The sequence below is a fragment of the Geodermatophilus sp. SYSU D00766 genome (genome assembly GCF_054049915.1).
On record NZ_JBJGYI010000013.1, the window covers coordinates 56,997 to 111,451 of the forward strand.

General features: G+C 76.9%; 53 protein-coding genes (1 of these 53 only partly in view). 19 read left to right on the forward strand and 34 right to left on the reverse strand.

The window, feature by feature from the left end; all coding sequences use genetic code 11:
• Both ACI8AD_RS12155 and ACI8AD_RS12160 read left to right on the forward strand, forming a co-directional pair.
• Nucleotides 1–143, forward strand: the final stretch of a protein-coding gene (locus tag ACI8AD_RS12155) for a hypothetical protein (protein ID WP_456870781.1). The gene continues 1,729 nt to the left of window position 1, outside the view; only the last 143 of its 1,872 coding nucleotides appear in the window; its start codon lies off the left edge, out of view; it ends in the stop codon at nucleotides 141–143.
• Between the two features lie 5 nt (nucleotides 144–148).
• On the forward strand, nucleotides 149–1,321 hold the full coding sequence (locus tag ACI8AD_RS12160; protein WP_456870782.1) for an acyltransferase family protein: 1,173 nt from the start codon (nucleotides 149–151) through the stop codon (nucleotides 1,319–1,321).
• 14 nt (nucleotides 1,322–1,335) lie between these two features.
• Here the strand turns inward: ACI8AD_RS12160 and ACI8AD_RS12165 are convergent, their stop codons facing one another.
• The 3 genes from ACI8AD_RS12165 to ACI8AD_RS12175 all read right to left on the reverse strand — a co-directional run bounded on the left by ACI8AD_RS12165 (nucleotide 1,336) and on the right by ACI8AD_RS12175 (nucleotide 7,419).
• The gene (locus ACI8AD_RS12165; protein ID WP_456870783.1) at nucleotides 1,336–5,538 is read right to left on the reverse strand and encodes an alpha-(1->3)-arabinofuranosyltransferase domain-containing protein; all 4,203 of its coding nucleotides are present in this window, start codon (nucleotides 5,536–5,538) and stop codon (nucleotides 1,336–1,338) included.
• Between the two features lie 34 nt (nucleotides 5,539–5,572).
• Complete coding sequence (locus tag ACI8AD_RS12170; protein WP_456870784.1) at nucleotides 5,573–6,538, reverse strand: DUF3068 domain-containing protein; 966 nt, start codon at nucleotides 6,536–6,538, stop codon at nucleotides 5,573–5,575.
• Between the two features lie 179 nt (nucleotides 6,539–6,717).
• Nucleotides 6,718–7,419 (reverse strand): class I SAM-dependent methyltransferase, encoded by a 702-nt coding sequence (locus ACI8AD_RS12175; RefSeq protein ID WP_456870786.1) that lies wholly within the window; start codon nucleotides 7,417–7,419, stop codon nucleotides 6,718–6,720.
• Nucleotides 7,420–7,520: 101 nt separating this feature from the next.
• Between ACI8AD_RS12175 and ACI8AD_RS12180 the strand changes: the two genes are divergently transcribed.
• Nucleotides 7,521–8,918 (forward strand): glycosyltransferase family 4 protein, encoded by a 1,398-nt coding sequence (locus ACI8AD_RS12180; RefSeq protein ID WP_456870787.1) that lies wholly within the window; start codon nucleotides 7,521–7,523, stop codon nucleotides 8,916–8,918.
• On the opposite strand, the gene ACI8AD_RS12185 is transcribed toward ACI8AD_RS12180, so the two are convergent.
• On the reverse strand, nucleotides 8,810–10,567 hold the full coding sequence (locus ACI8AD_RS12185; RefSeq protein WP_456870788.1) for a hypothetical protein: 1,758 nt from the start codon (nucleotides 10,565–10,567) through the stop codon (nucleotides 8,810–8,812). The genes ACI8AD_RS12180 and ACI8AD_RS12185 overlap by 109 nt on opposite strands.
• A gap of 59 nt (nucleotides 10,568–10,626) precedes the next feature.
• Between ACI8AD_RS12185 and ACI8AD_RS12190 the strand changes: the two genes are divergently transcribed.
• On the forward strand, nucleotides 10,627–11,961 hold the full coding sequence (locus ACI8AD_RS12190; protein ID WP_456870789.1) for a hypothetical protein: 1,335 nt from the start codon (nucleotides 10,627–10,629) through the stop codon (nucleotides 11,959–11,961).
• Here the strand turns inward: ACI8AD_RS12190 and ACI8AD_RS12195 are convergent.
• Entirely contained in the window at nucleotides 11,909–13,309 is a 1,401-nt protein-coding gene (locus ACI8AD_RS12195; RefSeq protein ID WP_456870790.1) for an MFS transporter, read from the reverse strand. The genes ACI8AD_RS12190 and ACI8AD_RS12195 overlap by 53 nt on opposite strands.
• 173 nt (nucleotides 13,310–13,482) lie before the next feature.
• Between ACI8AD_RS12195 and ACI8AD_RS12200 the strand changes: the two genes are divergently transcribed.
• The 3 genes from ACI8AD_RS12200 (at nucleotide 13,483) to ACI8AD_RS12210 (ending at nucleotide 17,523) form a co-directional block, all read left to right on the forward strand.
• Complete coding sequence (locus ACI8AD_RS12200) at nucleotides 13,483–13,887, forward strand: cupin domain-containing protein (protein WP_456870791.1); 405 nt, start codon at nucleotides 13,483–13,485, stop codon at nucleotides 13,885–13,887.
• 54 nt (nucleotides 13,888–13,941) lie between these two features.
• A complete protein-coding gene (locus ACI8AD_RS12205; RefSeq protein ID WP_456870792.1) occupies nucleotides 13,942–16,770 on the forward strand; it encodes an FAD-binding and (Fe-S)-binding domain-containing protein in 2,829 nt (942 codons plus the stop codon).
• A 93-nt stretch (nucleotides 16,771–16,863) separates the two neighbouring features.
• On the forward strand, nucleotides 16,864–17,523 hold the full coding sequence (locus ACI8AD_RS12210) for an NADPH-dependent F420 reductase (RefSeq protein ID WP_456870793.1): 660 nt from the start codon (nucleotides 16,864–16,866) through the stop codon (nucleotides 17,521–17,523).
• A 2-nt stretch (nucleotides 17,524–17,525) separates the two neighbouring features.
• Here the strand turns inward: ACI8AD_RS12210 and ACI8AD_RS12215 are convergent, their stop codons facing one another.
• The 11 genes from ACI8AD_RS12215 to ACI8AD_RS12265 all read right to left on the reverse strand — a co-directional run bounded on the left by ACI8AD_RS12215 (nucleotide 17,526) and on the right by ACI8AD_RS12265 (nucleotide 24,760).
• Entirely contained in the window at nucleotides 17,526–18,146 is a 621-nt protein-coding gene (locus ACI8AD_RS12215) for a GDSL-type esterase/lipase family protein (protein ID WP_456870794.1), read from the reverse strand.
• Between the two features lie 143 nt (nucleotides 18,147–18,289).
• Nucleotides 18,290–19,051, reverse strand: a complete 762-nt coding sequence (gene fabG, locus ACI8AD_RS12220; protein ID WP_456870795.1) for a 3-oxoacyl-ACP reductase FabG — start codon at nucleotides 19,049–19,051, stop codon at nucleotides 18,290–18,292.
• Between the two features lie 161 nt (nucleotides 19,052–19,212).
• Nucleotides 19,213–19,632 carry a DUF350 domain-containing protein gene (locus ACI8AD_RS12225; protein WP_089405585.1) on the reverse strand — a complete coding sequence of 140 codons (420 nt, stop codon included), beginning with the start codon at nucleotides 19,630–19,632 and terminating at the stop codon, nucleotides 19,213–19,215.
• 89 nt (nucleotides 19,633–19,721) lie between these two features.
• Nucleotides 19,722–20,144, reverse strand: coding sequence for an AAA family ATPase (locus ACI8AD_RS12230; RefSeq protein WP_456870832.1), 423 nt, complete (start codon nucleotides 20,142–20,144; stop codon nucleotides 19,722–19,724).
• A 23-nt stretch (nucleotides 20,145–20,167) separates the two neighbouring features.
• Entirely contained in the window at nucleotides 20,168–20,431 is a 264-nt protein-coding gene (locus tag ACI8AD_RS12235; protein ID WP_089405586.1) for a hypothetical protein, read from the reverse strand.
• A gap of 87 nt (nucleotides 20,432–20,518) precedes the next feature.
• The gene (locus ACI8AD_RS12240) at nucleotides 20,519–21,838 is read right to left on the reverse strand and encodes an AI-2E family transporter (RefSeq protein WP_456870796.1); all 1,320 of its coding nucleotides are present in this window, start codon (nucleotides 21,836–21,838) and stop codon (nucleotides 20,519–20,521) included.
• A gap of 103 nt (nucleotides 21,839–21,941) precedes the next feature.
• Nucleotides 21,942–22,709, reverse strand: a complete 768-nt coding sequence (locus ACI8AD_RS12245; RefSeq protein ID WP_456870797.1) for a dienelactone hydrolase family protein — start codon at nucleotides 22,707–22,709, stop codon at nucleotides 21,942–21,944.
• Between the two features lie 40 nt (nucleotides 22,710–22,749).
• Nucleotides 22,750–23,283, reverse strand: a complete 534-nt coding sequence (locus ACI8AD_RS12250; RefSeq protein ID WP_456870798.1) for a hypothetical protein — start codon at nucleotides 23,281–23,283, stop codon at nucleotides 22,750–22,752.
• Between the two features lie 86 nt (nucleotides 23,284–23,369).
• Nucleotides 23,370–23,906: a hypothetical protein gene (locus ACI8AD_RS12255; protein WP_456870799.1), complete on the reverse strand. Its 537-nt coding sequence runs from the start codon at nucleotides 23,904–23,906 to the stop codon at nucleotides 23,370–23,372.
• 63 nt (nucleotides 23,907–23,969) lie between these two features.
• Nucleotides 23,970–24,434: a PPOX class F420-dependent oxidoreductase gene (locus ACI8AD_RS12260; RefSeq protein WP_456870800.1), complete on the reverse strand. Its 465-nt coding sequence runs from the start codon at nucleotides 24,432–24,434 to the stop codon at nucleotides 23,970–23,972.
• A 56-nt stretch (nucleotides 24,435–24,490) separates the two neighbouring features.
• Nucleotides 24,491–24,760, reverse strand: coding sequence for a hypothetical protein (locus ACI8AD_RS12265; protein WP_089405592.1), 270 nt, complete (start codon nucleotides 24,758–24,760; stop codon nucleotides 24,491–24,493).
• 128 nt (nucleotides 24,761–24,888) lie between these two features.
• Here ACI8AD_RS12265 and ACI8AD_RS12270 point away from each other — a divergent pair, with 128 nt between their 5' ends.
• The 3 genes from ACI8AD_RS12270 (at nucleotide 24,889) to pabB (ending at nucleotide 29,042) form a co-directional block, all read left to right on the forward strand.
• Complete coding sequence (locus tag ACI8AD_RS12270) at nucleotides 24,889–26,283, forward strand: AI-2E family transporter (RefSeq protein WP_456870801.1); 1,395 nt, start codon at nucleotides 24,889–24,891, stop codon at nucleotides 26,281–26,283.
• 69 nt (nucleotides 26,284–26,352) lie between these two features.
• Nucleotides 26,353–27,303, forward strand: coding sequence for a proteasome assembly chaperone family protein (locus ACI8AD_RS12275; RefSeq protein WP_456870802.1), 951 nt, complete (start codon nucleotides 26,353–26,355; stop codon nucleotides 27,301–27,303).
• Complete coding sequence (gene pabB / locus ACI8AD_RS12280; protein WP_456870803.1) at nucleotides 27,300–29,042, forward strand: aminodeoxychorismate synthase component I; 1,743 nt, start codon at nucleotides 27,300–27,302, stop codon at nucleotides 29,040–29,042. The genes ACI8AD_RS12275 and pabB overlap by 4 nt, the downstream gene beginning before the upstream one ends.
• A gap of 70 nt (nucleotides 29,043–29,112) precedes the next feature.
• On the opposite strand, the gene purU is transcribed toward pabB, so the two are convergent.
• From purU to ACI8AD_RS12305, 5 genes are all read right to left on the reverse strand, one after another.
• Nucleotides 29,113–29,997 (reverse strand): formyltetrahydrofolate deformylase, encoded by an 885-nt coding sequence (gene purU / locus ACI8AD_RS12285; protein ID WP_456870804.1) that lies wholly within the window; start codon nucleotides 29,995–29,997, stop codon nucleotides 29,113–29,115.
• 51 nt (nucleotides 29,998–30,048) lie between these two features.
• Nucleotides 30,049–30,969, reverse strand: coding sequence for a non-homologous end-joining DNA ligase (gene ligD, locus ACI8AD_RS12290; RefSeq protein WP_456870805.1), 921 nt, complete (start codon nucleotides 30,967–30,969; stop codon nucleotides 30,049–30,051).
• Nucleotides 30,970–30,992: 23 nt separating this feature from the next.
• On the reverse strand, nucleotides 30,993–31,982 hold the full coding sequence (gene ligD, locus ACI8AD_RS12295; protein ID WP_456870806.1) for a non-homologous end-joining DNA ligase: 990 nt from the start codon (nucleotides 31,980–31,982) through the stop codon (nucleotides 30,993–30,995).
• Nucleotides 31,983–31,985: 3 nt separating this feature from the next.
• Nucleotides 31,986–32,945 (reverse strand): non-homologous end joining protein Ku, encoded by a 960-nt coding sequence (ku, locus tag ACI8AD_RS12300; RefSeq protein WP_456870807.1) that lies wholly within the window; start codon nucleotides 32,943–32,945, stop codon nucleotides 31,986–31,988.
• 126 nt (nucleotides 32,946–33,071) lie between these two features.
• Complete coding sequence (locus ACI8AD_RS12305; protein ID WP_456870808.1) at nucleotides 33,072–33,707, reverse strand: DUF1360 domain-containing protein; 636 nt, start codon at nucleotides 33,705–33,707, stop codon at nucleotides 33,072–33,074.
• A 156-nt stretch (nucleotides 33,708–33,863) separates the two neighbouring features.
• Here ACI8AD_RS12305 and ACI8AD_RS12310 point away from each other — a divergent pair, with 156 nt between their 5' ends.
• Nucleotides 33,864–34,388 (forward strand): hypothetical protein, encoded by a 525-nt coding sequence (locus ACI8AD_RS12310; protein ID WP_456870809.1) that lies wholly within the window; start codon nucleotides 33,864–33,866, stop codon nucleotides 34,386–34,388.
• Between the two features lie 260 nt (nucleotides 34,389–34,648).
• Nucleotides 34,649–35,047: an STAS domain-containing protein gene (locus ACI8AD_RS12315; protein ID WP_089405599.1), complete on the forward strand. Its 399-nt coding sequence runs from the start codon at nucleotides 34,649–34,651 to the stop codon at nucleotides 35,045–35,047.
• A 67-nt stretch (nucleotides 35,048–35,114) separates the two neighbouring features.
• Here ACI8AD_RS12315 and ACI8AD_RS12320 read toward each other — a convergent pair whose 3' ends face one another.
• Both ACI8AD_RS12320 and ACI8AD_RS12325 read right to left on the reverse strand, forming a co-directional pair.
• Complete coding sequence (locus tag ACI8AD_RS12320) at nucleotides 35,115–36,125, reverse strand: DNA topoisomerase IB (protein WP_456870810.1); 1,011 nt, start codon at nucleotides 36,123–36,125, stop codon at nucleotides 35,115–35,117.
• A 47-nt stretch (nucleotides 36,126–36,172) separates the two neighbouring features.
• Nucleotides 36,173–38,044: a SpoIIE family protein phosphatase gene (locus tag ACI8AD_RS12325; protein WP_456870811.1), complete on the reverse strand. Its 1,872-nt coding sequence runs from the start codon at nucleotides 38,042–38,044 to the stop codon at nucleotides 36,173–36,175.
• A 239-nt stretch (nucleotides 38,045–38,283) separates the two neighbouring features.
• On the opposite strand from ACI8AD_RS12325, the gene ACI8AD_RS12330 reads away from it, so the two are divergent.
• A complete protein-coding gene (locus ACI8AD_RS12330) occupies nucleotides 38,284–38,793 on the forward strand; it encodes an ATP-binding protein (RefSeq protein ID WP_456870812.1) in 510 nt (169 codons plus the stop codon).
• Nucleotides 38,790–39,794: an RNA polymerase sigma factor SigF gene (locus tag ACI8AD_RS12335; RefSeq protein WP_456870813.1), complete on the forward strand. Its 1,005-nt coding sequence runs from the start codon at nucleotides 38,790–38,792 to the stop codon at nucleotides 39,792–39,794. Before ACI8AD_RS12330 ends, ACI8AD_RS12335 begins: the two co-directional genes overlap by 4 nt.
• A 60-nt stretch (nucleotides 39,795–39,854) precedes the next feature.
• Here the strand turns inward: ACI8AD_RS12335 and ACI8AD_RS12340 are convergent, their stop codons facing one another.
• A complete protein-coding gene (locus ACI8AD_RS12340) occupies nucleotides 39,855–41,042 on the reverse strand; it encodes an SPFH domain-containing protein (RefSeq protein ID WP_456870814.1) in 1,188 nt (395 codons plus the stop codon).
• Nucleotides 41,043–41,118: 76 nt separating this feature from the next.
• Complete coding sequence (locus ACI8AD_RS12345; RefSeq protein ID WP_456870815.1) at nucleotides 41,119–41,559, reverse strand: NfeD family protein; 441 nt, start codon at nucleotides 41,557–41,559, stop codon at nucleotides 41,119–41,121.
• 77 nt (nucleotides 41,560–41,636) lie between these two features.
• On the opposite strand from ACI8AD_RS12345, the gene ACI8AD_RS12350 reads away from it, so the two are divergent.
• On the forward strand, nucleotides 41,637–42,371 hold the full coding sequence (locus tag ACI8AD_RS12350) for a hypothetical protein (RefSeq protein WP_456870816.1): 735 nt from the start codon (nucleotides 41,637–41,639) through the stop codon (nucleotides 42,369–42,371).
• Between the two features lie 105 nt (nucleotides 42,372–42,476).
• On the opposite strand, the gene ACI8AD_RS12355 is transcribed toward ACI8AD_RS12350, so the two are convergent.
• Nucleotides 42,477–43,331 carry a class I SAM-dependent methyltransferase gene (locus tag ACI8AD_RS12355; protein ID WP_456870817.1) on the reverse strand — a complete coding sequence of 285 codons (855 nt, stop codon included), beginning with the start codon at nucleotides 43,329–43,331 and terminating at the stop codon, nucleotides 42,477–42,479.
• Between the two features lie 135 nt (nucleotides 43,332–43,466).
• Here ACI8AD_RS12355 and ACI8AD_RS12360 point away from each other — a divergent pair, with 135 nt between their 5' ends.
• On the forward strand, nucleotides 43,467–44,114 hold the full coding sequence (locus ACI8AD_RS12360; RefSeq protein WP_456870818.1) for a hemerythrin domain-containing protein: 648 nt from the start codon (nucleotides 43,467–43,469) through the stop codon (nucleotides 44,112–44,114).
• Here the strand turns inward: ACI8AD_RS12360 and ACI8AD_RS12365 are convergent.
• From ACI8AD_RS12365 to ACI8AD_RS12385, 5 genes are all read right to left on the reverse strand, one after another.
• The gene (locus ACI8AD_RS12365; RefSeq protein ID WP_456870819.1) at nucleotides 44,111–45,241 is read right to left on the reverse strand and encodes a ferrochelatase; all 1,131 of its coding nucleotides are present in this window, start codon (nucleotides 45,239–45,241) and stop codon (nucleotides 44,111–44,113) included. The two genes, ACI8AD_RS12360 and ACI8AD_RS12365, sit on opposite strands and share 4 nt — an antisense overlap.
• A gap of 37 nt (nucleotides 45,242–45,278) precedes the next feature.
• On the reverse strand, nucleotides 45,279–46,052 hold the full coding sequence (gene fabI, locus ACI8AD_RS12370; RefSeq protein ID WP_456870820.1) for an enoyl-ACP reductase FabI: 774 nt from the start codon (nucleotides 46,050–46,052) through the stop codon (nucleotides 45,279–45,281).
• Complete coding sequence (fabG, locus tag ACI8AD_RS12375) at nucleotides 46,052–46,756, reverse strand: 3-oxoacyl-ACP reductase FabG (RefSeq protein ID WP_456870821.1); 705 nt, start codon at nucleotides 46,754–46,756, stop codon at nucleotides 46,052–46,054. Before fabG (ACI8AD_RS12375) ends, fabI begins: the two co-directional genes overlap by 1 nt.
• A 75-nt stretch (nucleotides 46,757–46,831) precedes the next feature.
• On the reverse strand, nucleotides 46,832–47,185 hold the full coding sequence (locus ACI8AD_RS12380) for a nuclear transport factor 2 family protein (RefSeq protein ID WP_456870822.1): 354 nt from the start codon (nucleotides 47,183–47,185) through the stop codon (nucleotides 46,832–46,834).
• Nucleotides 47,182–48,162, reverse strand: coding sequence for a patatin-like phospholipase family protein (locus tag ACI8AD_RS12385; RefSeq protein WP_456870823.1), 981 nt, complete (start codon nucleotides 48,160–48,162; stop codon nucleotides 47,182–47,184). The genes ACI8AD_RS12380 and ACI8AD_RS12385 overlap by 4 nt, the downstream gene beginning before the upstream one ends.
• Before the next feature lie 69 nt (nucleotides 48,163–48,231).
• Here ACI8AD_RS12385 and ACI8AD_RS12390 point away from each other — a divergent pair, with 69 nt between their 5' ends.
• Nucleotides 48,232–48,435, forward strand: coding sequence for a zinc-ribbon domain-containing protein (locus tag ACI8AD_RS12390; protein WP_456870824.1), 204 nt, complete (start codon nucleotides 48,232–48,234; stop codon nucleotides 48,433–48,435).
• Nucleotides 48,436–48,522: 87 nt separating this feature from the next.
• Here the strand turns inward: ACI8AD_RS12390 and ACI8AD_RS12395 are convergent, their stop codons facing one another.
• On the reverse strand, nucleotides 48,523–48,750 hold the full coding sequence (locus ACI8AD_RS12395) for a hypothetical protein (protein WP_456870825.1): 228 nt from the start codon (nucleotides 48,748–48,750) through the stop codon (nucleotides 48,523–48,525).
• Nucleotides 48,751–48,819: 69 nt separating this feature from the next.
• Between ACI8AD_RS12395 and ACI8AD_RS12400 the strand changes: the two genes are divergently transcribed.
• Nucleotides 48,820–49,140, forward strand: a complete 321-nt coding sequence (locus ACI8AD_RS12400) for a GntR family transcriptional regulator (protein WP_456870826.1) — start codon at nucleotides 48,820–48,822, stop codon at nucleotides 49,138–49,140.
• A 79-nt stretch (nucleotides 49,141–49,219) separates the two neighbouring features.
• Here the strand turns inward: ACI8AD_RS12400 and ACI8AD_RS12405 are convergent, their stop codons facing one another.
• Both ACI8AD_RS12405 and ACI8AD_RS12410 read right to left on the reverse strand, forming a co-directional pair.
• On the reverse strand, nucleotides 49,220–50,452 hold the full coding sequence (locus tag ACI8AD_RS12405) for a 3-deoxy-7-phosphoheptulonate synthase (RefSeq protein WP_456870827.1): 1,233 nt from the start codon (nucleotides 50,450–50,452) through the stop codon (nucleotides 49,220–49,222).
• Between the two features lie 65 nt (nucleotides 50,453–50,517).
• Nucleotides 50,518–52,665, reverse strand: coding sequence for a DEAD/DEAH box helicase (locus ACI8AD_RS12410; RefSeq protein WP_456870828.1), 2,148 nt, complete (start codon nucleotides 52,663–52,665; stop codon nucleotides 50,518–50,520).
• Between the two features lie 321 nt (nucleotides 52,666–52,986).
• On the opposite strand from ACI8AD_RS12410, the gene ACI8AD_RS12415 reads away from it, so the two are divergent.
• Nucleotides 52,987–54,417 carry an MFS transporter gene (locus ACI8AD_RS12415; protein ID WP_456870829.1) on the forward strand — a complete coding sequence of 477 codons (1,431 nt, stop codon included), beginning with the start codon at nucleotides 52,987–52,989 and terminating at the stop codon, nucleotides 54,415–54,417.
• Nucleotides 54,418–54,455 lie beyond the last annotated feature (38 nt).

The following is a 54,455-nucleotide window of genomic DNA, read 5'->3' on the forward strand; positions in this document are numbered from 1 at the left end:
GCGCCGGGCTGCGCGACCTGTACCTGCAGGTCGACGGCGCGGTCGACGAGCTGGTGGTCGCCGTCGACGACCCGGGGGTGCCGGTGTGCGTGGGCGTGGTGACCGTCGGGACGCCCCGTCCCCTGACGCCGGGCGGGGGCTGACCGCGGTGCGCTACCCCTGCCTCAACGGCCTGCGCGCGCTCGCGGCGCTGGCCGTCGTCACCACCCACGCCGCGTTCTGGGCCGGCGCCTACACCCCCGACCCCGGCGGGTTCGCCCTCGCCCGCCTCGACGTCGGCGTCGCGGTGTTCTTCACGCTGTCGGGGTTCCTGCTCTCCCAGCCGTTCCTGCGCGCCGCCGCCGAGGACCGGCCCGCCCCGCGCACCACCGCCTACCTGTGGCGGCGGGCGCTGCGGATCCTGCCGGCCTACTGGCTGTGCGTGGCGCTGGCGATGCTCTTCCTCCCGGGCAACGAGGGCGCCACGGCCGGTGACTGGCTGCGCTTCCTGACGCTGACGCAGATCTACTCGCGCGACTGGCACGCCGAGGGCCTCGACCACGCCTGGAGCCTGTGCACCGAGGTCGCCTTCTACCTGCTGCTGCCGCTGCTGGTCCGCGTCCTGCTGGCGGTCGCCGGCGGGTGGCGGCCGCGGCGGCTGCTCGCCGGGCTGGGGGTGCTGTCGCTGTTCGGGTGGGGCTGGAGCCTCTGGGCGGCGAGCGACCCGCTCGTCCTCGGCTCGCTGACCCTGTGGCTGCCGGCCTACCTGTCCTGGTTCGCCGCCGGGATGGCCGTCGCGGTCCTCACCGTGTCGGCACCCGACCGCGCGCCGGTCCGGGCGGTCGAGGTGCTGGCGTCGAGCCCGTGGACCTGCTGGGCCGGCGCCGCCGCCCTGTTCTGGGTGGCCGCCGGCCCGCTCACCGGCCCGGTGCAGCTGGACCAGGGGCTGACCGGCCCGCAGGTGGTGGTCAAGCACGTGCTCTACACCGGCGTGGCCGCGCTCGCGGTGCTGCCGCTGGTGTTCGGCGACCAGACCCGCGGCCGCGCGCGCCGTGTGCTCGCCAGCCGCCCGGTGCACTGGGCCGGGGAGATCTCCTACGGCGTCTTCCTGTTCCACCTGCTGCTGCTCGTGGCGTTCTGGGACCTGTTCGAGAGCCCGCTGCCGGTGGTGCTGGGCGGCACGCTGGCCGCCGCGGTCGCGGTGGCCGCGCTGTCCTACCGGGTCCTGGAGCGGCCGCTGGTGGAGCGGCTGCGCTCGGTGGTGCCCGACCGGCCGCCGGTGAGGCCCGCCGACCGGGCCGTGGCCCGCGACGAGGACGAGGCGCAGGCGCTGGCCCCCTGACCGGTCTCCGGTCCTCAGCCCCGCCGGGGCAGCCGCGCCGCCAGCCGGGCCGCCGGCCCGCGGAGGCCGGGCGCGGGCAGCACCGTGGCCACCACCGCCGCCACGGCGGCCAGCGCGAGCACCTGCCGGGCGGTGCCGGTGGCGGCCGGCACGGTGAGCAGCAGTGCCCCGGCGACCCCGACGGCGGCCGCGGCGATGCCCCCGAGGACGGCGGCCCGCCGCGCCCGCAGCGCACCGGCGACGGCGACGGCGGCCGCGAGCAGGCCCAGCCCGACCACGCCCCCGACCAGCGCGGTGCCGGCGACGGCGGCCACCACGACCAGCACCGTCGCCCCGCGACCGGGGCGGCGTTCGGCGGTGGTCCGGGTGCGCCGCACCGGCAGCGCCGCCAGCAGCACCAGCAGCAGCACCGCGCCGGCGCCGGCGGCCAGCGCACCCCGGTAGGCCGCGCCCGGGGTGAACTCCAGCGACACCGTGCCCGCGGCGCCGGGCGGCAGCACCCAGCCCTGCTGCCAGCCGTCGACGGCGACGGACTCGAGGACTTCGCCGTCCAGCGTCGCCGTCCAGCCGGGGTTGGTGTTCTCCGGGACGACGAGCAGGGTGGCCTCGTCGCGGGCGGCGACCTCGACGGCGCGGTGCTCGGCGTCCCAGCGGGTCACCGCGGCCGCGTCGCGGCCGGGCCCGGGCCCGAGGTCGGTCGCGACGAGGGTGGCCGAGCGGACGGCGAGGACGTCGGTGCCCGCGGCGACCAGCCGGTGCTCGCCGGCGGCCAGCCGCACCGCGGGGTCGCCGCAGACCTGCAGCTCCAGGGGCTCGAGGTCGCGCAGCGCGCCGACGGTCGCGGTCGCCGTCGTCGCGCGGGTCTCGCCGTCGACGGTGACCGCGGGACCGTCCCCGCACGGGACGGTGACCTCGGCGGCGAGGTCCAGCGGCGCGGCGCTCCCGACCTGCAGCTCGCTCACCCCGGTGCCCAGCGGGGTGACGAACCGGGTGACCGGGTCGAAGGTGTCCAGCTCCAGCGGCGCCGCGAGGGTCACCTGCAGGCGGTCGGTGGTGACCGGTGCGAAGCGGACGGCGCCGTCGTCGTCGAGCCCGAGGGTGCGCGGCAGGCCGCCGGCGGTGAGGGTGACCGCGGTGGGGAACGCGGCGGCCAGGCCGGGGGTGGTGACCACCCGCAGCGAGTCGACGGTGCGCGGCCGCGGCCAGGTGAGGGTGAGGGTCGGCGCGGCGTCGCCCGGGTCGGCGTGCCACGCGGTCGCGGGGTCGCCGTCGACCGCCGCGAGGGCGCTGCCGCGCGGGTCGGCCACCGCGGTGCTGCTGGCCGCGACGGCGACGTCGAGCCCGCCGGCCTCGGCGAGCAGCGCGTCGAGCGCCGGCCCGGGTCGCGGCACCGCGGTGGCGGTGAGCTGGGCGCGGGCCGGGTCGGCGGCCGTGAACACCCGGTCGAGCCCGGCGGGCTCCTCCGCGCCGGCCACCAGCGCGGCGGCGCACCGCGGGGTGCCGGCGGCGTCGACCACGCAGCCCGACGCCGACCCGCCGGGGCCCAGGGCGTCGAAGGCCCAGGCCGCGACCTCGCCGTCCGGCGCGGGGGGAACCAGCGAGCGGGTGACCCGCACGCCGGGCACCGCGACCTCGGCCAGCGCCAGGGCGGCGCCGTCGTCGGCACCGATGGCCAGCGTGGCGGTGGTCCCGGCGGGCAGCGGCAGGTCCTGCGGCCCGGCGACCGGGCGCAGCGGGCGGGTGATGGTCCCGCGGTCGGTGGTGAGGCGGACCTCGGCGGGCGCGTCGGCGGCGGTCGCTGCGTCGAGGGTGATCGTCACGCCGGCGGCCAGGAACGGCCGGTCGGCGGTCAGCCGCCACTCCGCCGGGCCGGTGTCGCCGTAGCCGGCGGCCGGCCGCCACGCCGTCGCGGGGTCCCCGTCGAGGGCGGCCCACGGGGAGGCGTCGGGACGGGCGCCCCCGGCGCTGCCGGCGTCGGAGGCCGAGCTGGAGGCGGCTGCGGTGCCGCCGGACCAGCGGACGGCGGTCTCGCCGCGCGCGAGGTCGGCGTCGAGGTAGTCGCGGGCCGGGCCGGTCAGGCGCCGCGGGTCGTCCGGCGCGAGCGCGGCCGACGTCGCCCCGGTGATGCGGCCGAAGGCGCGCTCCCGGCGCACCAGCGCGTCGCCCACCATCCCCGGGCCGACGCCGTCGGGTGCGGCGCCGGCGAGGACGGTCGGCCGGTCGCCGAGCAGCCCGCGGTCCTCCAGCGCGAGCACCGCGTCGGGGCCGCCGGCCACGGGCACGGTCTCGGCCAGCGGCGCGGTCCACGCCCGGGGGGCGGTGCCCGCGACGGCGTAGACCTCGATCGCCGGCGCCGGCTCGACCAGGCCGGCGTCGAGGACGATCCCCTCGGTCCAGGGCAGCGCCGGCACGGTCGGGCCGAAGGCGGCGACCGGGGTGATGCCCGGCGAGTCGCGCAGCGCCTGGCGCACCAGGACCGAGCGGGTCGAGGCGGCCGCCCCGGTGTCGAGGTCGTTGCGCAGCACCAGGTGGGAGACGCCGGCGCGGGCGAGGAACCGGGTCAGCCCGGCGGAGCCCTCGCCGCGCTCGAGCCGCCGCTCGACGGCGTCGAGGACCCGGATGTGGCCCTCGGGGGTGAGCGGGATGGCGTTGCGGACGTCCCACGGCGAGTCGGCCAGGGGCTGCAGCGGCTCGTCCTGCGGGCTCCCCCACGCGTAGGTGCCGAACGACGACGCGGGCACCAGCAGCGCGCGGCCGCTGGGCTGCTCGGCGGCGAGGAAGCCGGCCGCCTCGGCCCAGTAGCCGGGCACCTCCTCGAAGCCGGTCGGCGGCGCGAGCCGCCCGGCCAGCGCCGGGGAGGCGGTGGCGACCAGCGCGAGGACGACGGCGGCGAGCGCGCCGCGCACCGCCAGCCCACGGGGTGCCGGCCAGCGGGCGGGCCAGGACGCCGGCCGCGGCCCGGGCCCGTCCTCCCGCAGCCGGCGGGCGAGGACGCCGACCAGGTGGGCCAGCGCCAGGGCGAGCGGCAGCCGCAGCACCGGGTCGAACTTGTGCACGTTGCGCAGCGGGGCGAGGGCGCCGTCGAGCGCCGCGTTGAGCGGGCCGGCGAGCAGCCCGTCGACGGTGGCGAGGTGCCCGAGGGTGACCAGCGCGACGCCGGCGAGCAGGCCCAGCACCAGCCAGGTGCGCTCGGGCAGGTCACGGCGGGCCAGGGACAGCAGGCCGGCGCCGGCCAGGACGAGGGTGCCGGCCGCGGGGAGGGTCTCGGCCACCAGCACCCACCCGGCCGGCCAGGTCGGCCCGGTCGCGGTGCCCAGGTAGGCCAGCCAGTGGTCGACCCCGCGCAGCACGGAGAGCACGTCGGTGGGGGCGGTGGTGACGTCGGCGTTCTCGATGTAGTCGAGGAACGGGGGGCTGTAGCGCCCGAGCAGCAGCAGCGGCCCGGCCCACCATGCGGTGGCCAGCACGACGGCGCCGGCCCACCACGCGGCCAGCCGGCGGCGCAGCGGGCCGCCCGGCCGGGTGAGCAGCCACAGCACCGGCAGCGGCAGCACCGCCGACGCCGCGACCGCGTTGACCCCGCCGGCGCAGAGCACCGCCAGGCCCGACAGCGCCGCGGCCCGGCGCGGGGAGCGGGCCGCCGCGGCGCCGACCAGCGGCACCAGCACCCACGGCGCGACCGCCATCGGCACCACCTCGACGGAGGTGGCGCCCAGCGCGGTGACCATGCGCGGGGCCAGCGCGTAGGCCAGCCCGCCGACGATGCCGGCGGCCGGCGAGCCGATCCCGAGCCGGCGGGCCAGGACGACGACGCCGAGGAAGGCGGTGCTCATCAGCAGCGCCAGCCACAGCCGCTGCACCACCCAGGCGTCCAGGCCGACGGCGTCGCCCAGGGCGAAGAAGGGACCCATCGGGAACAGGTAGCCGTAGGCCTGGTTCTGCACCTGGCCGGCGAAGCCCTCGGGTTCCCACAGCTGCAGGGCGCGGGCGAGGAAGCCGGCCGGGTCGACGGTCAGGTCGAGCTTGGTGTCCGGGACGACCCGCCCGGGCGACTGCGAGAACGCCAGCCCGAGCAGGCCCAGGCACACCACCGCCAGCCGCACCCGGTGCAGCAGCACGCCGGCGCGGGGGTCCGGGGGCGTCCCCGTCGCCGCCCGGGACGCGACCGAGCCCGCCGGGAGGGTCCCGGCGGGCTCGGGGACGAGCGTCGCGGTCACGGCTCCAGGAGCCGGCCGCGCGGGGCGGCGGGCGTCACCGGGCGACGGTCACCGGCTCGGTGGCCGTGGCGGCGGGGGCGCCGTCGGCGCGGTGCGCGCCCGGCCGCGAGCGCAGGTACAGCAGGGTGCCGACGACCAGCAGCACCAGGCCGAGCCCGAGGAGGGCCAGCGGCACGGTCCGCTGCACGGTGGTGATCTGGTCCCGGGTCTCCGCGGCGTCGGCCGCGGCCTCGGCCAGCCCGTCACCGGTGGGGCCGAGCTCGGCCTCGAGGACGGTCAGGCCGGTGTCCCCGCTCGGGCCGCGCAGCACGGTGACCGGGTGCTCGACGGAGCTGACGATCTTGCCGCTCACGGGTTCGACCAGGATGGTCCGCTCGCTGCTGTAGACGACGTCGGCGGTGACCGTGTCGGCGCTGGACTCGCCGGCGAAGGTGCCGGGCACCTCGGCGGTGCGGATCACCGTCTCGGGCACCGACTGCACGAAGCGGTACACCTCGACGCCGTCGACCTCGTCCTCGCCGTCGTAGCGGGCGGGGACCGCCTCGCCGACGTTGCCGTTCCACACGTCGTAGTCGCGCTGCTCGGTGCCGAACGGGAAGGTGAGGGTCAGGCCGTCGATGTCGGCGCTGGCCGAGTCGCAGTCGACCGCCTCGGCGGTCTTGCGGTCGAGGCAGTTGACGACCTCGGCGGGCTCGGTGAGCAGGTCGCCGTCCTCGTTCGTGATCGTGGTGCCGGAGTTCCACACCGCGACGTCGTCGGAGGCCTCCTCGGCGGCCGGGTCGCCCTGCACGGTCAGCCGCGCGGTGACCTCGCCGGTGACCTCCGACAGCGTCTCCCCGTCGAGGTAGGTGGCCTCCGGGTCGACGACGGTCCGCGACGCCTCCTGGTCCAGCGGCAGGCTCACCAGCGACGGCGCGAGGAACAGCCGGACGGCGAGGGCGGCACCGAGGCAGAGGCCTCCCAGGCCCAGCAGTACGAGCCCGAGGACACGTCGGCGCATGTGGAGGGACCTCCCGAGGCGTTGCGACGGCTCCTGCGGCGTCGCGGCGGCGTCACATTACTGTCGGGTAGGCCACAGGCCAACCCGGGCCGGTTCCGGCCGGTACCGGTCCCCCGTTCGGGGGTGGTACGGGTCGTTACCGCCCCGTCGGTCGCGCCGGTAAGCGCCGTTACCACCCCTCAGGGGGAACGGCGGCGCAGCACGAGGACGACGTTCCACGACGCGACCTCGCGCAGCCCCGGGACGCGGGCCACCCACGCGGCCCACCACGGGTGGTAGCGCGGGAGGACGGCGAGCAGCTCGGCGTCGGGGCAGCGCCGCGCCCACCGCACCGCCGCCCCGGCCGAGACGGCGAACAGCGACTCCCCGTAGCGGTTCTTCGGCTCGTGGCCGGTGCGCCGGCGGTAGCGGCGGCGGGCCCGTGCGCCGCCGAGGTAGTGCCAGGGCGCGGTCTCGTGGCCACCCCAGGGGGACAACCACGGCGTGAACGACAGCAGCACCGTGCCGCCGGGGCGGGTCACCCGCACCATCTCGTCGGCCATCACCCACGGCCGGGCGACGTGCTCGAGCACGTTGGAGGAGTAGCAGACGTCGACGGCGCCGCTGCGGACCGGCAGCGCCTCCCCGCTGCCCCGCAGGGTGCCCGGCTCCGGCTCTCCCCGCGCGGCCATCTCACCGGCGTCGGGCTCGAGCCCCACGTAGGCCGCCCCCGCCGCGCGGAAGGCGCGGGCGAAGTAGCCGGGGCCGCCACCGACGTCGAGGACCGTGGCGCCGTCGAGGTCGGCCCACCGCGACAGCTGCGCGACCGAGTCCTCGGCGAGCGCGCCGTAGAAGCTGTCGGGGTCGGTCTGCTCGACGAGGAATGCGCGGAAGAGGCGCACCGACCGTTCGAGAGTGGCGGTCCGGTCCATTCCGTGCGGGCTCCCTCTGTCGTCCGTTCGGGCGGGTGGAATGGCTGGTACGCGTCTGTATCGTGCCGCGGGTGATCCGCGTCTCCCGCCGCCGACGACCGCCGGCCGACGTCCTCTTCGTCAACTGGCGCGACGAGCGCCACCCGGAGGGCGGCGGGTCCGAACGGTACGTGCACCGCGTGGCGGAGGGCCTGGCGGCCGCCGGGCTGGACGTGGAGCTGTTCTGCGCCGCGCACGAGCGGGCGCCGCGCGAGGAGGTGCTGCGCGGGGTGCGGGTGGTCCGGCGCGGCGGGCGGCTGGGCGTGTACCCGCGGGCGCTGCTGCACGTGGCGCGCCGCCGTCCGCGGCTGGTGGTCGACGTGCAGAACGGGCTGCCGTTCTGCAGCCCGCTGGTCCGCCGCGCGCCGGTGGTGGTGCTGGTCCACCACGTGCACCGCGAGCAGTGGCCGATCGTGTTCGGCCGGCTCGGCGGCGCGCTCGGGTGGTGGCTGGAGTCGCGGCTGGCCCCGTGGGTCTACCGGCGCTCCCGGTACGTGACGGTGTCCGAGGCCACCCGCACCGAGCTCGCCGGTCTCGGGGTGTCCCCCGCCCGGGTGAGCGTGGTCCCCAACGGCGTCGAGCCGGCCCCGCCGGTGACGGTGTCCCGCTCGGCCACCCCGCGGCTGGTGGTGCTGGGCCGGCTGGTGCCGCACAAGCGGGTCGAGCACGCGCTGGAGGTGCTCGCCCGGCTGGGCGGGCGCCGGCCGGACCTGCGGCTGGCGGTCGTGGGCGAGGGCTGGTGGGAGGAGCGGCTGCGCGCCGAGGCCGCGCGCCTCGGCGTCGCCGACCGGGTGGAGTTCCACGGCTTCCTCGACGAGGTGGCCAAGCACGCGCAGCTGGCGCGGGCGTGGGTGCACCTGTGCCCCTCGGTCAAGGAGGGCTGGGGGCTGGTGGTCACCGAGGCCGGCGCGCACCGGACGCCGACGGTGGGCTACCGATCGGCCGGCGGGCTCAACGAGTCGGTGCGCGACGGCCGCACGGGGCTGCTGGCCGACGACCTCGACGGCCTGACCGCGGCGGTGGAGCGGCTGCTGGGCGACGCGGCCGAGCGGACGGCGATGGGCGCGGCCGCGGCGCGGCACGCCGCCGGGCTGGACTGGGACTCGAGCGTGCGGGGGTGGGGCGCGGTGCTGGCGTCCGCGCGGGCGGACGCCGGCACCGGGTCAGCCGCGGGTGCCGTAGTCGAGGACGTCGATCGGCTGCTGGTCGCTCTGCTCGACCGCGGAGGTGTCGGGGTCGACCACGGCGGTGACGCCCGCGACGGCGGCGGCACCGACGCCGGCACCGGCGCCGAGGGACAGCAGGACGGCCAGGAGGGTCTTCACGCGGCGACTCGATTCTCCGGGGGACGGCGACGGAGCGGGACCATAGACGCCGCGACCGTGATCCACAACGCGGCGCCCCCCACGGTCCCCAGCGCGGTCCCGTGAGCCACGAGCACCGCCGCGGTGCGCAGCGCACCCGGCCGGGGCCCCGGCTCCGCGCCGGGCACCCGGTACAGCCGCAGCTGCGCGCCGTCGACGAATGGCGGCAGGGCGGTCACCGCCGCGGGCACCGGCGGGCCGGGGGTGCCGCGCTCGACCAGCACCCAGCCCACGCCGAGCCGGGCCAGCCGCGCGGGGTCGCCGGCGGCGGCGAGCACCTCCGCCGCGCGGCGGTCCTCGCCGCGGACGGCCACGCCGTCGACGACCAGCGTGTCGTCGCCGACGACCGGCCGGGTCAGCCAGCGGGCGGCCGGGTCCAGCTGCGTGCGGCCGCCGTTCCAGGCGAAGGCCCGGTATGTGCCCGCGGGCAGGACCAGCACGTCGCCGGGCGCGTCGCCGTCGGCCAGCACGTCGCGGACGGTCTGCCACTCCCCCGGCCAGGCGGCCGGCTGCAGCCGGCCCCCGACGCCCCAGGCGAGGTCGGGGACGGCGACCAGCGGCAGCAGCAGCGCCAGCCCGGCCACCGCGCCGGCGGCCGCGCGGGGCAGCACGGCGCCGGCGGCCACGACCGCGCGGCGGGCGCCGAGGCCGGCACCGACGGCGAGCGGCAGCGCCCACCAGGCGGCCCACTTCTGCCCGTCGCGCAGCAGGCCCGCGCCGGGGACGCCGGAGACGGCCGCCTCCAGCAGCGCCGCGGTGCCCGGCAGCGCCCCGGCGACGGCGAGCAGCAGGCCCGCGGCGCCGAGGAGGAGCAGTCGCGTGCCGGCGCCGGACCGCACGCCGCGCCCGGCCCAGCCGGCGACGGCGAGGGCGAGCAGCAGCGCGGTGACCAGCGGGACCAGCGCCGAGGCCCGGCTGCTCGGGACGGCGGCGGCGTTCCAGACCCCACCGGTGCCGAGCACCGCCCCGACCGCGCCCGACCAGTTCTCCCCGCGCGCGGCGAAGGCGGCCACACCCGCGGGGTCGGAGGTGGCGGCGGCGGGGCTGAGCAGCCCGGCGACCACCCACGGCGCCGACAGCAGCGCGACCGCGGCCAGGCCGGCGGGGGCGCGCCGCAGGCCGGTGCCGGCCAGCACCGCCCCGGCGGCGAGCAGGCTCCCGGTGGGGGTGAGCGCCGCCGGCGCGACGGCGAGCACCAGCCGCGGCCACGCCCGGGGCTCCCCGGCGCGCAGCCGCAGGCCCGCGCGCACGATCCAGGGCAGCGCGGCCCAGCCGGCCAGCAGCGCCCAGTGGCCGATGAGCAGCCGCTCGGCCAGGTAGGGGCTCCAGCCGTAGACCAGCCCGGCGACCGCGCCGGCCACGCCGCGGCGCCCGTCGGCGTCCGGGGGCACCAGCCGCGCCGCGCCGAGCACCGCGGCGGCGACGACGAGCAGCAGCACCGCCTTCTGCACCAGGTCGCCCGGGACGACGGCGGTGACCAGCGCCAGCGCGCCGTCGACCGGCACCGCCCGCGGCAGCGAGCCACCCAGCGCCAGGGCGTCGAGGTCGAGGTCCTGCCGCGGCACCGAGACCATGTCGACGAGGTTCACGTGCCCGGGCGCCAGCGCCGGCGCGGTGACCAGCACGGCGACGCCGAGCGCGAGTCCGCGGGCCGGCCACGGGGAGCGGTCGGGCGCGACGGAGGACTCCAGCGAGCCGTCGGGCGAACCCGTCACGCGTCCCCTTCCCTTCCGCCGGTCCCCGCACCGGGGCTCCCGCAGGGTAGGGCGGCGGCGTGACCGTCCCCCGCACGCCGCACCCGGAGGGGGGAGCCGCGCGCGCCGTGCGGGCGGTACCGGCCGCCGTGCTGTCCGGCGCGCTGCTGGGTGTCAGCACGCTGTCCTACGTCGTCACGGTGCTGGCCGCGCGGCTGCTCACCCCGGCCTCCTACGGCGAGCTCGCCGCGCTGCTCGGCGTGCTGCTGGTCGGCGTCGTGCCGGCCACCGGGCTGCAGACCGCCGCCGCCCTGCACCTGGGCGAGCGCCGGGCCGGCCCGCCCGGCCGGGCCGCCCGCCGGCTGCACGCCACCGCGCTGCTCGCCGCGGGCGCGGCCGGGCTGGCCGGGCTGGCCGCGGTCGTGCCGGTGGCCGCGCTGCTGCGGCTGCCCGACCCGGCGCCGGCGCTGTGGATGGTCGCGGTGCTGGTGCCGCACACGCTCGTCGGCGCCTACGACGGGATCCTGCAGGGCACCGGCCGCTACGGCCGGCTCGCGGTCGTCGTCGGCGCGTTCGGGCTGCTCAAGGCCGGGGGCGCGGTCACCGGCCTGCTCGCCGGCGGCACCCCGGCCGCGGCGCTGGCCGGCATGGCGGCCGGCTGCACACTGGGCGCGCTGGTGTCGTGGGCCGGCTGCGGCCGGCCGGGGGTGTCCCGCGGCCTGCGCGGCCCGGCCCGCTCGGCGCTGCGGGCCTCGGGCGCGCTGCTCGGGCTGGTGCTGCTGGTCAACCTCGACCTGCTGCTGGCCCGCCACCACCTGCCGGCCGCACTGGCCGGGGAGTACGCGGTCGGGGCGGTCTTCGCCAAGGTCGCCTACTGGCTGCCGCAGGGCGTCGGGGTGGTGGTGCTGCCCCGGCTGGCCGACGCGGCGGGCCGGCGGCGGGCGCTGTCCTCGGCGCTGGTGGTGGTCGCCGCGGTCGGCGGGGTGCTGACCCTGGCCACCGCCGCGCTGGGCGCCGCGTCGCTGCCGCTGGTCGGCGGGGCCGCCTACGGCGCCCACCTGGGCGGGTGGACCTGGGTCTTCGCCGCGTCGGGCACCGCCCTGGCGCTGGCCCAGCTGCTGCTCTACAACGGCATCGCCGCCGCCGACCGGGTCGCCGCGGTGGCCGTGTGGGGCACGGTGGCGCTGGAGACCGCCGTCGTCGGGGCGCTCGCCGCCACCGGTCTGCTGTCGGTGCTGGCGGTGGCGGCCACCGCGGCCGGCACGGGTGCGCTGCTGGTCGCCGTCGGCCTGGCGCGGCTGTCCGCCGCGCCCGTCGCGGTCGCCGACCCCCTGGCCGAGGCGGAGGTGGCGGCCGCGACGGTCAGCGGCGCGCCGGTCGCAGTGCCAGCACCGCCAGCGCCCCGGCGGCGCTGAGACCCGCCGCGGCCAGGGCGGCGGTGTCCCAGCCGGCGACCAGGCCGGCCGCGGTGCCCGCCGGGGTCCCGGCGGTGACCAGCAGCACGACGAGGGTGACCCCGACCGCGGCGCCGAGGTAGCGCGCGGTGTTGTTGGCGCCGCTGCCCATCCCGGCCCGCTCCGGCGGCACGTGCGCCACCGCCTCCTGGCCGAGCGCGGCGTTGACCGCCCCGTAGCCGACGCCGAGGACGACCAGCCCGGGCAGCAGCCGCAGGCCCGACCCGCCGGCGTCGAGGACCGCCAGCGCGGCCAGCCCGGCCGCCGACACCCCGAGGCCGGTGGCCAGCAGCAGCCGCCCGTCGACGCCGGGGACCCAGCGCAGCCCGACCGAGGTCACCGTGGCCACCCCCGACCAGACCAGGACCAGGACCGTGGTGGCCAGCAGGCTCTCCCCCAGCGCGCGCTGCAGCACGGTGGCGAGGAAGGACAGCAGTCCGACGGTGGCCGCACCGGTGACCAGCGCGCCGACCAGGGCGGCGTCGAAGCCGCGGACGCGGAAGAGCGCGAGGTCGACCATCGGCGCGGCGACCCGCGATTCGGCGAGGACGAACGCGGCGCCCAGCAGCACGCCGCCGACCAGCAGCGCCGCCGTCGTCGCCGCGCCCGCGCCGGAGCGGGGGGCGACCAGGCCGACCAGCAGGCAGGTGACCGCGGCGACCAGCAGCACCGGCCCGGCGACGTCGACCCGCGGCCGGCGCCCGGGCGCGGACCCCGGCAGCAGCAGCCGCGCCGCGACGGCGAGCAGCACCGCGACGACGGCGGTGGCGACGTGGGTGGCGCGCCAGCCGGTGTCACCGTCGAGGACGACGGCGGCCAGCCCGCCCACGCCGGTCCCCGCCCCGATCGCCGCGCCCCACACCGCGGCGGCCCGCGCCCGCGCCGGGCCCAGCGGGAAGACCTGTGCGACCAGACCCAGAGAGCAGGCCAGCACCGCCGCGCCGCCCACCCCCTCGACCAGCCGCCCGGCGACGAAGACACCGGTGCCCGGGGCCGCTCCGGACACCGCCGCGCCGACGGCCAGCAGGACCAGCCCGGCGGTGAACACCCGCCTCCGGCCGAGGGAGTCCGCGGCCGCGCCGGTGACCAGCAGCGCCGCGGCCAGGCCGACGCTCATCGCCGAGAGCAGCCAGGCCTGCCCGCCCGGGCCGGTGCCGAGCTCGCGGGCCGTGGCGACCGAGGTGGCCAGCGGGGTGACGAAGGCGGCGAGGACCACCAGCGTGCTGGTCGCGACGACGGCCAGCGTCCGCGACTGCAGCGGGGCCGCGGCGTCGGCGGCGGGTGGGCGGGACCGGACCGAGCTGGACACGCGTGCCCCCAGGGGATCGACGTCGTCAGTTGGATTTCCGAACCGACGAGGAGCCACGGTAGCAGGTGACCGCCGCCGGGCGCACCGGTCGCGCATGGTCTGCGCGGGGCGCGGGCAGGAGCACCGCCGGAGGGCACCGCCCGGGTGCCGCAGGAGCAGGGAGGAGCGCGCCGATGGCGTCCGTCATCCACTTCACGATCGCGACCGTCGCCGAGGAGAGCCCGGACTTCCGCCGGGTGCTGTGGACGGGGAAGAACACCCAGCTCGTCGTCATGACCATCCCGCCGGGTGGGGAGATCGGCGAGGAGGTCCACGAGGACATCGACCAGATCCTGACCTTCGTCAGCGGCGTCGGTGAGGCGAAGGTCGGGGGCGCGACCAAGAAGGTGGCGCAGGGCGACCTGGTCGTCGTCCCGGCCGGGACCAAGCACAACTTCGTCAACACCGGCGAGAACCCGCTGATCCTGTACACGGTCTACGGCCCGCCGGAGCACGCCGACGGCGCGGTGCACCACACCAAGGAGGAGGCCGACGAGGCCGAGGAGTCGGGGCAGGACGAGCCGCCGACCCAGGAGTGAGCCCCGTCCCCGGTGCCTCCCCCACCCGCGGGAGGCACCGGGGACACTGGTCCGGTGACCGCCGTCGACGCCGCCACCACCGAGATCACCGAGGCCCTGCGACGGACGGGCATCGGCGACGTCGACGACTCCGGCCTCGCCCGCGCGCTGTACTCCTCCGACGGGTCGCTGTACCGGGTGCTGCCCCGCGCCGTCGTCCGCCCGCGCGACGCCGACGAGGTGGTCGCCGCGCTGCAGGTGTGCCGGGAGCTCGGCGTCCCGCTGACGATGCGCGGGGCGGGCACCTCCATCGCCGGCAACGCGGTGGGCACCGGCGTCGTCGTCGACACCAGCCGGCACCTGACCCGGGTGCGCGCGATCGACGCCGAGGCGCGCACGGCGGTCGTCGACCCCGGCGTGGTGCAGGCCGCGCTGCAGGTCGCCGCCCGTCCGCACGGGCTGCGCTTCGGGCCCGACCCGAGCACCGCCAACCGCTGCACGATCGGCGGGATGATCGGCAACAACGCCTGCGGCTCGCGCGCGCTGGGCTACGGCCGCACGTCGGACAACGTGGTCGGCCTCGACGTCGTCACCGGGACCGGCCGGCGGCTGCAGCTCGTGTCCGGCGCCGAGCCGGCCGGGCTGGACGAGCTGCGCGCCCTGGTCGCCGCCGAGCTCGCGACCATCCGCACCGAGCTCGGCCGCTTCGGCCGCCAGGTGTCGGGCTACTCGCTGGAGCACCTGCTGCCCGAGCACGGCTTCGACGCCGCCCGTGCCCTGGTGGGCAGCGAGGGCACGCTCGCCGTCGTCCTCGGGGCCACCGTGCGGCTGGTCGCCGACGCCCCGCACCGCGGCCTGGTGGTGCTCGGCTACCCCTCGATGGCCGACGCCGCCGACGCCACCCCCGGCCTGCTGCGGCACGGCCCGACGGCGGTGGAGGGCCTCGACGAGCGGATCGTGCAGCGGCTGCGCGACGTGCCGGCCGCCGTCGTCCCCGACCTGCCCCGCGGCGCGGGCTGGCTGATCGTGGAGCTGACCGGCGACACCGTCGCGGAGGTGCAGGCGAAGGGTGCCGCCGTCGTCGCCGACGCCGGCGCGGTGGACTCCCTGGTGGTCACCGACGTCGCGCACGCCGCGGCGATCTGGCGGATCCGGGAGGACGGCGCCGGCCTGGCCGCGCGCACCTCCGACGGGCGGCCCGCGCACGCCGGCTGGGAGGACGCCGCGGTCCCGGTGACCTCGCTGGGCGCGTACCTGCGCGAGTTCGAGACGCTGCTGGACGGGCACGGGCTGCAGGGGGTGCCCTACGGGCACTTCGGCGACGGCTGCGTGCACGTGCGCATCGACTTCCCCTTCGGCCGGGAGCCCGACCGCGGCCGGGCGGCCTACCGCGCCTTCGTCGAGGACGCCGCGCGGCTGGTCGCCCGCTACGGCGGGTCGGTCTCCGGTGAGCACGGCGACGGCCGCGCCCGCAGCGAGCTGCTCGGCACCATGTACTCCCCCGCCGCGCTCGACCTCTTCGCCCGCGTCAAGGGCCTGTTCGACCCCGACGACGTGCTCAACCCCGGCGTGCTGGTGCGCCCGGCACGGCTCGACGACGACGTCCGGGTGGCCGCCGCCCCCCGGCTGCGCGAGGGTCTGGCGCTGGCCTACCGGCACGACGGCGGTGACCTCTCCAACGCCGTCCACCGGTGCACCGGCGTCGGCAAGTGCCGGGCCGAGCCGTCCGGGGTCGGCGTCATGTGCCCGTCGTGGCCGGCGACCCGGGAGGAGAAGGACAGCACCCGCGGCCGCGCCCGGGTGCTGCAGGAGATGCTCGCGCCCGGCGGCCCGGTGCGGGACTGGCGCTCGCCGGAGGTGCACGCCGCGCTGGACCTGTGCCTGTCGTGCAAGGGCTGCTCGCGCGACTGCCCGACCGGCGTGGACATGGCGAGCTACAAGTCCGAGGTGCTGCACCAGAGCTACCGGCGGCGGGTCCGGCCGCTGTCGCACTACACGCTCGGCCGGCTGCCGATGTGGTCGGACCTGGCCGCGCGGGCGCCGCGGGTGGTCAACGCGGTGCTGCGCAACCGGCTCGGCGGCCGGCTGGCGAAGTGGGGCGCCGGCGTCGACCAGCGGCGCGACCTGCCGGCCTTCGCGCCGCGCACGTTCCGGCAGCGGTTCACGCCCCGTCCGGGCGGCGGCGCACCGGTGGCGCTGTGGGTGGACTCGTTCACCGACCACTTCGCGCCGGAGGCCGCGCACGCCGCGGTCCGGGTGCTGGAGTCCGCCGGCTACGCGGTCCAGGTGCCCGGCGACGACACCTGCTGCGGGCTGACCTGGACCACCACGGGTCAGCTCGACACCGCGAAGCGGGTGCTCGGCGACACGGTGCGGCGGCTGGCGCCGCTGGCCGACGCCGGCATCCCGATCGTCGGCGTGGAGCCCTCCTGCACCGCGGCGCTGCGCAGCGACGCCGTCGAGCTGGTCGACGACCCGGCCGCGGCGCGGGTCGCCGCGGCCACCCGGACGCTGGCCGAGCTGCTGACCGCCACCGAGGGGTGGGCGCCGCCGTCGCTGGCCGGCGTCGAGGTGGTCGCCCAGCCGCACTGCCACCACCACGCCGTCATGGGGTGGGCGGCCGACGAGCGGCTGCTGCGCCGCGCCGGCGCGACGGTGACCCGGCTGGGCGGGTGCTGCGGGCTGGCCGGCAACTGGGGCGTCGAGCGCGGCCACCACGACGTGTCGGTGGCGATCGCCGAGCAGCAGCTGCTGCCCGCCGTCCGCGCCGCCGGTCCCGACGCCGTCGTCCTGGCCGACGGGTTCTCCTGCCGCACCCAGCTCGACCAGCTGGCCGGCCGGCGCGGCCGCCACCTCGCCGAGCTGCTCGCCGACGCCCTGGACGGGGAAGTCGACCAGGCATAGGAAGCCATCCGCACGTTCCCGCCGCCGGAACGTGGGGATGGCTTCCTATGCCGCGTCGGGAATGGGCGAGCGGCCCCGGTGTTGGCGCCGGGCATGACGACCATCGGCATCATCGGCGCCGGCCACATCGGCACGGCGCTCGCCCAGGCGGCCACCGACGCCGGCCACGACGTCGTGCTGGCCAACTCCCGCGGTCCCGAGACGCTCACCGACCTGGTCGAGGCCATCACCGCCCGCCCGTCGCGGACGGGGTCGGTGCGCGCGGCGACCGCCGCCGAGGCCGGGGCCGCCGGCGACCTGGTGGTGGTGACCGTGCCGCTCAAGGCGATCGGGGACATCCCCGTCGAGCCGCTGGCCGGCAAGGTCGTGCTCGACACGAACAACTACTACCCGCAGCGCGACGGGCAGGTCGCCGAGCTGGACGACGGGTCGACGACCTCCTCGGAGCTGCTGCAGCGGCACCTGCCCACCTCGCGGGTGGTCAAGGCCTTCAACCACGTCCTCGCCGCGCACGTCACCGCCCGGCGGACGCCGCCCGGCACCCCGCACCGGCGCGCGGTCGCGATCGCCGGGGACGACGCCGCGGCGAAGGAGACGGCGACCTCGCTCATCGACGGGCTCGGGTTCGACGTCCTCGACCTCGGCCCGCTGTCCGAGAGCTGGCGGATCGAGCCCGGCACCCCCGGGTACGGCCCCGACCTCGACCTCGAGGGCCTGCGCCGCGCGACCGCGGAGGCCTCCCGCGAGAGGTGAGGCTAGGCGGCGCGGCGGGTGAGCCGGTCGCGGGCCGCGCCGAGGACGGTCGGCGCCAGCGCGGCGGCGATGCGGGCGTAGCCGGCCGAGGACGGGTGGAACCGGTCGGCGGAGAACAGCGCCGGGTCGGCGGTGAAGGCGCGGCCGACCTCTTCGGCCACCGGCGCGACGACGGCGCCGTGCGCCCGCGCGACCGCGGCCTGGCGCTGCTGCAGCCCCGCGCACGCGGCCCGCACCGCCGGCCGGAGCGCCGGCGGCACGAACGGCACGCTGGACATGTCCGGCGCCGGCACCACGACGACGGCGGTGCCCCCGGCGCGCAGGTCGGCCACGGCGGCGCCGAGCGCGGCGGCCGCCGCCTCGGCCGGCAGGAAGCGGGCGAGGTCGTTCGCGCCGATCACCACGACGGCGAGGTCGGCGCCCAGCGGCGCGGCCCGGCGGACCTGGGCGGCGAGGTCCCGGGAGACCGCGCCCGGGACGGCGAGCACGGTGAGGTCGGTGGCGATGCCGTCGTCGCGCAGCACCTGCGCCAGTCGCGGGCCGAGGCCGTCCTCGACCCGGGCGGCACCGGTGCCGTACGCGATGGAGTCACCGAGGACGACGAGGCGGAGCGGAGCGGTCACACCAGGGACAACGCCGGCCGACGGGGCGCTCTGCCCGGCGGGCCCGCCTCCCGGCGGTGACCCCCGCCACCGGCCGCCCGGAACGCGCCGGGGCCCGGCTGGGAGCGATCCCGGCCGGGCCCGGCGACGTGCTGGAACGGTCGTCAGGCCTTCGGGCCGCCGGCGGCGTAGACGACCTGGCCGGAGACGAAGCCGGCGCCCTCGCTGACGAAGAACGACACCAGGTGCGCGATGTCCTCGGGCTGGCCCACCCGCGCGACCGGGATCTGCGAGGCCGCGCCCTTGACGAAGTCGTCGAAGGGGATGCCCATGCGCTCGGCGGTGGCCCTGGTCATCTCGGTCTGGATGAAGCCCGGGGCGATGGCGTTGGCGGTGACGCCGAACTTGCCCAGCTCGATGGCGAGGGTCTTGGTGAAGCCCTGCAGGCCGGCCTTGGCCGCCGAGTAGTTGGCCTGGCCGCGGTTGCCCAGCGCCGAGGTCGACGACAGGTTGACCACGCGGCCCCACCCGGCCTCGACCATGTGCTTCTGGCAGGCGCGGGTCATGAGGAACGAGCCCCGCAGGTGCACGTTCATGACGACGTCCCAGTCGACCTCGGTCATCTTGAACAGCATGTTGTCGCGGGTGACGCCGGCGTTGTTGACCAGCACGACCGGCGCACCGAGCTCGGCGGCGATCCGGTCGACGGCGGCCTGCACCTGCTCGGCGTCGCTGACGTCGGCCCCGACGCCCAGCGCGCGCCCGCCGGCGCCCTCGATCTCCTGCACGGTGTCCTTGGTGGCGGCCTCGTCGAGGTCGACCACGGCCACGGCGAAGCCGTCGGCGGCCAGCCGCTTGGCGGTGGCCGCGCCGATGCCGCGCGCGGCGCCGGTCACGATGGCCACGCGGGGGGTTGCCTCGCTCATCGCTGTTCCTCTCGCTGGTGGGCGCGGCGTCGGTGCCGGCCGTCCGTGTGGGGGCCACCCGACGGGGAGTACCGGCGAGTAGCCCACGCTGCGCCGGACACGTTACGTCGGGCCCGCGGCGATCCTCCGGAGGCCCCGCCGGGCCGGGATCGAGCCCGGGATCAGGGCCAGATCGAGGCGACGACGATCGCGGCGACCGACAGCTGCGCGGCGGCGCTCACCAGGCTGGCGGGGTGGAAGCCGACCTCGGTGACGAGGTGGCCCATCTTCCCGGGCGTGAGCAGGTCGAGGGCCACGAACGCCACCGCCTGCAGCAGCACGCCCAGCACCCCGAAGACGACGGTGTAGAGCAGCGCCTGCCCGAAGCCGGCGGTGGCGTTGGTCCAGATGGTGGTGAAGATGATCGCGCCCTGGGCGAGGAAGCCGGCCGAGAGCACGATCGCCGCGCTCACCGACCGCTCGTGGTAGATGCGGCGGCCCAGGTGACCGGGGGTCAGCAGGTCGAGGGCGAGGTAGCCCAGGGCCAGCAGCACGAGGCCGACGGCGGTGTAGGCGACGGCGTAACCGATGCTGGCCAGCACGGGCGGGACCTCCGGGGACGGACGACGGGGCGGACGGCCTGCAAGGTCTACCGCACCGCACCGCTCCGCGCGCCGGCGCGCGGCGTGCCTCAGCCGGCGGGGCGGGACCCGCCGGTCCGGACGACGTCGACCCGGTCGAAGCCCTCCGCCGCCGACGGCGGCAGCAGCCGGGCCAGCGTGGCGTGCACCCCGACGAGGGGGACCCGGGCCCGCCCCTCGCGGGCGTCGTTGCGGGCCAGGCAGGTGTCCGGCGGGGTGTCCAGCCAGACGGCGCGCACCGGGACGCCGGCGGCGCGGGCCGCGGCCACGAGCGCCGCCCGCTCGGCCGGTGAGGCGTTGGTGTTGTCGACGACCACGCTGCGCCCGGCGGCGAGCAGCTCGGCGACCACCCGCTGCTGCCGGGCCTCGCGGCGGCGCGCCCGCGGCCAGTGGTCCTTGCTGACCACCGCGTGCGTCGCCGCCAGGTGCTCGCGCACGTGGGTGGACTTGCCCGCGCCCTGCAGGCCCACCATCACGACGAGCTCCTGGCCGGCGGTCAGGCCGATCGCCGCAGCGGCGTCACCGGCTCGTCGTCGTCGAGGCCGGGCCGGGCCGCGGGGTGCTCGACGAGGGCGAGCACCCGCCCGGACATGAACCGCGCGGTGCGCACGGGCGTGCCGCCGCGGGTGGTCTCGGTGACCTCCACCAGGCCGCGGCCGTGGGTCACGTCGACCCGGCGCCCGGCCCGGGTGGCCTCGATCTCGTAGGTGCGGGTAGCGCCACCGGCGTCGATGACGACCTCGACACGATCACCCTTCACAGGGTCCTCCTCAGGGGTCTCGCCGGGTCCTGCACCCGACGTGTGGACAACGTCCCGCGGACCCCTGACATTCCTCGAACGCGCAGGTCAGTCGGGGTGTCCGCGCCGTCCGGGCCAGTGCGGGTGCAGGGTGCGGACCGAGGCCAGCGCGGCCCGCCGGGTCTGCGCGCGCTGCCGGGCGCGGCTGGTGCGCGCGGCCCGTGGCTCCTCGCGCAGCAGCGCGTCGAGCCAGTGCCCGCGCGGGTCCACGTCGACCAGCAGCGCCTTGACCAGCAGGGTGAGCGGGATGGCCAGCAGCGCCCCGAGCGCCCCCAGCACCCAGCCCCAGAACAGCAGGGCGAGGAAGGTGACGGTCATCGACAGGCCGACCGAGTCCCCGACGAAGCGGGGCTGGATCAGCGTCTGGACGACGAAGTTCAGCAGCGAGTAGACCCCGATGACCACCCAGAACTCGGTCCACCCGCCGTCGAGCAGCCCGAGCAGCGCCGGCGGGATGACGCCGAGCACGAACCCGATGTTGGGCACGTAGTTGGTGATGAACGACAGCAGGCCCCACAGCACCGGCAGCGGCACGTCGAGGATCGCCAGCGCGATCCCGTCGCCGACCGCGACGATCGCCCCGAACACCGTGCTGACCAGCAGGTAGGAGCGGGTGCCGCGGGCGAACAGGCCCAGCGCGATGGGCAGGTGCGGCCGCTCCTCGGCGACCAGCGCGAGCCGCCGGCCGAACCCGCCGGACTCGATGGCGAGGAAGACCATCGCCGACAGCAGCAGCACCAGCGTGCTGGCGGTGTCGGTGACACGGGCGAGCAGGCCGGTGGCCAGGCCGACGAGCTGCCCGTAGTCGATCCGGTCGACCAGGCCCTCGATCTGCGTGGAGGACAGGCCGGCCTCGTCGAGCCGCCGCACCGCGTCGTCGAGGAGCTCGGCGAACTGCGGGGCGTAGTCGGGCAGCAGGACGGCGAGCTGGGCGATCGCCACCACCAGCAGCGACCCGAACCCCAGCAGCACGCCCCACACGAGCAGCAGCAGGACCGAGGCGGCGGCCCAGCGCGGCACCCGGTGGCGCAGCAGCCAGCGCTGCACCGGCATGAGCGCGACGACGACGACCAGCGCCAGGAGCACCGGCGCGACCAGCCAGGCGATCTCGCGGACGCCGGCGACAGCGATGGTGGCGGCCGCGGCGCCGACGAGCAGCACCAGCCAGCGGGGCAGCCCACCGGGCTCGGCCGGGGCGGCAGCGGGCGCGGGGAGGGGGTCCGCCTCACCGGCGGCCGGGTCGGCGGGCCGGTCGGCGCCGTCGAGCGCGGCCGCGACGACGTCCTCCTCGTCGACCGGCGGCAGCCGCGTGCTCCCGGTCGGCGACCGCTCCGCGCCCGGGCCGGGTGCGTGCTGCTGCGTGGCCATGCGGTCCCCCTCCCCGTCCGGCGCCCTCGCGGGTGCCCAGGGTGTCACGGCACACACCGGGCGCCGGGGCGGGTGCCGCCGGGTGTCGCGGCCGCCGCGCCGCTCAGCCGGACGCGGCGGCACCCACCCGGTCGGTCATCGCGAGGACCCGGCGCCAGGCGTCCTGGCAGGCCTCCGCCCACTCGGTGGCGGCCCGGTCGAAGAACGAGTGCGGCGCCCCGTCGTAGACGGCGGTCTCGACGTCGGCACCGGCCGCCCGCATCCGCCCGGCGAGGGCGAGCTGGTCCTCGACGGGGGTGGCGGCGTCGGCACCGGCGATGACCATCAGCGTCGGGCGGGAGGCGCGCGACGCGGCCTCCCCGACCAGCGCCGGCCGGCCGTAGAAGCCCACGCAGGCGGCGACGTCGAGGTCGCCGCCGGCCTGCCGCCAGGAGTGGCTGCCGCCGAAGCAGAACCCGACGGTGACCACCGGCAGGCCGGGGCGGGTGCGGCGGCGCAGCTCGTCGATCGCCGCGGTGAGGTCGGCGTCGACCCCCGCCGGCGTCGTCCGCGGCACGTGGGCCTGCCAGTCGAAGCCGGCGTCGCGGGTGCCGCCCCCGGCGACCCCGGCGGTCCGCCCGAACCAGTCCGTCGCGACGGCGGGCACCCCGGCCTCGGCGAACCGCCCGGCGAGCGCGACGTAGTAGGGGTGCAGGCCCCGGACGTCCGGGAGGACGACGACGCCGGCGCCGGCCGCGGCGACGTCGGCCGGCAGCGCCCAGGCGGCGGAGAACCGGGTGCCGTCGGCGGCGGTGAGCGTGGTCAGCCCGGTGTCGCCGACCGCCGTGCTGCGCGGCGGTGCGGGCGGGCGGGCGGCCGGGTCGTGGCACATGCCGTCGTTGCTACCAGGGGCGGCCGGTGGCCGCGCGGGGTCAGTCGACGTCGCTGGGCACGGCGGCCTCGGGCCGGCCGCCGAACACCTCCGCGGCCACCTCGCGGCGGGCGTCGGTGAGCCACTCGTACTGGCGGTGGGCCTGGTCGATGAGGCGGTCGAGCTCGCCGCGGTCGAGGCGCCGGTCGACCTCGCTGACGATCCGCAGCGTCTCGAACCCGCTGCGCTTGGCGCGCACCGCCGAGGCGAGGAACTCGAACTCGACGAGGTCCGACAGCGGCGAGCGGGACAGCAGCCGGCCGTTGAGCTTGGCGCGGGACACCTTCTCCGCCACCCACACGCCCACCTGCTTGTACTGCCGCACCGGGACGCCGAGGGCCGCCGCGACCCGCAGCAGCGCGGCGCGCTCCTCGAGCAGCTGGCCCCGCAGCTCCTCCAGCGGCTGCTGCCAGCGGCTGCCGCGGTGCACCCCGCTCATGCGGCCGACCAGCTCGATGCCGCCGGTGGCCGCGGCCAGGTGGTCGTTGAGGTAGACGCCGAGGAGCTCGGCGTTGCGCTGGGGCTGCTCGGGCACGGCGACCTCCTCGTGGGGACTTCCGGACGGTCCATCCTCGCCGACCCGCGGTGCGGCGCGCGCGGCGGTGTCCCCCGGCCGGGCGCTCACGACGCGGCGCGGGCGAGCAGCCGCGCGGCGGCCGGGCGCAGCTCGTGCTCGAGGTCGAAGCCGCCGGCGGCCAGCCGCTGGGCCACCGCCTGGCGGGAGACGCCGAGCGCCGCGGCGGCCGCGGCCCGGGTGGCTCCGGCGGCGACCAGGTCGGCCGCGGCCCACGCCGCGGGGCTGCGCCGGCCGAGCAGCACGGCGAGCGCGGTGAGCACCGCCTGCGCGTCGGCCGCCGCCTCGGCGTCGCTGCCGCGCACGGCCAGCCGGGCCGGCCGGCGGGAGGCGGCCTCGAGCGCGCGCCGGGCGGCGAGGACGAGGAGCCCGCCGTCGACCACGCCGTCGTGCCCGCGGGTGGCGGCCACCCCGATCCGCCAGCCGCCCGCGCGGACCAGCCCGACGACGGCGTCGACGGCGGCGGGGGCGTCGGCGGCCGCGGCGGTCCAGCCCTCCCCCAGCGGGCGCGCGTCCGGCCCGAGGACCGCCGGCGGCCCGGGGGCGGCCGCGGTCAGCGCGGCGCACGCGACGGCCAGGGACACGCGACGGAGCGTCGTCGTCCCCGCGGGCCGGGGCAAGCTCCTGGGCTTGCCCCGGCGTGCCGCTCAGTCCTGCGCGAGCTCCGGGGGGAAGCCGCCGGTGGCCACCGGCCCCCACGCGTCGACGGTGATCCGCAGCAGGCACTTGCCCTGCCGGAGCATCGCCGCGCGGTACTCCTCCCAGTCGGGGTGCTCACCGCTGATGGAGCGGAAGTACTCGACCAGCGGCTCCAGGGCCGCGGGCAGGTCGAGCACCTCCGCGCGCCCGTCCACCTGCACCCAGGGTCCGTCGAAGTCGTCGGAGAGCGCGCACAGCGAGACGGCGGGGTCGCGGCGGGCGTTGCGCACCTTCGCCCGCTGCGGGTAGGTGGAGACGACGACCCGGCCCTCGGCGTCGACGCCGTACGTCACCGGGGACAGCTGCGCCCCGCCCTCGCGGCGGCGGGTCAGCAGCACCGCGCGGTGGCGCGGGCGGAGGAAGTCGAGCAGCGCGGCGCGGTCGACACGGTCGGCGGTGGCGGTCCTGGGCACGGCCCCGACGCTAGCCGCGCCGGGGCCGCGCCCTCGGGCGGGCGGTCGGGAGGCGGTCAGCCCCCGGCCTTCTTGACCCCGAACATGAGCACCCGGCGGTCGACGTCGTAGTGCACCGTGTCGTTGTCGACGAGCAGGTCCTGCAGGTTGTCGGCGTCGTCCGGGTCGAGGGTCAGGACCTCCTCCCAGGCACCCTGGTCGAGGACGAGCTGCAGCGTGTACGTCCCCGGCTTGCCGGGCTCCCCGGCGACCCAGCTGAACTGGTAGTGCGACAGCTGCCGGACCTTGATGCTGTTGTCGGTGACCGGCTGCGGGACCTCGGGCATGGCTTCCCCTTCGGACGTTGCCGGGGCGGTTCCCCGGGTCGACTCCCTACCCGGGCGCGCCGCTGCCGACCCGGGACGCCGACCGCGTTCCGGCGGTGGGGACCGCGGAACTGTGGTGCGATCACGTCATGAGGTTCCGCCTGCCCGGACGCCCGGACGCGCCCTCCGGTGGCGCCGCCCCCGGGGCCGGTGACGCGCCGGGCGGGGCGTCGGCCGCGTCCACGTCGGCGTCCACGTCGGCGTCCGCGTCGGGGGCCCGGGCCGGCCGGGAGCAGGGTCCCGGGCCCGCGCCGTCGCTGTCCGGCGAGGGCGGGCAGGGCGACCCCCGGGCCGCCGACCACCAGGCCACCGCCGCCCCGGCGCCCACCTGGCAGCGCGGCCAGCGCGCCGTGTCGGCGATGAGCACCCTGGCCATCGCCGCGGCGCAGCTGCTGCTCATCAGCGGCGCGGTGGTCGTCCTCTTCTGGGTGCTGGGCCGGCTGTGGGTGATCCTGCTGCCGATCGTCCTCGGCCTGCTGTTCGCCACCGTGCTGTGGCCCCCCACCCGCTTCCTGCGCCGGCACCGCTGGCCCCCCGCGCTGGCCGCGGCGGTCGTGCTGCTGGTGTTCCTCGGCCTGATCGCCGGACTGATCGCCGTCATCGCCCCGCAGGTCGCCGACCAGGTCACCGACCTCGCCGACCAGTTCACCAGCGGCCTGCAGCAGATCCAGCAGTGGCTGCAGGGACCCCCGCTCGACATCGACGAGGACCAGCTCGGCCGGTACGTCGACCAGGCGATCAACTCGGTGCAGTCCAACGCGTCGAACATCGCCGGCTACGCCGCCACCGGCGCCTCCGCCGTCGGCAACGGCCTGATCAACCTGGTGCTCGCCCTCGTGCTGGCGTTCTTCTTCGTCAAGGACGGCCCGCGCTTCGTGCCGTGGCTGGCCGCGCAGACCGGCCCGCGCGCCGCCCCGCACGTGGCCGCGCTGTCGCAGAAGACCTGGAGCACGCTGTCGGAGTTCATCAAGCAGCAGGCGCTCGTCGGGTTCATCGACGCCTTCTTCATCGGCCTCGGCCTGTGGATCCTCGACGTCCCGCTGGTGATCCCGCTGGCGGTGCTGACCTTCTTCGGCGCCTTCATCCCGATCATCGGTGCCTTCGTGGCCGGCGCCTTCGCGGTGCTGATCGCCCTGGTCGACGAGGGCCTCACCGTGGCGATCATCGTCTTCGGGATCGTGCTGCTGGTGCAGCAGATCGAGGGCAACGTGCTGCAGCCGATCATCCAGGGCCGCGGGTTCAACCTGCACGCCGCGGTGGTCATCCTCGCCGTCACCGCCGGCGGCAGCCTGGCCGGGATCATCGGCGCCTTCCTCGGGGTGCCGGTGGCCGCTCTCATCGCCGTCGTGTACCGGTACGTCCGCGACGTCATGGACGGCCGGCACCCGGAGGTGGCCGGCGACGGCACGCAGACCCAGGTCGCCGGGGACGACGACGGCGCCGTCCTCACCCGCGACCCGGCCCCCGGGACGGCCGCCCGCTGACCGGGCGGGAATGCCGCCGCACCCGCCGGCGCTGACCCCTGCGGACGTCGACCAGCAGGAGGTGCCGCCGTGGCGCAGCGACCGGAGGAGCTCGTCGAGCTGCTCCCCGAGGCCGAGCCGTTCCGCACCGCGGAGGCCGCGGTGGCGGCGCCGGAGGACCGGCGCGGGTTGGTGCTGGTGCACGCCCTCACCGGCGACTTCGACGCCGCCGACGCCGCCGAGTCCGCCGCCGCGCACCTGCTGGCCAGCCTGCCGCACCGGCCGGTGGCGCGCTTCGACGCCGACCTGCTGGTCGACTACCGCGCGCGCCGGCCGCGGATGTCCTTCGCCGGCGACCGCTACCAGTCCTACACCGCCCCGGAGATCGTGGTCTCCGCGCTGGAGGACGACTCCGGCGAGCCGTTCCTGCTGCTGCACGGGCCCGAGCCGGACTACCGGTGGGAGGGCTTCGTCGCGGCGGTCGCCGGGCTGGTCGAGGAGCTCGGCGTCACCTCGGTGGTGGCGCTGCAGGCCATCCCCATGCCGGTGCCGCACACCCGGCCGGTGACGGTCACCGCGCACGCCACCCGCCGCGTGCTCATCGAGTCCTACCCCGTGTACTGGGGCGACCTGGTGGTCCCGGGCAGCGTCCCGGCCCTGCTGGAGCTGCGGCTGGGCGAGGCCGGCGTCGACGCGCTCGGCGTGGCCGCGCACGTGCCGCACTACCTGGCCCAGGCCACCTACCCGGCGGCGACGCTGACCCTGCTCGAGCACCTGGGCCGGCTGACCGGCCTGCTGCTGCCTACCGAGACGCTGCGCGAGGCGGCCCAGCAGCACCGCACCGACGTCGACGAGCAGATCGCCCGCTCGGCCGACAACACCGCCGTCGTCGCCGCGCTGGAGCAGCAGTACGACCAGTTCACCGCCGCCCGCGCCAGCAGCGACCTGCTCGGCAGCGTCGGCGAGGTGCCCAGCGGCGAGGAGCTCGGCGCGGAGTTCGAGCGGTTCCTCGCCGAGCAGGACCGCCACCGGGGCGAGTGAGGCTGCAGGGGCGCTTCGACGACGTCGCCGGCGGCACGGCGCGGTCCTTCCCCGGGGCCTCCCGGGTGCTGGTCGCCACCACCCCGGCCGACGTCGTCCCGGTGCTCGCCGAGGTCGACCGCGCCACCGCCGCCGGCTGCTGGGCCTTCGGCTACCTCGCCTACGAGGCCGCGACCGGGCTCGACCCCGGCCTGACCGTCGCCGCCCGGCCCGACGGCGACCCGCTGCCGCTGGCCGTCTTCGGGCTGGCCGACCGGCCGCGGGAGGTGCCCGTCGTCACCCCCGCCGGCGGCCGCGGGTACACGGTCGGCCCGTGGGCCCGCGGCTGGACCGAGGCCGGTCACCGCGCCGCCGTCGAGGCGGTGCGGGGGCACATCGCCGCCGGCGACACCTACCAGCTCAACCTGACCGTGCGGATGCGCGCGCCGGTGTCCGGCGACCTCGAGCGGCTCTACGCCGACCTCGCCTGCGCCCAGGCCGGGTCGCACGCCGCCCTCCTCGACCTCGGCCGGCACGCCGTCCTCTCCGCCAGCCCGGAGCTGTTCTTCCGCTGGACCGGGGACGAGCTGCTCACCCGGCCGATGAAGGGGACGGCACGCCGCGGCGCCACGCCCGGCGAGGACGCCGCGGCCCGCGCGCGGCTGCTGGCCAGCGACAAGGAGCGCGCCGAGAACCTGATGATCGTCGACCTGCTGCGCAACGACCTGGGCCGGGTGGCCGAGGTCGGCAGCGTCGCCGTCCCGGCGCTGTTCACCGCCGAGCGGTACGGGACGGTGTGGCAGCTGACGTCCGACGTCACCGCGCGCACCGGCCCGCGCACCGGGCTGGTCGACGTCGTCCGGGCGCTGTTCCCCTCCGGCTCGGTCACCGGCGCACCCAAGCGGCGGTCGATGGAGCTCGTCGCCGCGCTCGAGGACGGCCCGCGCGGGGTCTACTGCGGCGCGATCGGCTGGGTCGCCCCGCCGGGAGCCGGCGACCGGGCGGTGTTCAGCGTGGCGATCCGGACGGTGACCGTGGACCGCGCGACCGGCACCGCCGAGTACGGCACCGGCGGCGGCATCACCTGGTCCTCCGACCCGGCGGCCGAGCACGCCGAGCTGCTGGCCAAGGCCGCGATCGTCGAGCCGGGCCCGTTCGGGCTGCTGGAGACGATGGCGGCGGGGGCCGACGGCCGGATCCGCGACCTCGACCGGCACCTCGCGCGGCTGGCCGCCTCCGCCGCCGAGCTCGGCTTCGCCTTCCCCGAGGCGGAGGCCCGGCGCCGGCTGGCGGCCGCCGTCCCCGAGGGCGCGCCGGCGCGGCTGCGCCTGGTGCTGCACCGCGACGGGCGGCTCGACGTGGAGGCGCACCCGCTGCCGCCGCCGGCGGCCGGGCCGGTGCGGCTGGCGGTCGACGACGAGCCGGTCGACCCGGCGTCGGGGTGGCTGCGGCACAAGACCACCCGCCGCGACGTCTACACCGCGGCCGCCGCCCGCCACCCGGACGCCGACGACGTCGTGCTCGTCACCTCCGCCGGCGCCGTCACCGAGACCACGATCGCCAGCCTCGCCGTGCGGCTGGACGGGGTGTGGTGGACCCCGCCGCTGTCGGCGGGCTGCCTGCCCGGTGTGGCCCGCGGCCGCCTGCTCGAGGAGGGCCGGCTGCGCGAGCGCGACCTCACCCCGGAGGACCTGCGCCGCGCCGAGGCCCTCGCCGTCGTCAGCTCCCTGCGCGGGTGGCGCCCGGCCGTCCTGGGGTGACGTGCTGGAACGGCCCCTCTGCAGGGGCCCGCGCCGAGCGGAGCGAGGCGTGGGGGGCAGAGGGGTCCTCCTAGGCGAAGACGATGGTGCGGTCGCCCTCGACGATCACGCGGTCCTCCACGTGCCAGGTCACCGCCTGGGCGAGCACCTGCCGCTCGACGTAGCGGCCCACCCGGCGCATGTCCTCGACGGTGGCGCGGTGGTCGACGCGGGCCACCTCCTGCTCGATGATCGGGCCGGCGTCGAGGTCCGGGGTCACGTAGTGCGCGGTCGCCCCGATCAGCTTCACCCCGCGGTCGTGGGCGGCCCGGTAGGGGTTCGCGCCGACGAACGCCGGCAGGAAGCTGTGGTGGATGTTGATCAGTCGCTCCGGGAACCGGCTGCAGAAGTCGGCCGACACGATCTGCATGTACCGGGCGAGCACCACCAGGTCGACGTCGCCGACGATCTCCAGCGCCCGGGCCTCGGCCTGCGCCTTGGTCTCCGGCGTCACCGGCACGTGGTGGAAGGGCACCCCGGCCGCGGCCGCCACCGGCTCGAGGTCGGGGTGGTTGGAGACGACGGCGACGATGTCGGCGCGCAGGTCACCGGCGCGCACCCGGTAGAGCAGCTCCTGCAGCACGTGGTCGGTCCGGGACACGAACACCGCGACCCGCGGCCGGTACGAGGCCTCGGTGAGCCGCCAGGTGAGCTGCCACTGCTGGGCCAGGAGCTCCAGCGCCCCCTCGAGCTGGGTGCGCCGCTCCGACAGGCCGGGCAGCACGAACTCCAGCCGCAGCGTGAACACCCCGCCCGTCGGGTCCGAGGAGTGCTGCTGGGACTCGGTGATGTTCGCCCCGACGTCGGCGAGCAGCCGGGAGAGCACCGCGACGATGCCCGGGCGGTCGGGGCAGCGCACCACCAGCCGGCCGGTGTCGGCGGTGTTCACGGCATGGGCGACGGGCGCGGCGGACACGGTCAGCCATGGTGGCAGAGGCCGGCCGCGGCGCCGCCGCGGTCTCCTCCCTCAGAGGGAGGGCAGCCGGGCGCGGGTGCGGGCGGCGACGTCGAACAGGTCGCCGTACTCCTCCACCCGCGCCAGCACCTCCTCGGTGCGGAACCGCAGCTCCCCGGGGTCGGCGCCGTCCCGCACGGCGTCCACCTCGTCCCACCCGACCGGCGCGGACACCGGGGCGTCGGGCCGGGCGCGCAGCGAGTACGGCGCCACCGTCGTCTTGGCCGGGTTGTTCTGGCTCCAGTCGACGAGCACCTTCCCCGGGCGCAGCACCTTCTCCATCCGCCAGACCACCCGGTCGGGGGTCTGCGCCGACAGCTCCTGGGCCAGCGCCTTGGCGTAGCGGGACGGGTGGTCGCGGTCGGTGACCCGGATCGGGGCGTACACCTGCATGCCCTTGGAGCCCGAGGTCTTGACCACCGGGTCGAGCCCGTCGTCGACCAGCCGCACCCGCAGCCGCTCGGCCACCTCGCAGCACTCGGCGATGCCGGCCTGCGGACCGGGGTCGAGGTCGAGCACCAGCAGGTCCGGCAGGGCCGGCTGCAGCTTGCTGCCCACCTGCCACTGCGGCACGTGCAGCTCCAGCGCGGCCAGGTTGGCCGCCCAGGCGAGGTCGGCGACGGTCTCCAGGACCACCATCTCCAGCACCTCGCGGTCCTTGGAGCTGCCGGGGCTCGGCACGGTGACCTTCCGCACCCAGTCCGGCGCGTGCCGGGCGCTGTTCTTCTCGAAGAACGCCTGCCCCTCGACGCCGTCGGGCCAGCGGGTGAAGGTCACCGGCCGGCCGGACAGGTGCGGCAGCAGCACCGGCGCGATGCGCACGTAGTAGTCGATGACCTGCGCCTTGGTGAACGAGACCTCGGGGAAGAGGACTTTGTCGAGGTTGGACACCGACAGCTGCCGGCCCTCGACGCGCACCCGCTGGCGGCTCACCGGCCCATCCCACCGCGCCGGGCCTACGGCGACCACTCCACGACGACGTCGTCGACGTCGAGGTCCTCCCGCAGTCCGCGCCACGCCGGGTGGCGCAGCCGGCCGTCGGCGGTCCACGCGGCGAAGGCGACCTCGCCGACCAGCTCGGGCTCGGCCCACCGCGCGTCGCGGGCGACCTCGCGGGGCAGCGCGTCGGCGAACGGCGGGGTGCGGCGCGGGGTGAGCAGCGCCCCGAGCTCGCGCAGCGCCGCGTCGGGGAAGCCGGTGCCCACGTGCCCGGCGTAGACCAGCCGGCCGTCGTCGTCGTGGACGCCGACCAGCAGGGAGCCCACTCCCCCGGCCCGCCGCCCCCTGCCCGGCCGCCACCCGCCGACGACGACGCTCTGCGTGCGCAGGTGCTTGACCTTGCGCCACTCCGGCGCCCGCACGCCGGGCCGGTAGGGCGAGTCCAGCCGCTTGGCGACGACGCCCTCCAGCCCGTTGTCGCGGCTGGCGGCGTGCACGTCGGCGCCGCCGCCGCGGAACCACGGCGTGCCCACCCAGCGCCGCCCCTCGGCGCCGAGGCCGTCGAGGCGCTCCCGCCGCTGGTCGTAGGGCAGGTCGAGGAGGCTCCGCCCGTCGAGGGACAGCACGTCGAAGACCAGGTAGGTCACCGGCGCGGCGGCGGCCAGCCGGGCGACCTCGGCGCCGCCGGTGCGGTGCATCCGGTTCTGCAGCAGCCCGAAGTCGGGGCGGCCCAGCCGGTCGAGGGCCACCACCTCGCCGTCGACGACGACGTCGGTGCGCCCGAGCGCCGTGGGTACCTCGCTGAGTTCGGGATAACGGTCGGTGAGCGGAGTGCCGCTGCGCGCCCACAGCCCGACCCGGCCCCCGCGGACGGCGGCCAGCGCGCGGACGCCGTCCCACTTGAACTCGTAGCCCCACGCGGCGTCCTGGCCGCGCGGGGGCAGCTCGCCGGCGACGGCGAGCATCGGCGCCGGCACCGGCGGCGCGGGGAGGACGGCGGGGGGCACGGGTCAGGCGCTGCGCCGCGACGTGCGCTTGGCCGGCTCCTTCTTCGCCGCGGTGACCTTGCGCGCGCGGGTCGGGCGCGCGGGCGCCTCCTCGGCCGCCTTCCTCGCGGGCGCCTTCTTCGCCGCCGCCTTCTTGGCGGGCGTGCGCGCCGGCGCGGCCTCCGCGGGCGCCTCCTCGTCGTCGGCGCCTCCCCCGCGGGCACGCTCGACGCTGCGCCGCAGCGCGCTCATGAGGTCGACCACGGCCGCGCCCGGGTCGGCGGTCTCGGGCACCGGCTGCACCTCGCCGCCGGTCTGCTTGGCCTCCAGCAGCGCGGTCATGGCCTCGCGGTAGTCGTCGGTGAACCCGGCGGGGTCGAAGTCGCCGGCCATCGAGGTGATCAGCGCCTCGGCCATCTGCAGCTCCTGCGGCCGGACCGAGACGTCCTCGTCGAGGAAGCCGAAGTCGGGACGGCGGATCTCGTCGGGCCAGCGCATGGTGTGCAGCACGAGCACGCCGTCGCGGACGCGCATCGCGGCCAGCGACTCCCGCTGCCGCAGCGCGATCTTGGTGATCGCGACCTGGCCGGTGTTCTCCAGCGCGTCGCGCAGCAGCACGTACGGGCGGGTCGCCGGGCCGTCGGGCTCGAGGTAGTAGGTCTTCTCGAAGTGGATGGGGTCGATCTCGGCCTGGTCGACGAACTGCAGGACCTCGATCTCCCGCCGGGTGGCCAGCGGCATCTCGGCGAGGTCCTCGTCGGTGAGGACCACCAGCTGCCCGTCGGGGAGCTCGTAGCCCTTGGCGATGTCGCCGTACTCGATCTCCTCGCCGTCGATCGAGCAGACCCGCTTGTACTTGACCCGCCCGCCGTCGGCGGCGTGCACCTGGTGGAAGCGGACGTCCCTGTCCTCGGTGGCCGTGTACAGCTTCACCCCGATGCTGACCAGGCCGAACGAGACCGCGCCGCGCCAGATCGAGCGCATGTCCACTCCCCTTCCCCGGGCTCCGCGACCATCGGCGGCGCGGCCCGCAGGATAGGTGCGGGCCGGCGCCCCGGCAGCGTCGTCGCTGCTGGTCTCCTCCGCCCGGGGGAAGCGGGCGTCCTCCTGTCAGGCCTGCTCGGCGTGCCGGCCGGCCGTGTCCTCGTCGCCGTTCTCGCTGCGGCCGCTCTCGCCGCCGCCCTGATCATCCTCCGGTCCGCCGCCGGTGACACTGCTCTGCAGCGCGTCGTAGGCGAACTGCAGGACGTCGGAGCCGGCCACCATCGTCATCGTCAGCGCGGCCAGCCGGGTGGCCCGCGGCGCGGCGACGTAGCTGAACACGAACCCGGTGCCCACCCACTGCGCGAGGCAGAACGGGCAGGTCACCAGCTCGCCGACCGCGTGCTTCCAGCCGTGCTCCACGCGCAGGTCCTCGGCGAGCTCGGCCTCGCCCGAGGCGCCCTGGAAGCGGGCGAAGGGCGCCCGGAGCGGGCTGGTGACCGGGTCCTTGGCGATCCGGCGGGCGAGCCGGAAGGTGCCGACGGTCAGCAGGACGGCGTCGCCGAGCGGGATCCGCGAGGGCAGCTCGCGCCCGGTCGCCCGGACGACGGCGGCGCCGGCGGCCACCGCGGCGCTGTAGACGCTCATCGCACCCAGGAAGCCGCCCAGCGGCCGGCCCTCGCCGCCGTCGTAGCCGCGCGCCTGCTCGGTCGCCCAGCGGCGGACCGGTTGCCCGATGCGCGCCACCTCGTCCTGGATCGCCATGGCGGCTGCGCTACCCGTGGGGCGGGTGCGGCATGCGGTCGCGCGCGACACGTTCCGCCCGGGAGCGGTGCCGCATGGGCCGCCGGGAGCCGGGTAGGCGCAGGACCAGTCCGCCGCCGGGTGCACCGTCCCGGCGGCCCGAGAGGGAGGAAGCCGATGACCCAGCCCGACCCCGGAGCCGTGCACTCCGCGCTCAACGACGCCGAGTTCCCCGACGACGAGCGGGGCCTGACCGGAGTGGCCGAGGACGCCGGCAGCGACACCGGCGCGGCCCGCCCGGAGGGGCAGACCGCCCGCGACGTGTTCCCCGAGGACGAGGGCATCCCGGAGGTCTCGCAGGACGACTCCCCCGGCATCGCGGCCTCCGAGGACCCCGAGTTCGCGCCGCTGCCGCGCGAGGACCCCGGCGCGTCGACAGACTTCGGCACCACCGCCGCCGAGCAGTCCGAGGGCGAGTCCCTCAGCGGCCGCCTGGCGCGGGAGGTCCCCGACGAGCAGCCGGGGACCCGGCCGGCGGAGGACCCGCAGGCGGCCTCGATGCAGCTCGAGCAGGACACCTCGACGACGTTCGACAGCGACTCGGGCACGAACAGGACCGCCGACGACGTCGAGGCCACCGCCGACCGTCGCGCCGGGGGCGAGGGCCCGGAGGAGGCCGCCGTCCACGTGCTCGATCCCTGATCCCCGGGCTCCCCCGGTTCCGCGGCCGGCCCGGCAGGTCACCCGCTGAGGGGGTCCTGCCGGGCTGGTTGGCGTGCGGCCATCCGGTTGTCTACGTTGTAAATGCGGTTGAGCAGGCAGCCGCGCGCGCCGGCCGACCGTTCCCGGCGCGTTCCCCACGACCGACCGCCCACCCGGGGGTACCCACCCCCCGACGTCCGCGGCGGTAGATTGACCGGTGGCCGCTCCGTTCGGCGCGGCCACTGAGAGGAGCTGCGTCCGTGACCGCATCCGACCTGCCCGCCGGGGGGCAGCCCGACGTGTCCACCGAGGGCACGGAGGCTCCCTTCGACGACGTGATCACGCTCTCGACCTCCACCGGTGAGGACGGCGCGGTCACGGTGACGGTCGTCGGCGAGGTCGACACCTTCACCGCCCCGGTGCTGCGCTCCTCGTTGGACACCCAGCTCGAGCAGCAGCCCCGCGAACTGGTCATCGACCTGTCCGGCGTCCAGTTCCTGGGCTCGGCCGGCCTGGCCGTCCTCGTCGAGACCCAGAAGTCGGCCCGCGCCCGCGACGTCGGCCTGCGCCTGGTCGCCACCACCCGGGCCGTCACCCGCCCGCTGGAGGTCACCGGCCTGATCGACCTGTTCACCATCGTGGACAGCAGCGCCCGCTGACCGACCCCCGCACCGTCCCCGACGAGGCCCCGCTCCGGCGGGGCCTCGTCGTTCTCCGGGGCCCGGGTCAGGCCGACAACAGACGGCAGACCGCCTGCTCGAGCACCTTCTGGGTGTCCCGGGTGCCCTCTGAGTCGGCCAGCTCGGCGAGGGCGTCGGCCACCGTCTCGCCGTGCTCGTACCGGTCGACCACCCGCGGGTCGACGTAGCTGGCCTTGCACACCGCCGGGGTGTTGCCCAGGTGCTCGGACACCCGCACGTAGGCGTCCCGGATCGTCTTGTTGCGCGCCGTCTTGTTCCTCGGCAGCGGCTGCTCGGCCAGCGCGGCGGCCATCATCACCGTGGCGTTCCACGTCCGGAAGTCCTTGGCGGTGATCTCCGCGCCGCTGACCTCCTTGAGGTAGGCGTTGATCTCGTCGCTGGTCACGTCGCGCCAGCCGCCGTCCTCGAGCTGGTAGGCCAGCAGCTCCTCCCCCGCGTCGTCGGGGCGCTCGAGCAGCTGCCGGACGACGGTCGCCGTCGGCCGGTCGGTGATCTCCACCTCGCGCTCGATGCTGCCCTTGGCGGTGTACCGGAAGTAGGTCCGCTCGCCGCGGACCGTGACGTGCTCCCGGCGCAGCGTGGCCAGGCCGTAGGTGCCGTTCTCCTCGGCGTACTCCTCGCTGCCGATGCGGAAGGTGCCGAGGTCGAGCAGCCGCAGCGCGCAGGCCAGCACCCGCTCGCGGTTGGGCCCGCGGGTCCGCAGCGCCGCGGCGACGCGGTCGCGCACGTCGGGCAGCTCGGAGGCGATCGCCAGGACCCGCTCGTGCTTCTCGGCGTCGCGCCGGGCCCGCCAGGCGTCGTGGTAGCGGTACTGCCGCCGGCCGGCGGCGTCGAGGCCGGTGGCCTGGATGTGCCCGTTGGGCCAGGGGCAGATCCAGACGTCCTTCCACGCCGGCGGGATGGCGATGGACCTGATCCGGTCCAGCCGGTCGGGGTCGCGGATGAGCGCGCCGGTCTCGTCGCGGTAGGCGAAGCCGCGCCCGGCGCGGCGCCGGGTCCAGCCGGGGCCGTGCACGTTGCTGCGCCGCAGTCTCACGCCCCGTGGATGGGCAACCGGACGGTCCGGTAAACCGGGCCCGCGGATCAGCGCAGCTCGACCAGCCGCTGCATGCCGCTGACCTCGAGGATGTGCCGGGTGACGCCGCCGTCCGGCGCGTGCACCACCAGCCGCCACCCCTCGGACTCGGCGATGGCCGCCACGGCCAGCACCACCCGCACCGCGGCGCTGCTGAACAGGGTGACCGCGGTCAGGTCCAGCTCGACGCGGACGGTGCCGCCGTGGCTGGCCTCCAGCAGCCGGATGCGCAGCTGCTCGGCACCGACCAGGTCGACGTCGCCCGCGGCGTGCACCACCGGGCTGCCGCCGGTCCGGTCGACGACGACGCTGGCGCCGGTGCCGCCCACCGGGTGCTCGGGCTCCTCGTCGGGGCTCTGCCGCAGCCGGGTGCGCAGCGTGACCGTGGTGCCGTGCTCGCCGCGCACGACCATGCCGTCGACGAGCTGCCGCATGATCAGCAGGCCGCGGCCGCGGTCGCCGGGGTCGCGGTCGGGCGGGCGCCAGGTGCCCTCGTCGTGCACGGTCACGGTGAGCACGCCGTCGACGTCGACCGCGGCGGTGACCCGCATCGGGCCGGGCTCGGTGTCGCGGTAGGCGTGCTCGGCGGCGTTGGCGCAGGCCTCGCCCACGGCCACCATCACGCCGACGCGGTCCTGCTCGCCCATGCCCAGCGCCGTCAGCCACGCGGACAGGCGCCGGCGGACCGCGGGCAGCGCCGAGGGCACGGCCAGCAGGTCCAGCTGCAGCGGCTCCACCGACCGGGAGCGGCGGTGCGCGACCAGGACGGCGACGTCGTCGGGGCGGCCGTCGGCGGTGAGCAGCCCGGCGGCGATGCGGGAGGCGAGCCCGGCCACCGCCTCGGCGTCGAGCGCGGCCGGGTCGGCGAGCGCGGCGCGGGCGACCCCGCTGAGCCGCCCCAGCCCCTCCGAGGGCGGCGGGCCCGCGGCCGCCACCGCGCCGTCGGAGTAGAGGACCAGCGTGGCGCCGGGCTCGAGCTGCGCGCGGGACACCGGGGTGGCCGCGCCCGGGAGCGTGCCCAGCGGCGGGCGGGCGGACACCGGCAGGTAGGTGGTGCGGCCGTCGGCGTGCACCAGCAGCGGCGGCGGGTGGCCGGCCGCGGCGAAGGCCAGCGCCCCGGTGGCGACGTCGAGGACGGCGTAGAACACCGACGCGCCCTGGACGTCGTCCATCTGGGCGGCGAAGTCGTCGAGCGCGCCGAGCACCGCGGCCGGTGCGGGGTCGCGCAGCGCGCTGGAGCGCATCGCGCCGCGGAGCCGGCTCATCGCGGCCGCGGCCGGCACCCCGTGGCCGACGGCGTCGCCGATGACCAGCGCCAGCCGGCCGTGCCCGAGCGGCACCGCGTCGTACCAGTCACCGCCCGCGGCGCGCGCGGACGTGGCGGGGTGGTAGCTGCCCGACAGGCGCACGTCGGGCAGCAGCGGCAGGGACGGCGGCAGCAGCGAGAGCTGGGCCTCCCCGACGGGGTCCACGGGCGGCGCGGGCGGCGGGCTGCCGACGCGGTCCTCGGCGTCGTCGGGCACCAGGCCGCCCTCGAGCACGAGCACCGCGCCCGGGTCGGGCCCGGCGGCCAGCGGGCGGACCGCCACCGTGACCGGCGGTCCCTCCTCGTCGAGGACGCCGGTGAGGGTCTGCGGGCGGCCGGTGCGCAGCACGCTGGCGACCAGGTCGGCCACCGGCCGGCCCCCGACCACCGGCAGGTCGTACGGCGCGGCCCCCAGCGCGCGGGCGCGGGCGTTGGCCCACACGGTGCGCTGCTCCGGGCCGGTGACGAACCACAGCGCCGAGGGCGCCTCCTCCAGCGCGGCGACCAACGCGGCCGGGCCCTCGTCCACGACGGGACGGGGCCCCGGCGGCAGGCTGCCCTGGCTGGCGTTCATCCGGCACAAGCACACAACAGCGCCTGCGGCCCGGCAACCGCGCGGACGGGTCCGTCCGGTCCGCGTTTGCCCTGCTCGACCGCGGGGTAGCCCGTCTCGCTGGCGCGCGGCCGGGCGGGGGTCCTGCCCCGCGCGGAGCGCAGCACGACCCGGCGGGCAGGATGGAGCCGGGTGCCCGCGCAGCCCGCCGACGCGGGCCGCGCGGGGACCGAGCAGAACGGATGAGGAGCGGACGACGGATGGCGGACTCGAGCAGTGCCCTCGCCCAGGACGGGCGGCGCGCCGAACGACTGGAACTGCGGGTGCCCACCACGCCGAACCAGCTCCCCGCGGTGCGCGCGATGGCCGGTGACCTGGCGATCCGCATGGACTACGACCTCGACTCGGTCGAGGACCTGCGCCTGGCGGTCGACGAGGCGTGCGCGACCCTGTCGGCCATCGCCCTGGGCGACGCGCCGCTGACGGTGGTGTTCGAGACCACCCGCGCCGGGCTGCACATCGACGCGTGGGTGCCCACCGCTGACGGCACCGACGTCCCGCGCGACGGCTTCGGCTGGGCGGTGCTGCAGACCCTGGCCGACAACGTCGACGGCCGCCGCGCCACCCAGGCGACGGTGCCCGGCGGCGACGGCAGCGACGCGGCGGTGGCCGTGATCAGCATGGACAAGTACCTGCCCGGGCAGCGACCGGGCGAGCTCGTCGGCCGCACGGGCGGCGGCACGGGCAGCGACCTCTCGGTCGCCCCGTGACGTCGGCGGCCGCCAGCAGCCGGGCCGTCGAGGAGGACACCCTGGAGGACGTGCCGGAGACCACGCCCGACCCCGCGGAGGAGCCCGTCCTCCCCCGCGACGACGACGAGACCACCGACGACGTCACCGCCTCGGACACCGACACCGAGGACGCAGAGGACACCGCCGAGGACGCCGACACCGAGGACGGCGACCGGACCGCGGACGCCGGCCGCGAGCCCGACAGCGCCCCGGTCTCGGACAACCGCCGCCGGGCCGAGCGCACCGCGCCGCTGTTCGCCGAGCTGGCGACGCTGGAGAAGGACGACCCGCGGCGCGAGCGGCTGCGCGAGATCCTGGTCGAGGAGCACCTGCCCCTGGTCCGGCACTTCGCCCGCCGGTTCAGCAACCGCGGCGAGCCCTTCGACGACCTGCTGCAGGTCGGCACGCTCGGTCTCATCGCGGCGATCGACCGGTTCGACCCCAACCGCGGCGTCGAGTTCCTCTCCTTCGCCGTCCCCACGATCACCGGCGAGATCAAGCGGCACTTCCGCGACCAGGGCTGGTCGGTGCGGGTGCCGCGCCGGCTGCAGGAGCTGCACCTGTCGCTGAACTCCGCCGTCGGCGAGCTGGCGCAGAAGAACGGCCGCGCACCGACGCCGTCGGAGCTGGCCGAGCACCTGGGCATCCCGCGCGAGGAGGTCCTCGAGGGCCTCGCGGTGGCCAACGCCTACCGCAGCAGCTCCCTCGACGAGCGGCTCTCCGGCGAGGACGACTCCCCCACGCTGGCCGCCACCCTCGGCGAGGAGGACGCCGCGCTGGAGGGCGTGGAGTACCGCGAGTCGCTGCAGCCGCTGCTGGCCACCATCCCGGCCCGCGAGCGGCGCATCCTCATCCTGCGGTTCTTCGGCAACATGACCCAGTCGCAGATCGCCGCCGACATCGGCATCTCGCAGATGCACGTCTCCCGGCTGCTGTCCCAGACGCTGGCCAAGCTCCGCGAGGGCCTGCTCAAGGACTAGAGCCCGTGCACTTCCGCGGAAGGCCACGGGCTCTCGGTCACCGGGCTCCGGGTCGGGTGCTCAGGCGCCCGGGGGTGTGCCGTCCTGCCGGGCGACGCCGTTCTCGGCGACCCGGGCCATGTCCGTCGTCGGCGGCAGCTGCGGGGAGGGCACCGCGGGGCCGGCGTCGGCGATGCTCGACATCTCGATCCGCGCCTCCGGCTGCGCCGCGGCCGGCGGCAGCTGCGACTCGAACCAGCCGCTGGTGTCGATCGGGGCGCCGGCCGCCGCCCCGTCGGCCGGCGGCGGCACGTCGAGGAACGAGCGGCTCTCGCCGTCGCCCCCGCCGAGCCGCGACAGGCCCTCCAGGGCCCTGCTGAACTCGCTGGGGACGATCCACATCTTGTTCGCGTCGCCCTGGGCGATCTGCGGCAGCGTCTGCAGGTACTGGTAGGCCAGCAGCCCCTGGTCGGGCCGGCCCTCGTGGATGGCGCGGAACACCGTCTCGATGGACTTCGCCTGGCCCTGCGCCTGCAGGAACAGCGCCGCCCGCTCGCCCTCGGCCCGCAGGATCCGGCTCTGCCGCTCGGCCTCGGCGTCGAGGATCGCCGCCTGCTTGCGGCCCTCCGCGGAGAGGATCGCCGCGGCCTTCTGGCCCTCGGCGCTGGTGATCGCCGACTGCCGCTGCCCCTCGGCCTGCAGGATGACCGCGCGCTTGTCGCGGTCGGCGCGCATCTGCTTCTCCATGGAGTCGCGGATGGTCGGCGGCGGGTCGATCGCCTTGATCTCCACGCGGGCCACCCGCAGGCCCCAGGGACCGGTGGTGCCGTCGAGGACCTCGCGCAGCTGGCTGTTGATGCCGTCGCGGCCGGTGAGGGTGCCCTCGAGGTTGAGCCCGCCCACCACGTTGCGCAGCGTCGTGGTGGTCAGCTGCTCCATGCCGGTGATGTAGTTCGCGATGCCGTAGGTGGCCAGCCGCGGGTCGGTGACCTGGAAGTAGACGACGGTGTCGATGCCCACCTGCAGGTTGTCGGAGGTGATCACCGGCTGCGGCGGGAAGGAGACGACCTGCTCGCGCAGGTCGATGGTGGCCCGCACCCGGTCGACGAACGGCAGCAGGAACGACAGGCCCGGCGAGAGCGTGCGGCTGTAACGACCCAGCCGCTCCACCACCTTCGCCTGGGCCTGCGGGACGATCGTCACGCTCCTCGCCGCCACCAGCACGAACAGCACGGCGACGACGATCAGCGCGATCAGGGCGGGGGTCACGGGCGGCCTCCAGGGGGTCGGTCCTGACCGTGATCATCCCCCACCCGCCACCGCGGGTCACCGGTCCGCGCGGTGGTCAGTGCTCCCCGAACGACTCGCCCACCACCGCGGTGGCGCCGTCGACCTGCAGGATGCGCACGGTCGTGCCCACCTCGAAGGTCTCGTCGAACCCCGACCGCGCGGTCCACTCGTCGGCGCCGACCTGGATGCGGCCACCGGAGCGACCCACCTCGCGGGTGACCCTGGCGGTGCGTCCGACCAGCGCCTGGACGCCGTCGACGTGCCGCGGCGTCCGGTTCTCCAGGTGCGCCTTGGCCACCGGCCGCACGGCGGCGATGAGGAACGCCGAGACGGCGAGGAAGGCGATCAGCTGGACGGGCACGCCGCCCCCGGCGAGCGCGACCACCATGCCGCCCAGCGCCCCGCCGGCGAACATCAGCAGGACCAGGTCGAGGCTGACCACCTCGCCGGCGGTGAACAGCCCCGCGGCCACCAGCCAGAGCACCCACGCAGCCATGCGTGCATCCTCCCAGACCGCGGCACCGACGAGCGCGGGCTGCGCGCCCGGCCCGCGGCCCGACGTAGCCTCGCGGGGTGCACGACCTCCTCGCCGGCCGGTTCGCGGTGTGGGCCACCGCCTGGCTCACCGGCCGCGTCTCCACCGACGCCGCGCTCGACGCGCTCGCCGACGACCGGGCGCACCGGGTGACCGGCGTGCCCGGTGCGCCCGGCGCCGTGCCGCTGGGCTGGGCGCTGACCGCGCTGCGCGGGCTCGGGGAGCGCCGGCTCCGGCTGGTGCTGCCGGTACCCGGCGACGTCCGCGGGCTGCCGCCGGCGCCCGGGCTGGGCGCGCTGGCGCTGGAGGCCGGTCAGGCCGCGGTGGGCGACCGGGTCGCGCTGGTGCCCGAGACCGCGGGGCCGGAGGTCGTGACCTGGACGGCGGTCGACCTCGACGGCGTCCCGCCCGCACCCCCGGCGGCGGAGGGCTCGCTGCGGGCTCTCTCGGGGTCGCTGGACCTCGCCGTGGGCGACGCGGCCCGCACGCTGGCCCGCCTCGACCTCGCCCGCTGGCACCCCGAGGTCCCGGCGCTGCTGACCGGCCTGGCCGGGGCGCAGGCGCCGGAGCTGCCGCCGGACACCGACCCGCTGGCGGTGTCGGTGCTCGCCCGCGCCCGGCGGCTGGCGCGGGTGCTCGACCTGGCCACGGCCGACGCCCCCGGCGGCGCGGTCACCGGCGGCCAGGCCGCCGCCCGCGACGACGCGCTGCGCCCGCTGGCCGCCGCCGTCCGCGAGGCGACCGTCGCCGCGTACAACGCCGTCCCCCGCTGAGCCCGCTCCCCCTCCTCACGTGCGCCGTTGCGGGTGTTCCTCGCGCTCTGCCGGTGCTGCAGCGCCCGCAGAGCGCGAGGAACACCCGCAAGGCCGCCGCAGGGGTCACGGGCGGCGGGCGGTCACCAGCCAGGCGGCCGAGCCGAACTCGACGCCGTCGCCGCCGTGGTGGGCCTCCACCCGGCGCCGCAGGTCGCCCAGCGCCGCGTCGCGGGCGGCGTCGTCGAGTCCCTCGAGCATCCAGCCGGCGAGGCCGGTGACGAACCCGAACGCGTCGTCGGCGTCGGCGCCGAGCCACAGCGGCTCGCGGAGCGCGTCCACCGCCACCGAGCGGTAGCCGGCGCCGTCGAGGACCTCCTGCACGCGGGCGGGGTCGGCCATCGAGAACGGTCCGGGCGCGCCGGGCGGCGGTGCGGGCACCGGCCGGCCGGCGGCGAGGGCCGTCGTGATCTCGGTGATCCACTCGTTGGCGGCCGCGGCCTGCCACACCAGCAGGACCAGCCGGCCTCCGGGCAGCAGCGCGCGGCCCACGTTGGCCAGCGCGGCCACCGGGTCGGCGAAGAACATCGCCCCCGCCCGGCTGACGGCGATGTCGCTGCCGCCGGGTAGGTCGGCGACCTGGGCGTCGGCGTGGACGAAGACGACGTTGTCCAGCCCCTCCTCCTCGGCCCGGCGGCGGGCGACGGCGAGCATCGTCGAGGACAGGTCCACCCCGACCGCGGAGCCCGCGACGGCCCGGCGGGCCGCCGCGCGGGTCGTGGCGCCGGTGCCGCAGCCGACGTCGAGCACGCGGTCGGCCGGCCGGACGGCGGCGGCGGCGAGGAAGGGCGCGTCGTAGCGGGCCACCGACCGGTCGAAGCGGTCGGCCTCGGCGGCCCAGAACTGCCCCTGCGAGCCCTCCCAGGAGCTGTGCTGCGCGGCGTTGCCCGGGTCGACGTCGAGCGAGCCAGCAGCGACCACGGCACACCGTCCTCGTCCGGTCCCCGGTGGTCCGAGGGTCCACTCCCCGCCCCGGCCCGTCAACGGGCGCGGGCGGCGCCGTCGGCGCCCCGAGGGGCTCCCGTGCGGGCAGCGGCGCCGCTACGGTCGGCCGCCATGACAGCGCCGACGATGAACGGGCTGATCCACAACGCCGTGCGCCGGGACCTCGCCCGCCTGTCGGCGGCCCTCGACCCGTGGCAGGACGGCGACCGCGCCCGGGCGGCCGGCCTCGAGCGGGCCTTCGCCAACGTGCACCGCGAGCTGACCCACCACCACGAGGGCGAGGACGCCTACGTCTGGCCCTTCCTCGCCGGCACCGGGGTCGCCGCGGACCTGCTGACCGAGATGGAGGAGGAGCACGCGGCGATGTCGGCCGCGCTGGTCGGCACCGCCGGCGCGCTGCGCACGCTGGCCCGGACCGGCTCGGAGTCCGACGCCGCGGCCGCCCGCACCAGCGTGGAGCACACCCGCGCGGTCGTGGTCGGCCACCTCGACCACGAGGAGGAGACGCTCGAGCCGCTGCTGCGGGCGCACGAGGGCAGCGCCGAGTGGCGGGCCGTCACCGGCCGGCTCCGGCACCGCGACCCCCGCGCGGCCGGCTCCTTCTTCGCCTGGCTCACCGACGGCATCAGCCCCGGCGACCGGGCGGTGCTGCGCGCCACGGTCCCGGCGCCGGTCACCGCCGTGCTGGCGCGGGTGTTCGGCCGCCGCTACACCCGCGGGGTCGCGCCGGTGTGGCGGGCCGCCGTCGTCTCGGGCTAGCGGGCCGCCGGCCGCGCGACGTGGCAGCAGGCGGCCGGGCAGTCGGTCCCCAGCCGCGGCTGCCCGCCGGCCCGGCGCTCCTCCAGCAGCTCGCGCACCATCGCCACGAACGCCGGGTGGGTGCCGGCGGTGCCCGCCCGCACGAACGCCAGCCCGAGCTCCTCGGCGGTCTCCCTCGCCTCGTTGTCGAGGTCCCAGATCACCTCGAGGTGGTCGCTGACGAACCCGACCGGGAACAGCACGACCGCGCGCTCGCCGTTCTCGTGCAGCGCGCGCAGGTGGTCGTTGACGTCGGGCTCCAGCCACGGCACCGACGGCGGGCCGCTGCGGCTCTGCCAGACCAGGTCGAACTCCCGGCCGGGCTCGACGGCGTCGACGACCGCGCGCGCGGCGGCGGTCAGCTCGGTCTCGTAGGCGTGCCCGTCGGGCCCCGCGACAGCGGCCATCGCGTCGGGGATCGAGTGCGCCGTGGCCACCAGGCGGGCGGTGCCGCGGTGCTCCTCGGGAAGCTGCGCCAGGGCGGCGGCGAGGGCGTCGGCGTTGGCCCGCACGAAGCCGGGGGTGTCGAAGTAGTGCGGCAGCTTCTCCGCCGTCGGGCCGCCTGGGCGGGTGGGAGACGACACGGCGGTGCGGGCCCGGGCGACGTCCTCGTGGTACTGCCGGCAGCCGGAGTAGGAGGCGTAGGCCGACGTCGCGAGGACGTACACGTGCTCGACGCCGTCGTCGGTCATCTGCTGCCAGACGTCCTCGACGTAGGGGTCCCAGTTGCGGTTGCCCCAGTACACCGGCAGGTCGACGCCGTGCGCGGCGAGGTCGGCGCGGACGGCCTCGACCAGCGCCTCGTTCTGCTCGTTGATCGGGCTCACGCCGCCGAAGTGGTGGTAGTGCTCGGCGACGTCGAGCAGCCGCTCACGCGGGACGCCGCGGCCGCGGGTGACGTTCTCCAGGAACGGCATGACGTCGTCGTGCCCGCGGGGGCCGCCGAAGGAGAGCACCAGCAGCGCCTCGCGACGGCCGGGCGGGGCGGGCGTGGCCGCGGGCGGGACGCCGCCGTTGTTGCGGGTGGCCAGGGAGGGGTCCTCGTCGGGACGCTGGCCGGGGTGCAGGTCGACGGTGGCGCGGGGCACGGACGTCCTTCGGTGCTACGGGGTGGATCGGATGCGGTCAGACGCCCACGGCGTGGAAGCCGCCGTCGACGTGCACGATCTCTCCGGTGGTGGCGGGGAACCAGTCCGACAGCAGCGCGACGACGGCCTTGCCGGCGGGCTCGGTGTCGGTGACCGACCAGCCCAGCGGAGCCCGGCCCTCCCAGGCCTCCTCGAACTGGGCGCTGCCGGGGATGGACTTCATGGCCATGCTGCGCAGCGGGCCGGCGGCGACGATGTTGGACCGCACGCCCTCGGGGCCGAGCTCGCGGGCCAGGTAGCGGCTGACGGACTCCAGCGCCGCCTTGGCCGCGCCCATCCAGCCGTAGACCGGCCAGGCGACGGAGGCGTCGAAGGTGAGCCCGACGAGGGCGGACGGGTCGGCCAGCAGCGGCCGGCAGGCCTGGGCCAACGAGGCGTAGGACCACGACGACACCTGGAACGCCGTCGCGGCGTGCTCCCAGGCGACCTCGGGGAAGCCCTCCCCCATCGCCTCCTGCGGCGCGAAGCCGATGGAGTGCACGACGCCGTCGAGGCGGTCGAGGCCGGCCTCGCGCAGCCGGTCGGCCAGCGAGCCCAGGTGCTCGGTGTCGGTCACGTCGAGCTCGACGACGGCGGCCTCCTGCGGCAGCCGCTTGGCGATCCGCTGGCACAGCGACAGCGCCCGCCCGAAGTTGGACAGGACCACGGTGGCGCCCTGCTCCTGGGCGATCCGCGCGGTGGCGAAGGCGATCGACGCCTCGGTCAGCACGCCGGTGACGAGGACCTGCTTGCCCTCGAGAATGCCGCTCATCAGTGCCCCATCCCCAGTCCGCCGTCGACCGGGACGACCGCCCCGGTGACGTATCCGGCCGCGTCGCTCGCCAGGAAGCGGACGACGGCGGCGATCTCGTCTGCCTCGGCGTACCGGTTCAGCGGCACCTGCCCGAGGATCTCCTGCTGCCGCTTCTCCGGCAGCTCCGCGGTCATGTCGGTGCGCACGAACCCGGGCGCGACGACGTTGGCGGTGACGTTGCGGCTGCCGAGCTCGCGGGCGATGGAGCGGGCCAGGCCCACCAGCCCGGCCTTGCTCGCGGCGTAGTTGGTCTGCCCCGCCGAGCCGAGCAGCCCGACGACGGAGCTGACGAACACCATGCGGCCCCTCCGCGCGCGGACCATCTTCGGCGTCGCCCGCTTCGCGACCCGGTAGGCGGCGGTGAGGTTGGCGTCGAGGACGTCGGTGAAGTCGTCCTCCTTCATCCGCATGAGCAGCCCGTCGCGGGTGATGCCGGCGTTGCTCACCAGCACCTCCACCGGCCCCTGGTGCTCCTCGACCTCGGTGAAGGCGCGGTCGACGGCCCCGGCGTCGGTGACGTCGCACTGCACGCCGAACAGCCCCTCGGGGGCGCCGCTGCCGCGGTGGGTGACGGCCACCGCGTCGCCCTGCTCGGCGAAGGAACGGGCGATGGCCAGCCCGATCCCCCGGTTCCCGCCGGTCACGAGCACCGACCTGGCCACGTGCACCCCCTGTCCGAGGACCTCGTCCGGCGTCCAACCTAGTTGGACCGCTCCGCTCCCACCCGGCCGCGGGGGTCAGCCGGGCGTCTCGAGCTCCACGTCGTAGGAGGTGATGGCCGCCAGCGCCCCGCCGCGGAACTCGTAGACGTCGCAGGAGGCCACGACCGAGGTCCCGCCGGGGTCGGTGTAGCGGGCGACGACGTCGACGGCGGCGGTGTCGCCGTCGGCCACCAGCACGAAGCGGGGGAACTCGACGCGGGTGCCGGCGAGCGCGGCGAGGGTCTGCTCGCAGAGGGCGACCACCGCCTCCCGGCCGACCGTCCGCCGGGAGCCGACGGCGGTCCAGACGACGTCGGGGGCCAGCGCCTCGTACACGTCGCGGAAGCGGTGGCGGCTGAAGGCCTCGGCGACCTCGCGCGGTGCGCTCACCGCGCCGTCCGCTCCGCGGCCTCGCGCACCAGGTCGGCCACCTCCGGCCGCGCGGCGTGCGCGCCGCCCTGGAGGAACGACTGCTGGATGACCTCGTCGAGGCGGTGGCGCGACATCATGTCCGCGCCCATGGCCTCCTGCTCGGCCGGGCCGGGGGTGAACACGGCGGTGCGGATCCCGGCGGCGTGCAGGGCCCGCACCTCCCGGACGAGCTGCCGCTGCGCGTACCGGCGCACGGCGGCGGTGACGTCGGGGCGCCAGCCCGGGGACCCGCTCATCGGCGCGACGACGAGGACCAGCCCGACGCCCGCGGTGCGCATCACCGCGGCGTTGGTGGCCGAGTGCACGCCGCCGTCGACGTAGGCGTGCCGGCCGATGCGCACGGGGGCGAAGTAGCCGGGCACCGCGCAGGAGGCGGCGACGGCCAGGTGCAGCGGCACCTCGGGCGCCCCGGGCCGGCCGAAGACCACCCGGCGGCCGTCGCGGCGGCGCACCGCGGTGATCCAGAGGTCGCGCTCGGGCCATCCCGGCCCCTCGACCTCGCGCAGGGCGGCCAGCTGCTCGACGACGTCGTGCCGGCCGGGCGCCAGCAGGGTCATGGCGGCCGCCAGCGGGTTGAAGCGCAGCGGCCGGGCGATGGCCCGCCCGATCAGCTGCGGGCCGGGCAGCCGCAGCGGCCGGCGCAGCACCTCCAGCGGCCGGAAGGGCGCCAGCTCGGGGACGCTGGTGGCGGCCATCGTCCTGAGCACCTCGTCCTCGCCGGACAGCGGCGCCTTGACCGTCCACGCGGCGAGGTCCTCCGCGGACACCCCCGCTCGCAGCAGGGTGCCGGTGATCGACCCGGCCGACGTCCCGACGACGACGTCGGCGCCGCGGGCGTCGAGGCCGAAGTCGTGCTGCAGCACCGCCAGGACACCGGCGTGGTAGGCCTGACCGACGACGCCGCCCCCACCGAGCACCAGACCGACGCGGACCACCCCACGAGCCTGCCACGGGAGTGATCACCGGGCCCGCCGGGGCGGCCGGCCGCTGCCTACCCTGGCAGGGTGTTCCTCCTCTTCGGGTTCGGCACCAGGCAGAAGCACCTCGGCCCCGGGTCGCTGCGGACCTGCCCGCGCTGCTCGAACACCACGGTGTGGGCGCGGGTCCGGCAGTTCCGGCAGTTCAGCGTGTTCTTCGTGCCGGTCCTGCGCTGGCGGCGTCAGACGCTGGAGGTCTGCGGCGTCTGCGGCACCGCCGTCGCGGTGTGATCCGTCCGGCTCCCACCGTCCGCGCCGACCGCCCCCCGGAGGCTGCCGCTCACCGTCGGTGGGAGGTGAACGGCAGCCGTCGGGTGACTACAGGTCCGCTCGCGTGCTCTCGCCGATCGACGTCACGACGTAGACGTCGTCGACGAGGGTGTGCTCGCACTCGGAGCTGATCCGCCGCTGCTTCGTACGGTCCTCCTCGCAGATGACGCCAGGGAGGAACGAGCGGTCCCGCCCACACGGCTCACAGTGCTTGACGACGGTCTCGCGGATCATCGAGCCCTTGGTCACTCGGTTCTTCTCCTCGCACTCGGTCACGGGAGGACGACCGTACACGAGACCCTATGAGGGCTCAAGAGCACTTGACCTCATCTGCACACTGGGATGGTGGCTCGCTACCAGGAGATCGCCGACGACCTCCAGCACCAGATCGTGGATCAACGGAGGTACCCGATCGGCACCCGGCTGCCGTCCATCGCGGAGTTGATGGACACGTACGAGGTCCCGGGTCTGAACACCATCAGACAGGCGCAGCAGGTCCTGATCCAGAAGGGGCTCCTCGAGGCACGACAGGGGGTGGGCGTGTTCGTCGTCGCCACCTCGGTGTCCGAGCAGATCGACGTCCTCGCAGAGCTGCGGCAGCTCAGGGCGACGGTCGACCGACTCATCGAGCACGTCGAGCGACACCCTCGAGAGTTCGACGCGTGACGACTCACCCGACGGCCCTGGCGACCTGAGCCAACGCCCAGACGGGACGACCTCTCGCCGGCCGCACCGAGCTCTGCGGTCAGCTTTCCCGAGCAGTGACGGCGCGGCGGGCCCGGACGGCGTCGGCCAGCTCGGCGAGCAGCGCCTCCGTCGTCGGGAGGTCGACGCAGGCGTCGGTGACGCTCACGCCGTAGGCGAGGCGCTCGGGGTGCCGCTGGTCGAGGTCCTGCCGGCCCTCGACGAGGTTGCTCTCGATCATCACGCCGCGGATGCCCCGCTCCCCGGCCGCGATCTGGCCGGCGAGGTCGGCCACCACCAGCGGCTGGCGCCGGTGGTCCTTCTGGCTGTTGCCGTGCGAGGCGTCGACGACGACCACCTCCGGCAACCCGCGCTCCGCCAGCCGCCGCTTGGTGTCGGCGACGTGCGCGGCGGAGTGGTTGGGACCGTGCCGGTCGCCGCGCAGGATCACGTGCGCGGTGTGGTTGCCGGTGGTCGACAGCTGCGCGGACACCCCGTGCGCGTCGACGCCGAGGAACTCGTGCGGGGCCCGCGCGGTCAGCACGGCCGAGACGGCGGCGTCGATGCTGCCCTCGGGGGAGTTCTTGAAGCCGACGACAGAGGAGAAGCCCGACACCCGCTCTCGGGCGGTCTGGTCGGTGACGTTGCGCGCGCCGACGCCGTTGTAGGTGACCAGCCCGTTGACGTACTGCGGGGTGAGCGCGTTGAGCGGCTCGGCGGCCACCGGGACGCCGAGGTCGGTGATGCGACCCATGAGGACGCGGGTGGCCACCAGCCCGACGCTGATCCGGCTCGACCCGTCGAGGAACGGGTCGTAGGCGAACCCCTTCCAGTCGACCTCGGTGCGCGGCTTCTCGGTGTAGGTCCGCATGAGCAGCTCGAGGTCGCCGCCGTGCCGCTCCCGCATCCGGGCGAGGAAGGCGGCGTACTCGAGCGCGGCCTCGGGGTCGTGGATGGAGCAGGGGCCGGCGATGACGGCGAGGCGGTCGTCGCGCCCGGCGACGACGTCGGCGACCGCGCGGCGCCCGGCGGCCGTCGTCGCCGCGGAGGCGGCACTCAGCGGGAGGACCGTCGCCACCGCCGCCGGGGTGACGACGACGCTCAGCCCGGTGATGCGGGTGTTGACCAGCCCGGACAGGTCGACGTCGCCGTCCGGCGGGACGCCGAGCCGCTCGCGGACGCCGGGCAGGAGGGCACCCAGCGCGGCGTCGATCTGGCCGTTGACCTGCGTCTGCACCTCGACGAGCAGGTCGGCGACGCGGGTCGCCGTGTCCAGGATCCGCTCAGCCGGCATGGGGCCTCCCGTCGTCGCCGCCGGTCGCCGAGCCAACCACAGCCGCCCGGGGCGGCCGGCCGGGGTCAGCGCGCGGCGCCGGACCGTGCGGCCAGCGCGTCGGTGAGCAGGCCGACGAGCGCCTCGAGCTGCACGTCACCGGCCGGCGAGGCCTCGTCGTCCGCGCCGTCCAGCGCCCGGGCCGCCAGCCCGGCCTTGCTGTCGACCAGCTCGGCGACCCGGCTGTCGATCGTCTGCGCGGCGATGATCCGCCACGCCGTGACCGGCTCGGTCTGCCCGATGCGGTGGCTGCGGTCGATGGCCTGGGTCTGCTCGGCGTCGGTCCAGGACAGCTCCGCCAGCACCACGTTGGAGGCGACCTGCAGGTTCAGCCCCACCCCGGCGGAGGTGAGCGAGCAGACGGCGACGGCGACGTCGGGGTCGGTGACGAACGCGTCGACGTTGCGCTGGCGCACCGTCGGAGTCTGGTCCCCGCGGATCGAGGAGAACCGGATGCCGAGGCGGGTGAACGTCTCCTCGGCGGCGTCCATCACGTCGACGTGCTTGGCGAAGAACACGACCTTGCCGGCGCTGCGGGCCAGCTGCGCCGCGTAGTCGGCCGCGAGGCCCGCCTTCGCGCGGCCGATGCGCCGCATCACGCCGAAGACGTTCTCGCCGGTGGTGGAGGCGTTGGCCTCCTTGAGCTCCCAGCGGGCCACCCGGCGCACCAGGTCGAGGTCGATGCCGCCGTCGGGGCCCTCGGCGGTGTCGGCGGTCCGGGCGGCCAGCGCGGTCTCGTACCGGGCGACCAGCCGGCGGGCGAGGTCGCGCTCGGCCGCGCGGATCGAGCGGCCGGCCTCGCCGTCGAGCTCGACGGGCAGGTCGGCGACGAGCCGGGCGGGGATGTCGGCGGCGACGTCGACCTTGCGGCGGCGGACGATGCCCCGGTCGATGACGCACTGGCGGGCGGCGGCGTAGAAGCCGGGGTCGGCGGGCGTCAGGCCGGTGTCCTCGAGCGCGTCGAGCAGCTCGCCGACCGGCCCGGTCTCGTCGATCCAGCCGAGGAACTGCCAGATGGCCCGGAAGTCGTCGATGTCGTTGATCAGCGGGGTGCCGGTGAGCGCCATCAGCAGCGCCCGCGGGGTGCGCTCGCGGATGCGCGCGGACAGCCCGAGCACGTGCTGGGAGCGCTGCGAGGTGCGGTTCTTGATGAAGTGCGCCTCGTCGACGACCATCCCGCGGAAGCCGAAGTCGCCGAGCCAGCCCGCGTGGCGGTCGAGCACGTCGTAGTTGACGACGACGACGTCGGCGAACCCGTCGATCGTGTCGCCGTCGCCCTGCACGACGGTGGCCGGCCGGTGCGGCGTCCAGCGGCCGGCCTCGCGCGCCCAGTTGGTCTTGACGACGTTGGGGACGACCACGAGCAGCGGGTAGGCGTCGGCCGCCTCCGCGGCCAGCAGCGACTGCGCCGTCTTACCGAGGCCCGGCTCGTCGGCGAGCAGGAACGTCCGGTGACCGGCCGCGGCGGCGGCGACCAGCCGGGCCTGGTGCGGCATCAGCTCGGCGCCACCGGGGAGGGTCCGGAGGGTCGGCTCGGGCAGGTCCATCGAGGCCGGCGCCCCGGCACCGGCCCGCTCGAAGGAGGTCAGCAGGGGACCGAGCAGCTCCCAGCCGGCGAGGCGGCGCGGGCGGACGGCGGCCGGGCGCGGAGCGGAGAAGTCGGGGGCCAGGAACGGGTTGGCCAGCTGCCGGGACACGACCGACCGCGGCACGACCCGGCGCTCGGGCGGGGCGGGGGTGTCCACGGGCTCCGGCGCGGGGACCTCGTCCGGGGCCGGCTCGATGCCGACGGCGCGCAGCAGCTCCCGCCGGCGCGACCGGGCGGCGTCGGAGACGACGGCGTCGTCGTCGAGCAGCGCCAGGAGCGCGGCGTCGCGGACGGCGGTCGTCGCGAGGATCGTCGCGATCCCGTCCAGGCGCTTGAGCTGCTCGGCGCGGCGGGTGGGGCTCAGGGCGCCGTCGGCCTGCACGCGGGCGCGCTCCTCGCGCAGCAACAGCGCCACGACCTGCACGTCGGTGCGGACGGCGGGCGTCACGCGACGCCGCCGGACGGCCGCCTCGACCTCGCGGACGGTGCGGGCCAGCAGCGACACGAGGTCGCGGTCCCGCACGCGCCGCTGCTGGCGCGGGGCGGTGCGGCGGGCGCCGGTCGGGCGCCGGCCTGGTCGAGCCACTCGAACACTCCTCTGCGGTGCCCGGCAACGATTGCCGGGGCAGGGCCGCACCCGGTGGTGCGGCCGGACGACGACGGCCGGGCGGGGACGCGGTCGTCCCGGGCCGGACCGGCGGGTCAGCCGGGGGTGGTGCCCCCGGATCCGAGGGGGCCGGTCGGCGGCTCGACTCGTCCGGGGAGAGCCGCCGGTCGGGCGGAGGTGGCCCGGCCCGACTGAACAGTAACGCCGACCGGCCGCCGGGTATTGCCTCCCCGGCGCGTCGGCGTCGGATGACACAGCCGCGATCGCTTGGTCTCTGCAACGACCTGGGAGCCTGGGACCGTGCACACCGCTCCTCCGTCCCGGGCCCTGGTGCCGGTGCTGCTGTTCGTCGGCACGGTCGTCGCCGTCATCAGCAGCCTCGGCGCACCGCTCGTCCCGGCCATCGCCACCGAGATGGCGACGACGCTGCCGGGCGCCCAGTGGGCGCTGACGGTCACCCTCCTGGTCGGCGCGGTCGCCACCCCGGTGATCGGCCGGCTGGGCGACGGCCCGCACCGGCGCGCGGTCGTGCTCGCCGTCCTGGCCGCGGTCACCCTCGGCGGGCTGCTGGCCGCCCTCCCCCTGGGCCTGGGGTGGCTCGTCGCCGGCCGGGGGCTGCAGGGGGTCGGGCTCGGCCTCACCCCGCTGGCGATCGCGACGGCCCGTGAGGCGCTCGCGGGCGAGCAGTCGCGCGCCACGATCGCCGCGCTGTCGATCACGGTCGTCGCCGGTGTGGGACTCGGCTACCCGCTCGCGGGGCTCGTCGCGCAGCTCGGCGGCGTGCACGCCGCCTTCTGGGCCGGGGCCGCCGTGAGCGCCGCCGCCCTCGTGGCCTCGGCCGTGGTCCTGCCCGCCTCGCAGATCACGTCCTCCCGGCCGCTCGACGTCCTCGGCGCCGTGCTCCTCGGCGCCGGGCTGGCCGGTGCGCTGCTCGCCCTCGGCGAGGCGGAGGGCATGGGCTGGACGTCGCCGGTGCCGTGGGGGCTGGCCGCCGGGTCCGCCCTCCTGCTGGCCTGCTGGGTGCGCTGGGAGCTCCGGACGCCGGCTCCGCTGGTCGACCTCCGGCTGGCCCGGGGACGCACCGCCGCCACGGCCCACTCGGCGGCCCTGCTCGTCGGGCTGTCGAACTACCTGCTCCTCGCGGCGGTACCGGTCCTCGCGCAGGCGCCGCGGGGCGGCCCGGGACTCGGCGCGTCGATCGTGGTCGCCGGGCTGGCGCTGCTGCCGTTCTCGGCGGCCAGCGTGCTCGCCGGGCGGCTGGCCCGGCTGCTCGCCGATCGCGCCGGCCCGCACGTCGTGCTGCCGGTCGCGGCGCTCGTCCAGGGCGGCGCCTTCGTGCTGTTCGGCCTCGCCCACACCCAGCTGTGGCAGGTGTTCCTCGTCATGGCAGTGGCCGGGCTCGGGGTCGGCGCTGCCTTCGCCGTCTTCCCGGCGCTGGTCATCTCCGCCGTGCCGTCGTCGGAGACCGGCAGCGCGATGAGCCTCAACCAGGTCCTGCGCTACGTCGGGTTCGCGCTCGGCAGCGCCCTGACCGCCACCGTCCTCGCCGCCGCCACACCCGAGGGTGCCGCGGCGCCGGGCAGCGGGGGGTACGGCACCGTCGCCGTCCTCGGGTCCGCCGTCTGCGTGCTCACCGCCGTCGTCGCGTGGCTGCTCCCCCCGCGCGCGGCGGCCGGGGCGGCGACCCCGCCGGCACGGACGGCGGCCGTCCCGGGGAGCGGGGGCCGCTGACGGAGCGCGACGGGGTGTCGTGGGTGGGCCCGCGGGGC

What these genes read in the sequence shown, in the direction of transcription:
- ACI8AD_RS12170 (WP_456870784.1), bottom strand. Translation starts at nt 6,538, where the DNA reads ATGCGCCGACGTGTCCTCGGGCTCGTACTGCTGGGCCTGGGAGGCCTC.
- ACI8AD_RS12200 (WP_456870791.1), top strand. Translation starts at nt 13,483, where the DNA reads ATGGCGTCCGTCATCCACTTCACGATCGCGACCGTCGCCGAGGAGAGC.
- ACI8AD_RS12210 (WP_456870793.1), top strand. Translation starts at nt 16,864, where the DNA reads ATGACGACCATCGGCATCATCGGCGCCGGCCACATCGGCACGGCGCTC.
- fabG (WP_456870795.1), bottom strand. Translation starts at nt 19,051, where the DNA reads ATGAGCGAGGCAACCCCCCGCGTGGCCATCGTGACCGGCGCCGCGCGC.
- ACI8AD_RS12230 (WP_456870832.1), bottom strand. Translation starts at nt 20,144, where the DNA reads ATGGTGGGCCTGCAGGGCGCGGGCAAGTCCACCCACGTGCGCGAGCAC.
- ACI8AD_RS12240 (WP_456870796.1), bottom strand. Translation starts at nt 21,838, where the DNA reads ATGGCCACGCAGCAGCACGCACCCGGCCCGGGCGCGGAGCGGTCGCCG.
- ACI8AD_RS12245 (WP_456870797.1), bottom strand. Translation starts at nt 22,709, where the DNA reads ATGTGCCACGACCCGGCCGCCCGCCCGCCCGCACCGCCGCGCAGCACG.
- ACI8AD_RS12265 (WP_089405592.1), bottom strand. Translation starts at nt 24,760, where the DNA reads ATGCCCGAGGTCCCGCAGCCGGTCACCGACAACAGCATCAAGGTCCGG.
- ACI8AD_RS12270 (WP_456870801.1), top strand. Translation starts at nt 24,889, where the DNA reads ATGAGGTTCCGCCTGCCCGGACGCCCGGACGCGCCCTCCGGTGGCGCC.
- ku (WP_456870807.1), bottom strand. Translation starts at nt 32,945, where the DNA reads ATGCGCTCGATCTGGCGCGGCGCGGTCTCGTTCGGCCTGGTCAGCATC.
- ACI8AD_RS12305 (WP_456870808.1), bottom strand. Translation starts at nt 33,707, where the DNA reads ATGGCGATCCAGGACGAGGTGGCGCGCATCGGGCAACCGGTCCGCCGC.
- ACI8AD_RS12310 (WP_456870809.1), top strand. Translation starts at nt 33,864, where the DNA reads ATGACCCAGCCCGACCCCGGAGCCGTGCACTCCGCGCTCAACGACGCC.
- ACI8AD_RS12325 (WP_456870811.1), bottom strand. Translation starts at nt 38,044, where the DNA reads ATGAACGCCAGCCAGGGCAGCCTGCCGCCGGGGCCCCGTCCCGTCGTG.
- ACI8AD_RS12330 (WP_456870812.1), top strand. Translation starts at nt 38,284, where the DNA reads ATGGCGGACTCGAGCAGTGCCCTCGCCCAGGACGGGCGGCGCGCCGAA.
- ACI8AD_RS12345 (WP_456870815.1), bottom strand. Translation starts at nt 41,559, where the DNA reads ATGGCTGCGTGGGTGCTCTGGCTGGTGGCCGCGGGGCTGTTCACCGCC.
- ACI8AD_RS12360 (WP_456870818.1), top strand. Translation starts at nt 43,467, where the DNA reads ATGACAGCGCCGACGATGAACGGGCTGATCCACAACGCCGTGCGCCGG.
- fabI (WP_456870820.1), bottom strand. Translation starts at nt 46,052, where the DNA reads ATGAGCGGCATTCTCGAGGGCAAGCAGGTCCTCGTCACCGGCGTGCTG.
- ACI8AD_RS12405 (WP_456870827.1), bottom strand. Translation starts at nt 50,452, where the DNA reads ATGCCGGCTGAGCGGATCCTGGACACGGCGACCCGCGTCGCCGACCTG.